The 45,398-nt window shown below is 66.7% G+C and carries 42 protein-coding genes and 1 tRNA gene (1 of these 43 cut by a window edge); 21 read left to right on the top strand and 22 right to left on the bottom strand.

The features are described 5' to 3' along the window. From glcF to AUL30_RS18705, 3 genes are all read right to left on the bottom strand, one after another. Nucleotides 1-1,314 (bottom strand): glycolate oxidase subunit GlcF (gene glcF / locus AUL30_RS18715; protein ID WP_062229409.1); only part of this gene is annotated, 1,314 nt, incomplete at its 3' end. 4 nt (nucleotides 1,315-1,318) lie between these two features. After that, nucleotides 1,319-2,533, bottom strand: a complete 1,215-nt coding sequence (gene glcE, locus AUL30_RS18710) for a glycolate oxidase subunit GlcE (RefSeq protein ID WP_062229408.1) — start codon at nucleotides 2,531-2,533, stop codon at nucleotides 1,319-1,321. Nucleotides 2,534-2,551: 18 nt separating this feature from the next. Beyond that, a complete protein-coding gene (locus tag AUL30_RS18705; RefSeq protein WP_062229407.1) occupies nucleotides 2,552-4,045 on the bottom strand; it encodes an FAD-linked oxidase C-terminal domain-containing protein in 1,494 nt (497 codons plus the stop codon). Nucleotides 4,046-4,137: 92 nt separating this feature from the next. On the opposite strand from AUL30_RS18705, the gene AUL30_RS18700 reads away from it, so the two are divergent. Together AUL30_RS18700 and AUL30_RS18695 are read left to right on the top strand one after the other, a co-directional pair. After that, nucleotides 4,138-4,689: an O-acetyl-ADP-ribose deacetylase gene (locus AUL30_RS18700; RefSeq protein WP_083508078.1), complete on the top strand. Its 552-nt coding sequence runs from the start codon at nucleotides 4,138-4,140 to the stop codon at nucleotides 4,687-4,689. 70 nt (nucleotides 4,690-4,759) lie between these two features. Further along, nucleotides 4,760-4,951 carry a hypothetical protein gene (locus AUL30_RS18695; protein WP_062229405.1) on the top strand — a complete coding sequence of 64 codons (192 nt, stop codon included), beginning with the start codon at nucleotides 4,760-4,762 and terminating at the stop codon, nucleotides 4,949-4,951. Between the two features lie 17 nt (nucleotides 4,952-4,968). Here AUL30_RS18695 and AUL30_RS18690 read toward each other — a convergent pair whose 3' ends face one another. Further along, entirely contained in the window at nucleotides 4,969-5,766 is a 798-nt protein-coding gene (locus AUL30_RS18690; protein WP_062229404.1) for an SDR family NAD(P)-dependent oxidoreductase, read from the bottom strand. Between the two features lie 182 nt (nucleotides 5,767-5,948). On the opposite strand from AUL30_RS18690, the gene AUL30_RS18685 reads away from it, so the two are divergent. From AUL30_RS18685 to AUL30_RS18670, 4 genes are all read left to right on the top strand, one after another. Next, nucleotides 5,949-6,692, top strand: coding sequence for a 16S rRNA (uracil(1498)-N(3))-methyltransferase (locus AUL30_RS18685; RefSeq protein ID WP_062229403.1), 744 nt, complete (start codon nucleotides 5,949-5,951; stop codon nucleotides 6,690-6,692). Between the two features lie 106 nt (nucleotides 6,693-6,798). Then, the gene (locus AUL30_RS18680; protein WP_062229402.1) at nucleotides 6,799-8,172 is read left to right on the top strand and encodes a glutamate--cysteine ligase; all 1,374 of its coding nucleotides are present in this window, start codon (nucleotides 6,799-6,801) and stop codon (nucleotides 8,170-8,172) included. Between the two features lie 109 nt (nucleotides 8,173-8,281). Beyond that, complete coding sequence (locus AUL30_RS18675) at nucleotides 8,282-9,034, top strand: hypothetical protein (protein WP_062229401.1); 753 nt, start codon at nucleotides 8,282-8,284, stop codon at nucleotides 9,032-9,034. A 142-nt stretch (nucleotides 9,035-9,176) separates the two neighbouring features. After that, nucleotides 9,177-10,493 (top strand): hemolysin family protein, encoded by a 1,317-nt coding sequence (locus AUL30_RS18670; protein ID WP_062229400.1) that lies wholly within the window; start codon nucleotides 9,177-9,179, stop codon nucleotides 10,491-10,493. A 93-nt stretch (nucleotides 10,494-10,586) separates the two neighbouring features. Here AUL30_RS18670 and AUL30_RS18665 read toward each other — a convergent pair whose 3' ends face one another. Then, nucleotides 10,587-10,853, bottom strand: coding sequence for a DUF1127 domain-containing protein (locus tag AUL30_RS18665; RefSeq protein WP_062229399.1), 267 nt, complete (start codon nucleotides 10,851-10,853; stop codon nucleotides 10,587-10,589). A gap of 175 nt (nucleotides 10,854-11,028) precedes the next feature. Between AUL30_RS18665 and AUL30_RS18660 the strand changes: the two genes are divergently transcribed. After that, nucleotides 11,029-11,985: a LysR family transcriptional regulator gene (locus AUL30_RS18660; RefSeq protein ID WP_062229431.1), complete on the top strand. Its 957-nt coding sequence runs from the start codon at nucleotides 11,029-11,031 to the stop codon at nucleotides 11,983-11,985. Next, nucleotides 11,979-13,556, top strand: coding sequence for an exodeoxyribonuclease VII large subunit (gene xseA / locus AUL30_RS18655; protein WP_062229398.1), 1,578 nt, complete (start codon nucleotides 11,979-11,981; stop codon nucleotides 13,554-13,556). Before AUL30_RS18660 ends, xseA begins: the two co-directional genes overlap by 7 nt. 12 nt (nucleotides 13,557-13,568) lie before the next feature. Here xseA and AUL30_RS18650 read toward each other — a convergent pair whose 3' ends face one another. The 3 genes from AUL30_RS18650 to AUL30_RS18640 are packed head-to-tail and all read right to left on the bottom strand — an operon-like array spanning nucleotide 13,569 to nucleotide 17,283. Continuing rightward, nucleotides 13,569-14,804 (bottom strand): glycosyltransferase, encoded by a 1,236-nt coding sequence (locus tag AUL30_RS18650; RefSeq protein ID WP_062229397.1) that lies wholly within the window; start codon nucleotides 14,802-14,804, stop codon nucleotides 13,569-13,571. After that, nucleotides 14,801-16,054 carry a glycosyltransferase gene (locus tag AUL30_RS18645; protein ID WP_062229396.1) on the bottom strand — a complete coding sequence of 418 codons (1,254 nt, stop codon included), beginning with the start codon at nucleotides 16,052-16,054 and terminating at the stop codon, nucleotides 14,801-14,803. Before AUL30_RS18645 ends, AUL30_RS18650 begins: the two co-directional genes overlap by 4 nt. Before the next feature lie 5 nt (nucleotides 16,055-16,059). Continuing rightward, complete coding sequence (locus AUL30_RS18640; RefSeq protein WP_192843088.1) at nucleotides 16,060-17,283, bottom strand: glycosyltransferase; 1,224 nt, start codon at nucleotides 17,281-17,283, stop codon at nucleotides 16,060-16,062. Nucleotides 17,284-17,465: 182 nt separating this feature from the next. Here AUL30_RS18640 and AUL30_RS19980 point away from each other — a divergent pair, with 182 nt between their 5' ends. Next, the gene (locus AUL30_RS19980; RefSeq protein WP_062229394.1) at nucleotides 17,466-17,762 is read left to right on the top strand and encodes a hypothetical protein; all 297 of its coding nucleotides are present in this window, start codon (nucleotides 17,466-17,468) and stop codon (nucleotides 17,760-17,762) included. Here AUL30_RS19980 and AUL30_RS18630 read toward each other — a convergent pair. Beyond that, entirely contained in the window at nucleotides 17,759-18,532 is a 774-nt protein-coding gene (locus tag AUL30_RS18630; protein WP_083508076.1) for a DeoR/GlpR family DNA-binding transcription regulator, read from the bottom strand. The two genes, AUL30_RS19980 and AUL30_RS18630, sit on opposite strands and share 4 nt — an antisense overlap. Then, entirely contained in the window at nucleotides 18,529-19,368 is an 840-nt protein-coding gene (locus AUL30_RS18625; RefSeq protein WP_244490897.1) for an HAD-IIB family hydrolase, read from the bottom strand. Before AUL30_RS18625 ends, AUL30_RS18630 begins: the two co-directional genes overlap by 4 nt. A gap of 223 nt (nucleotides 19,369-19,591) precedes the next feature. On the opposite strand from AUL30_RS18625, the gene phnD reads away from it, so the two are divergent. From phnD to glpD, 5 genes are all read left to right on the top strand, one after another. Continuing rightward, the gene (gene phnD / locus AUL30_RS18620; RefSeq protein ID WP_407638294.1) at nucleotides 19,592-20,530 is read left to right on the top strand and encodes a phosphate/phosphite/phosphonate ABC transporter substrate-binding protein; all 939 of its coding nucleotides are present in this window, start codon (nucleotides 19,592-19,594) and stop codon (nucleotides 20,528-20,530) included. Nucleotides 20,531-20,614: 84 nt separating this feature from the next. Next, complete coding sequence (gene phnC / locus AUL30_RS18615) at nucleotides 20,615-21,403, top strand: phosphonate ABC transporter ATP-binding protein (RefSeq protein ID WP_062229393.1); 789 nt, start codon at nucleotides 20,615-20,617, stop codon at nucleotides 21,401-21,403. Beyond that, nucleotides 21,400-22,194: a phosphonate ABC transporter, permease protein PhnE gene (phnE, locus tag AUL30_RS18610; RefSeq protein ID WP_062229392.1), complete on the top strand. Its 795-nt coding sequence runs from the start codon at nucleotides 21,400-21,402 to the stop codon at nucleotides 22,192-22,194. The genes phnC and phnE (AUL30_RS18610) overlap by 4 nt, the downstream gene beginning before the upstream one ends. Continuing rightward, the gene (phnE, locus tag AUL30_RS18605) at nucleotides 22,188-22,991 is read left to right on the top strand and encodes a phosphonate ABC transporter, permease protein PhnE (RefSeq protein ID WP_062229391.1); all 804 of its coding nucleotides are present in this window, start codon (nucleotides 22,188-22,190) and stop codon (nucleotides 22,989-22,991) included. The genes phnE (AUL30_RS18610) and phnE (AUL30_RS18605) overlap by 7 nt, the downstream gene beginning before the upstream one ends. 1 nt (nucleotide 22,992) lies before the next feature. Continuing rightward, nucleotides 22,993-24,597 (top strand): glycerol-3-phosphate dehydrogenase, encoded by a 1,605-nt coding sequence (glpD, locus tag AUL30_RS18600; RefSeq protein ID WP_062229390.1) that lies wholly within the window; start codon nucleotides 22,993-22,995, stop codon nucleotides 24,595-24,597. An 87-nt stretch (nucleotides 24,598-24,684) separates the two neighbouring features. Here glpD and AUL30_RS18595 read toward each other — a convergent pair whose 3' ends face one another. The 3 genes from AUL30_RS18595 to AUL30_RS18585 all read right to left on the bottom strand — a co-directional run bounded on the left by AUL30_RS18595 (nucleotide 24,685) and on the right by AUL30_RS18585 (nucleotide 27,987). After that, nucleotides 24,685-24,915, bottom strand: coding sequence for a hypothetical protein (locus tag AUL30_RS18595; RefSeq protein WP_157070312.1), 231 nt, complete (start codon nucleotides 24,913-24,915; stop codon nucleotides 24,685-24,687). Nucleotides 24,916-25,066: 151 nt separating this feature from the next. After that, nucleotides 25,067-25,957 carry a transporter gene (locus AUL30_RS18590; RefSeq protein WP_202814526.1) on the bottom strand — a complete coding sequence of 297 codons (891 nt, stop codon included), beginning with the start codon at nucleotides 25,955-25,957 and terminating at the stop codon, nucleotides 25,067-25,069. 44 nt (nucleotides 25,958-26,001) lie between these two features. Beyond that, the gene (locus tag AUL30_RS18585; protein WP_062229388.1) at nucleotides 26,002-27,987 is read right to left on the bottom strand and encodes an alkyl/aryl-sulfatase; all 1,986 of its coding nucleotides are present in this window, start codon (nucleotides 27,985-27,987) and stop codon (nucleotides 26,002-26,004) included. A 149-nt stretch (nucleotides 27,988-28,136) separates the two neighbouring features. Here AUL30_RS18585 and AUL30_RS18580 point away from each other — a divergent pair, with 149 nt between their 5' ends. Next, the gene (locus AUL30_RS18580) at nucleotides 28,137-28,781 is read left to right on the top strand and encodes a Crp/Fnr family transcriptional regulator (protein ID WP_244490895.1); all 645 of its coding nucleotides are present in this window, start codon (nucleotides 28,137-28,139) and stop codon (nucleotides 28,779-28,781) included. Between the two features lie 99 nt (nucleotides 28,782-28,880). Here the strand turns inward: AUL30_RS18580 and AUL30_RS18575 are convergent. Together AUL30_RS18575 and AUL30_RS18570 are read right to left on the bottom strand one after the other, a co-directional pair. After that, a tRNA-His gene (locus AUL30_RS18575) sits at nucleotides 28,881-28,957 on the bottom strand. A gap of 113 nt (nucleotides 28,958-29,070) precedes the next feature. Beyond that, nucleotides 29,071-29,586, bottom strand: a complete 516-nt coding sequence (locus AUL30_RS18570; RefSeq protein ID WP_244490894.1) for a phasin family protein — start codon at nucleotides 29,584-29,586, stop codon at nucleotides 29,071-29,073. 251 nt (nucleotides 29,587-29,837) lie between these two features. On the opposite strand from AUL30_RS18570, the gene AUL30_RS18565 reads away from it, so the two are divergent. The 3 genes from AUL30_RS18565 to AUL30_RS18555 all read left to right on the top strand — a co-directional run bounded on the left by AUL30_RS18565 (nucleotide 29,838) and on the right by AUL30_RS18555 (nucleotide 35,838). Beyond that, the gene (locus AUL30_RS18565) at nucleotides 29,838-32,675 is read left to right on the top strand and encodes an ATP-binding protein (RefSeq protein ID WP_062229386.1); all 2,838 of its coding nucleotides are present in this window, start codon (nucleotides 29,838-29,840) and stop codon (nucleotides 32,673-32,675) included. 145 nt (nucleotides 32,676-32,820) lie between these two features. Further along, complete coding sequence (locus AUL30_RS18560) at nucleotides 32,821-34,698, top strand: AsmA family protein (protein WP_062229385.1); 1,878 nt, start codon at nucleotides 32,821-32,823, stop codon at nucleotides 34,696-34,698. A gap of 42 nt (nucleotides 34,699-34,740) precedes the next feature. Beyond that, nucleotides 34,741-35,838 carry a hypothetical protein gene (locus tag AUL30_RS18555; protein WP_062229384.1) on the top strand — a complete coding sequence of 366 codons (1,098 nt, stop codon included), beginning with the start codon at nucleotides 34,741-34,743 and terminating at the stop codon, nucleotides 35,836-35,838. 4 nt (nucleotides 35,839-35,842) lie between these two features. Here the strand turns inward: AUL30_RS18555 and AUL30_RS18550 are convergent, their stop codons facing one another. From AUL30_RS18550 to AUL30_RS18520, 7 genes are all read right to left on the bottom strand, one after another. Then, nucleotides 35,843-36,682 carry an ABC transporter permease gene (locus AUL30_RS18550; protein WP_062229383.1) on the bottom strand — a complete coding sequence of 280 codons (840 nt, stop codon included), beginning with the start codon at nucleotides 36,680-36,682 and terminating at the stop codon, nucleotides 35,843-35,845. After that, a complete protein-coding gene (locus tag AUL30_RS18545; protein WP_083508074.1) occupies nucleotides 36,679-37,614 on the bottom strand; it encodes an ABC transporter permease subunit in 936 nt (311 codons plus the stop codon). The genes AUL30_RS18550 and AUL30_RS18545 overlap by 4 nt, the downstream gene beginning before the upstream one ends. Before the next feature lie 13 nt (nucleotides 37,615-37,627). Next, nucleotides 37,628-38,767 carry an ABC transporter ATP-binding protein gene (locus AUL30_RS18540; protein WP_062229424.1) on the bottom strand — a complete coding sequence of 380 codons (1,140 nt, stop codon included), beginning with the start codon at nucleotides 38,765-38,767 and terminating at the stop codon, nucleotides 37,628-37,630. Nucleotides 38,768-38,848: 81 nt separating this feature from the next. Continuing rightward, nucleotides 38,849-39,937, bottom strand: coding sequence for a polyamine ABC transporter substrate-binding protein (locus AUL30_RS18535; protein WP_062229423.1), 1,089 nt, complete (start codon nucleotides 39,935-39,937; stop codon nucleotides 38,849-38,851). An 83-nt stretch (nucleotides 39,938-40,020) separates the two neighbouring features. Continuing rightward, complete coding sequence (locus AUL30_RS18530) at nucleotides 40,021-40,518, bottom strand: GNAT family N-acetyltransferase (protein ID WP_062229382.1); 498 nt, start codon at nucleotides 40,516-40,518, stop codon at nucleotides 40,021-40,023. Continuing rightward, a complete protein-coding gene (locus tag AUL30_RS18525) occupies nucleotides 40,515-41,255 on the bottom strand; it encodes an aspartyl/asparaginyl beta-hydroxylase domain-containing protein (RefSeq protein ID WP_192843089.1) in 741 nt (246 codons plus the stop codon). Before AUL30_RS18525 ends, AUL30_RS18530 begins: the two co-directional genes overlap by 4 nt. A 67-nt stretch (nucleotides 41,256-41,322) precedes the next feature. Continuing rightward, the gene (locus AUL30_RS18520; protein ID WP_062229380.1) at nucleotides 41,323-42,741 is read right to left on the bottom strand and encodes a helix-turn-helix domain-containing protein; all 1,419 of its coding nucleotides are present in this window, start codon (nucleotides 42,739-42,741) and stop codon (nucleotides 41,323-41,325) included. A 197-nt stretch (nucleotides 42,742-42,938) separates the two neighbouring features. Between AUL30_RS18520 and aceA the strand changes: the two genes are divergently transcribed. The 3 genes from aceA to AUL30_RS18505 all read left to right on the top strand — a co-directional run. Beyond that, the gene (aceA, locus tag AUL30_RS18515; RefSeq protein WP_062229379.1) at nucleotides 42,939-44,225 is read left to right on the top strand and encodes an isocitrate lyase; all 1,287 of its coding nucleotides are present in this window, start codon (nucleotides 42,939-42,941) and stop codon (nucleotides 44,223-44,225) included. Nucleotides 44,226-44,265: 40 nt separating this feature from the next. Then, nucleotides 44,266-44,523 carry an SMc00767 family acetate metabolism repressor gene (locus tag AUL30_RS18510; RefSeq protein ID WP_244490893.1) on the top strand — a complete coding sequence of 86 codons (258 nt, stop codon included), beginning with the start codon at nucleotides 44,266-44,268 and terminating at the stop codon, nucleotides 44,521-44,523. Between the two features lie 102 nt (nucleotides 44,524-44,625). Then, nucleotides 44,626-45,398, top strand: partial view of a glutamine synthetase family protein gene (locus AUL30_RS18505; RefSeq protein WP_083508072.1) — the 5' portion only. It continues 751 nt past the right edge of the window; the window shows 773 of its 1,524 coding nt (coding positions 1-773); the start codon lies at nucleotides 44,626-44,628; its stop codon lies off the right edge, out of view.

Raw genomic sequence — 45,398 nt, 5'->3', positions numbered from 1 at the left:
CTCCGCCGCCACGCGGGCGGGGCCGAGCACGGCTGGCCGCTCCCCGCCATAGGCCCAATCCAGAAGTTCGACCGTATGCAGGATCGGGATGCCCGTTCCCGAGCCAATCTGCGTCATGCAGCCGATATTGCCCGTCGCGATGATGTCGGGCGCGACGCTTTCGATGTTGCGCAGCTTGCGGGCCTTCAGCATCCCTGAAATCTCCGGCTGCAGCATGTTGTAGGTTCCCGCAGAGCCACAGCACAGATGGCCTTCCGGAATGTCGCGCACCGTGAACCCGGCCCTGGCCAGAAGCGCCTTGGGCTGGTTCACCACCTTCTGTCCGTGCTGCATCGAGCAGGCGGAATGATAGGCGACGACGCCGGATGCGGGCGCATCCGGCGTGGGTAGGTCGAGCGTGGCGAGGAATTCCGTGACATCGCGCGTCAGGCCGGCCACCCGCGCGGCGGGCCCGGCATAGGCCGGATCCTCACGCAGCATATGGCCATAATCCTTGATGGTCGTGCCGCATCCCGACGTCGTGACGATGATCGCGTCGAGGCCGGCGCCATCGATTTCCCGCATCCAGGCATCCACGTTGCGCCGTGCCGATGCGAGCGCTTCGGCTTCGCGTCCCATATGATGGGTCAGCGAACCGCAGCACCCTTCCCCCGGCGCCGACACGACCTCGACGCCGAGCCGGGCCAGGAGCCGGACGGTGGCGGCATTGATGCCCGGATCGAGCACGGACTGGGCGCAGCCGCCCAGCAGCGCGACACGCGCCCGCGCCTGTCCGGCGGCAGGCTGCGCCGCCGCCTGCCCGCCCGCAGGCGGTATACTGGAGGGTGCCAGCCGCAGCATGGCGGCGAGCGGCCGGAGCGGACCCGCCTTGTCGAAGAGCGGCGCCAGCGGGCGCGCCAGTTGCGCCAGCCGCAGCGCGGCGCGGAACCGGGCCGGATAGGGCAGGATCCTGGCCAGGAGCGCTCGGACGATCCGGTCCGGCAGCGGCCGCCTGTATGTCCGCTCGATATGGGCGCGGGCATGATCGACGAGGTGCATGTAGTTCACGCCCGACGGGCACGTCGTCATGCAGGACAGGCAGGACAGGCATCGGTCGATATGGGTGACCGTCTCCGCATCCGCCGGGCGGCCCTCTTCCAGCATGTCCTTGATCAGGTAGATGCGGCCACGCGGGCTGTCCAACTCGTTGCCGAGCGTCACATAGGTCGGGCAGGTGGCCGTGCAGAAGCCGCAATGCACGCAGGCCCGGATGATCTCCTGCGAATGCGCGACATCGGGATCGGCCAGCTGCGCCAGCGAGAAATGAGTCTGCATCGGGTCAGTCCATCCTGCCGGGATTGAGAATTTCCGCCGGGTCGAACTGGCGGCGCAGTCGCTCCGCCAGAGCGGCCAGGGCCGGCGGTTGCGGCTGGAAGACCGGCACCGCCATGCGCGCCTCCAGCGGCGCGCGGATCAGCGTCGCATGGCCGCCGCCATGGCCCGCGACGGCCGCGCGGATCCGTTCCGCCTCCACCCCGTGTTCGAGGCGCAGGAAGATGAGCCCGCCCTGCCAGTCGTAGACGGCATCGGCCGCCATGTGCATGCGCAACGCCATCACCAGTTCGGGGGCACGACTGGGCGTGACCGACAGGCGCCAGACCGCGCGGTGGTCGGGCCCGGCAAAGGGCCGCACATCCCGGACGTCGCGCCACAGGGCGCGGGACTGCGCGCCTTCGATCCGCTCCAGCGTGCCGACACGCTCCATCGCCCCGCCCAGATGCCGTGCCCGCGCCGCAACCGACGGCCCGAACCCTTCCAAGCGCACCAGCGTGGCAGAGGCGCGCCCCAGCGCACCGTCGAGCACACCGGCCGCCACGCCGTAGGGCAGATGGGCGGCACCCGAAACCTCGGCCGAAGAGCCCATGGCCGCAGCCAGCGCACCCGCGGCTTCCTCGTCCTGGAGGTTGCGCAGGACGAGGGTCGTCTCGGCCTCGCAATCGGGCATGACCTTGATCGTCAGATCGGTGATGACGGCGAGCGTTCCCCAGGCGCCGGTCAGCCCCTTGGAAAGATCGTAGCCCGTCACGTTCTTGACCACCCGGCCCCCGGCCTTGAAGACTTCCGCCCGGCCCGAAACCGCGCAAACGCCCAGGACATGGTCCCGCGCGGCGCCCTGCTTGATGCGGCGCGGCCCCGACAGGTTGCACGAGACAACGCCGCCCAGGGTGCCGCCGCCCGCTGCCTGGCCGAGCATGGGCCCGTAGTCGATCGGTTCGAACTCCAGGCGCTGGCCACGCTCGGCAAGGGCGGCCTCGATCTCGGCGATGGGGGTGCCGGCGCGCGCGCTGAGCACCAGCTCGTCCGGCTCGTAGAGGGTGATGCCCGTCAGGCCCGCCAGGCTGAGCGTGCGTGTGGCGCGGGCGGGCCGGCCGATCTCTCGCTTGGTCCCCGCCCCCTCCACCGCGAGCGGCGCCGCATCGGCCACGGCGGCGGCGACGCAGTCGCGCACCGCGGCAACGCTGTGCGGGCAGTGCCTTTCGGCTTCTGGTTCCATGATCGTGCCTTCCGGAGGCTAGAAGCGGGGGAGATCGGGAAACGGCACCTGGCCCCGATGCACATGCATGCGCCCGAGTTCGGCGCAGCGATGCAGCACCGGAAAGACCTTGCCGGGGTTCAGGAGATGCTGTGCGTCGAAGGCGCATTTGACCCGCTGCTGATGGCGCAGATCGTCCTCGTCGAACATTTCCGGCATGAGGTCGCGCTTTTCGATGCCGACGCCATGCTCCCCGGTCAGCACGCCGCCCACCTCCACGCAGAGGCGCAGAATGTCTGCGCCGAAATCCTCCGCGCGCTGCAACTCGTCCTCGTGCGCGGCATCGTACAGGATCAACGGGTGCAGATTGCCGTCGCCGGCATGGAAGACATTGGCCACCCGCAGGCCGTAGCGCTCGGACAGCGCCTTCATGCCGTTCAGGACGTAAGGCAGCGCCTTGCGGGGAATGGTGCCGTCCATGCACAGATAGTCCGGCGAAATACGCCCGACGGCGGGGAAGGCCGCCTTGCGCCCGGCCCAGAAGCGGGCCCGCTCCTCCGCCGAGGTGGAGATGCGCGTCGAACTGGCGCCGTTCGCCCTTGCGATCTCTTCCACGGCCGCCAGGAGGTGGTCCACCTCTTCGGCCGGGCCGTCCAGTTCCACGATCAGCAGCGCCTCCACATCCAGCGGATAGCCGGCATGGACGAAGGCTTCGGCGGCATGGATGGCCGGCCGGTCCATCATCTCCATACCGCCGGGGATGATGCCGCGGGCGATCACGGCGGCCACCGCGGCTCCGGCCTCCTCGCTCGTCGGAAAGCCGATCAGGAGCGCTCGCGCCGTCTCGGGGGCCTGCAGGATGCGCACCGTGACCTCCGTCACCACGCCGAGCAGGCCCTCCGACCCCGTCACCAGGCCCAGAAGGTCATAGCCTTCGCTGTCCAGATGCTTGCCGCCAAGGCGCAGCACCTCGCCCTCGATGGTGACGAGCTCGATGCCGAGCACATTGTTGGCCGTGAGGCCATATTTCAGGCAATGCACGCCGCCGCTGTTCTCGGCGACATTGCCGCCGATGGAACAGGCGATCTGCGAGGACGGGTCCGGCGCATAATAGAAGCCGGCATGCTCCACCGCCCGGGTGATGCCGAGATTGGTCACGCCCGGCTGCACGACAGCGCAGCGATTGTCGAAATCGATGTCGAGGATGCGGTTGAAGCGCGACATGACAAGGAGCACGCCGTCTTCGAGCGGCAGCGCCCCACCGGACAGGGACGTGCCCGAACCCCGGGGAACCACCTTGATGCCTTGCGCATGGCAGTAGTGCAGGATCGCGGCGACCTGGTCCACGGTCTGCGGCAGCACGACGACGAGCGGCAACTGCCGGTAGGCCGTCAGCGCATCCGTCTCGAAAACCCGCATCTCCCGCGTCGCATCCACGACGCCTTCGCCGGGTACGATGGCGCGCAGCGCATCGACGATGGCCGCACGGCGCGCCAGAACCTCCTGGTCGGGTTTCGGCATGGCTATGGTCATCGTGGTTGCGGCCTCCCATCTCCGTCTTTGGAATGCCACTAAATCATTCCCGGTGCGGAAGAAACAGGTGCAACCGGTCTTGGAGGATCACAATGACAATGGAACGCGGGGGGACACTGCAGCGCGGGGGAGCCCGTCTCGAGGTCATGACGGGAGACATCACGACGCTGGCGCTCGACGCCATCGTGAACGCCGCCAATGAAAGCCTTCTGGGGGGCGGCGGCGTCGACGGCGCCATCCACCGCGCCGCCGGTCCGCAGCTCCTGGAAGAATGCCGCACGATCGGCGGCTGCCCGACGGGGGAAGCGCGGATCACCTTCGGCTATGGTCTCCCGGCGCGCCGGGTCATCCACACGGTCGGACCAGTCTGGCACGGCGGCGGCCGGGATGAAGACGCGCTCCTTGCCAGCGCCTACCGGCAGAGCTTCGCCCTGGCCCGCGCCAATGGCGTGCACAGCATCGCCTTTCCGGCCATCTCAACAGGGGTCTACGGCTTTCCGAAGGAGCGGGCGGCGCGGATTGCCCTGCGCGAAGGGGTCGCCGCCGCCGATGCGGGCGGCTTCACGCAGATCGTCTACTGCGCCTTCGGCGCGTCGGATGCGGCCATCCTATCCGCGGCCCTGAAAGAGCTTGCCGGCACGTGAATCCGTCCGGAACGGCGGCCAGCGGGCGGCGTTTCGCCCTGGAGGAAACCCATCCGGAAGGGATCGACCGATGAGCGACGTGAACAGCACCGAACGGCAGATCGACGAGGAAAACCGCTTCCGCAGCGACAAGCTGGACCGGCAGGCCCCATCTTCGGACGATGCACGCCGTGAAGGCGACATGCTGGACGAGGCACTGGAAGACAGCCTTCCGACATCCGACCCGGCATCGCCGGCGCGCATCGACGGGCCGGCCCGGTAAGGCCCGGTCGGGGCCTGTCAGTTCTGGATGGCGATCACCGAGCCGCCATCCACGCGCAGGTTGACGCCATTGATGAAGGATGCGCGGTCGCTGACGAGGAGCGCGATCGCGGCCGCGACCTCATCGGGCTTGCCGCGCCGTTTCTGCACGATGCCGGGCCGCTCCTCGTCCAGGAAGCTGCGCACCGCTTCGTCGAAGGAGACGTTCATCTCTTCGGCCCGCTTCTTCATCATGGCATCGGTCATGGCCGTTTCGATGAAGGCGGGCGCCACCGTGTTGCAGAGGACGCCATTCGCGGCCTCCCGGTAGGACAGGCCTTTGATGAAAGCGACGAGGCTGGCCTTGGCTGTGTTGTAGGTCGCCTCTTCCCAATAGGGCTGGATGGCATTCTCGGAGGCGATGCAGACGAAGCGCCCCCACCCGCCCTGCCGCATCAAGGGTATGGCCGCACGGGCCATGCGCACGGCTGACATGAAGTCGATGGACCAGGCCTCTGCATAATCCGCGTCGGTCAATTCGAGCGGATCGCCCTTGGCGCCCGTAATGCCCGACGTGTGGACGACGATATCAACCGTGCCGAAGCGGTCGGCCGCCTTGCGCACGAGCGCATCCACATCCTCCTGCCGCGTCACGTCGGCGGCGATGGCCAGCGATTCGCCCGGCAGCTTTGCCGCCACCCCATCGATGGCATCCTGATCGCGGTCCGACAGGACGATCCGCACGCCCTCCCGCGCCAGAAGCTCTGCCGTTGCCTGGCCCATGCCGCCGACACCGCCCGTCACGATCGCAACGCGACCCGCAATTCCAAGATCCATCTGCCTGCCTTCTCCGCTGTACCGTGATGCGGCCGGATGGAGCCGCGGATCCTCAAAGGGACCGCGCGTGCCGGGACGATCCCGGCCTTGGACATCGAGCCTTCGGGCGCCTATCTGCGGCACAAACGAAGCGGAAGCCGATTCGGTTTCTGGCCGTTTTCAGGAAACTTCTGGAGCCCGCCATGCCGGATTACGATTTCCGCGCGCCCCGCCTGTTCGTGGACGAGGATTTTAAGAGCGGACAGGCTCTGCAGGCGGGTGCCGAGCAGGCCAATTACCTCGGCAACGTCCTGCGGCTCGCCGACGGAGCACGGGTTCTCATCTTCAATGGGCGGGATGGGGAATGGGCGGCCAGGCTGGTGCGGCATGGCAAGCGCAACCTGCAGCTCGTCCCGGAAGAATGCCTGCGCCCGCAGACCGCGCCGGCCGATCTTCACTACCTCTTCGCACCGCTCAAGCATGCGCGGCTGGACTATATGGTCCAGAAGGCGGTGGAGATGGGCGCCGGCCTGCTGCAGCCCGTCATGACCCAGCATTGCCAGGCGCCGCGCATCAACACGGACCGCATGCGCGCCAATGCGGTGGAGGCTGCCGAACAGTGCGGCATATTGTCGGTGCCGGACTGCCGGGACATGGTCCGCCTGCCGGCCCTGATCGAGAACTGGGATAAGCAACGCTGCCTGATCTTCTGTGACGAGCGCGCCGAGGTGGCCGACCTCGGCACCCTCCTGCGTCCGCTGGCCGGCCGCCCCCAGGCACTTCTGATCGGGCCGGAGGGGGGCTTCTCGTCAGAGGAGCGCGAGCGATTGAGCGCCCTGCCCTATGTCACGCGCATTCCGCTGGGGCCGCGTATCCTGCGGGCCGACACGGCGGCGGTCGCCGCGCTGGCCGTGCTTCAGTCCATGGCGGGCGACTGGCGGTCCTGAACGCGGGGCACGGGCTCCCGCAAAGTTGGACTTGCGCGAGGGCGGGCGCGCGCCATAAGGACCATCTGGACAATCCGCCGGTGGCGGCAAGCGGAAATGGGAAGCCATGGCGCGCGATACGACTGACCTGACGCCGATCGAATCCATCGACGATCTCACGGCCTATATGAAGGGCGGAGAAAAGCCGAAATCCGCTTTCCGCATCGGCACCGAGCACGAGAAGTTCGGCTACTACCGCGACACGCTCGGCCCCGTGCCCTACGAGGGTGAACGCGGCATCCGCGCCCTCCTGGAGGGCATGCAGAGCCTGTCGGGCTGGGAGGCCATCGTCGACGATGGCCGCATCATCGGCCTTGCCGGCGCCTCCGGCCAGGGCGCCATCTCGCTCGAACCCGGCGGCCAGTTCGAGCTGTCCGGCGCGCCCCTCGTCAGCCTGCACGAGACCTGCCGGGAGTCCAACGCACACCTGGCCGACGTGCGTGACGTGGCCCGCCGGCTCGGCATCGAGTTTCTCGGCATCGGCTCCAGCCCGCTCTGGACGATCGACGAAACGCCGATCATGCCCAAATCACGCTACGACATCATGCGCCGATACATGCCCAAGGTCGGGACGCGCGGCCTGGACATGATGCTGCGGACCGCGACGATCCAGGTCAACCTGGACTTCAGCGACGAAGCGGATATGCGCCGCAAGATGCAGATCGGCATGAAGCTGCAGCCCGTGGCCAGCGCGCTCTTTGCCAACTCCCCCTTCACGGACGGGAAGCCGAACGGCCTCGTCTCCTGGCGGTCGGACGTCTGGAAGGATGTCGACAACGCCCGCTCCGGCCTTCTGCCCTTCGTCTTTTCGGACAGCTTCACCTATCGCGACTATGTCGAATGGGCGCTCGATATCCCGATGTATTTCGTCATGCGGGACGACGTCTACCACGATGCGACCGACATCACCTTCCGCCAGTTCCTGGACGGTGCCTTCGCCGGCCGTGTGGACGATGCCACCCCCAATATGGGCGATTGGACCAACCACCTGTCCACCCTGTTCCCGGATGTGCGCCTGAAGCGCTTCATCGAGATGCGGGGCGCCGATGGCGGTCCCTGGCGGCGCATCTGCGCGCTTCCCGCCCTGTGGGTGGGCCTCCTCTACGATGCAGCGAGCCTCGATGCGGTCGAACGGCTGACGGCGGACTGGAGCTTCGAGGAAGTCTCGGCCATGCGCGCAGACGTGCCGCGCCTCGGCTTTGCCACCCCCTTCCGGGACGGCTCGGTGCTGGAGCTTGCTCGGGAGGTGGTCAAGATGGCGCGCCAGGGGCTGGTCGGCCGCAACCTCCTGAACGAGGAAGGCAACGACGAAAGCCACTTCCTGGCGACCCTGGAAGAGGTCGTCGCCCGGGGCACGACCTCGGCCGAAGAGTTGGTGCGGCTCTATGAGACACAGTGGGACCGCTCGATGGACAAGGTGTTCTCGCACCTCGCCTATTGAGCGCTCCGGCAGCACGAAGGCCGCGGGATTTACCGCGCCTCTTCCGCATCCCTCTTGGCAGATGGACCATTTACGCCCATTCTTGCCGAATCGAGGGCAGGATGGGTCGATGAACGACTTTGCCGACTGGCTTGCGGCCATGGCCGCAATGCGGGAGGAAGCGGAGCGGCTGCAACAGCGCTTCCGCATCAGCGCGGAGGATATGCGGCAGGCGACGCAAGCCCTTGCCCCCGCCTTCATGCTTGGCTTCGACCGCCTCGTCGCCGATCAGGCCGCCTTTGCACAGACCATGCAGCGCTTCGCCGGATCACCCGGTGGCAGCGCCATGCCCGGCGGCGCCGCCATGCAGGGCCTGTTCGGGGCACCCGGCCTTGCCGAAGCCGTGGCCCGGCAGGCCGCCATGGCCAGCGGCCTTGCGCCCGACATGCTCATGCGCCTGATGCCGGACCTGTCCGCCATGGCGATGGACGCCTTCCTGAAAGGCGGCGCCGACGGCAGGCGCCACCTGCCGACGGACCTCGCCGCCCCCTGGATGGCCGAGTTGATGCGCCGCTCCGCCAACGCGCTGGAGGCTTTCGGCCGCCCCGCAGCGCGCGAAGGCCATGCACCAACCACACCGGCAGAAGCCATGGCGCGCATGATGACCGATACGATGGCCGCTTTCGGCATGCCCTTCGCCGCACCCGCCGCCGGCCGCGAGCCACCGCGCACCGCGCCTCCGCCACCGCCGCCACAACCCTTCGACTGGCTCGATGCCGGCCGCCAGATGCAGGCCGGCTATGTCCGGGACATGATGGCGATCTTTGATCGGCACCCGCCCGCGTCCAAAACGGGCGAGACGACTGAGGGCCCGGCGCGATGATGCAGCCGGCCCCCGCGGGGCTCGATACCCCGGATTTCATCCTGCGAGGCAAAGGCCCTGCCCTGCGGCCGTCTGGCTGCAACGGCCCGATGCGCGCATCTTCCCGGGGCAGCGTCCCCTTCCACGAGGTTCCTTCAGCCGAATGCTGATCTTCAACGCAATTGTCGTCGTTTTCCTGATTTTCCTGAACGGCTTTTTCGCCATGTCCGAGCTGGCCGTCGTTTCCGCCCGGCGCGGGCGGCTGCAGCAGATGGCGCAGGAGGGCAGCCACGGTGCTGCCAGGGCGCTCAAGCTGGCCGACGATCCCACGAGCTTCCTGTCCACGGTGCAGGTCGGCATCACGCTGGTCGGCATCTTCGCCGGCGCCTTCGGTGCCTCCGCCTTTGCCGGCCCGCTGGCGGACATGCTGGCGCCGATTCCCGGCATCGGCGCCTATTCCCAGGGCATCGCCTTCACCACGGTGGTCGTGGTCATCACTTATCTGTCGCTGATCCTGGGTGAGTTGGTGCCCAAGCGCTACGCCCTGGCCCATGCCGAGCGGATCGCCTCGCTGGTGGCGCCCTTCATGCTGATGCTGGCGCGCATCGGCGCTCCGATCGTCTGGTTCCTGCGCGTTTCGACCGAGACCGTTTCGCGCCTGTTCGGCCTGGCCGGCCAGTCCGACCAGACGGTGACGGAGGAAGAGGTCAAGGCCATGATCGCCGAAGGCACGCAGAGCGGTGTCTTCGAGCCCAAGGAGCGGGAGATGATCGAGGGCGTGCTGCGCATCGCCGACCGGACCGCCCGATCCGTGATGGTGCCGCGGCCCGACGTCTTCTGGGTCAGCATCCAGGACCCGTTCGAAAGCGTCCTGGACGAGATCCATTCGAGCGGCCATTCCCGCATCCCCGTCGCGGGCGACAATCCCGACGACATTATCGGCGTGGTGCAGGCCAAGGATCTGCTCGACCAGTTCCGGCGCACCGGCGCCATCGATGTGCGCGCCGCACTGCGCGAGCCGCTCTACGTCAACGAATCCATGCCCGTCCTGCGGCTCCTGGACCGCTTCCAGTCCGCCTCCACCCACATGGCCGTGGTGTTGGACGAGTACGGCTCCTTCGAAGGCGTCGTCACGCCCACCGATATCCTGGCCTCCATTGCCGGCGCCATGCCGGAGGGGATCGAGGAAGAGCACGGCGTGACGCAGCGTGCCGACGGCTCCTGGCTCATCGATGCCGGCATGACGGTCGACAACGTCGAGCGCGCTCTGCCGGAGCTGCGCTTCCCGCGCGAGCGAGATTACGAGACTCTGGCCGGATTCATCCTGAACGAGTTCGGCCATATTCCGGAGGTCGGCGAAAGCTTCCTCTACGAGGGCTGGACCATCGAGATCGTGGATATGGACGGCCGCAGGATCGACAAGGTGCTGGCCATGCAGAAGCCGGCCACGGCGCTTGGCGGCGAGATGTCGGAGTTCTGACGCGGTCCATGAAAAAAGCCGCCCCGGTGCATCCGGAGCGGCTTCACATGCGCAGTCTGTCGGAAGGATCGGTCCGATACCGTGGTTTTACGCTCAAAGGCCGCGCCGGCGACGGGCGGCGGTCACGGCCAGCCGATAGGTTGCGTCTTCGCGCCAGTCGCAATGCAGCGCCTGGGAAACATCGTCACGCTTCAGGCCGAGATCGGTCAGTATGTAATCCGGCATTTCGGACAGGTGGTAGGCGTGACGACGGTTGCGCCAGGCGCGGAACAGGGCGGCAAGCGCCGCAAATCCGACGGACAGACTGGCCGACAGGCGCGTTCTTTCCAGGGGGCCGCCGCCCCTTAGCGTGATGGACATTCCGAACTCCTTTCTCGGGTTTTTAGGACGGCCGGGCCCGTTCAGCGAAACGGGATGTTTCGCCGGCCGATCTGCACGGAAAGTCCTTGACGACTGTGGAGTTAGAAGGCCCGCGTTGATTAAGCCAACGAATGTTTGTAATGCTATCCATCATCTCAAGTGATGGATGGATGCGATGGCCGCCCCCCTGGATCTGGACCAGCTTCGCAGTTTTCTGGCCGTGGTTGATACGGGCAGTTTCACCCGCGCCGCGGAGGATGTGTTCAAGACGCAATCGGCCGTCTCCATGCAGATCCGCCGCCTGGAGGAACGGCTCGGCAAGGATCTGTTCGAGCGCAATGGCCGCAACGTGCGGCTGACCGACGAGGGCTCCCGCCTCCTCAACTATGCGCGGCGCATGATGGCGCTCAGCCAGGAGACGCTCACCGCCTTCGACGAAGAGCATATTTCCGGCCACGTCCGCATCGGCCTGCCGGACGATTATGCCGAGCGCTTCCTGCCCGAGATCATGGGCCGCTTCGTGCGCTCCAATCCCCGCGTGGAATTGCAGATCGCCTGCGAGACGACGAGCAGCCTGGTCGAGCATGTCGAAAAGGGGCATCTGGACGTCGCGCTGGTCTGCCCATCGAAGACACATGCCTGGTCGGAGATCGTCCGGCGCGAGCCGCTGCATTTCGTGACCTCCGCCTCCCATTCCGTCCATCTGGAGGAGGTCGTGCCGCTGGCCATCGGGCGCGCGGACTGCGTCTGGCGCAAGCAGGGCGTCGATGCGCTGCGCCGTGTCGGGCGGCAGCACCGGATCCTGTTCACGAGCTGGTCGGCGACCATCGTAACCTCCGCCGTCCTGGCGGGCCTGGCCGTCAGCGTCCTGCCGGAATGCGCGCTGCGCCCCGGCATGCGCGTCCTGACGGAGGCCGATGGCTTCCCCCGGCTCAAGGATGCGGAAGTGGCGGTGATGCGCGGCAAGAACAGCGATACGCCGGTCATCTCGGCGCTGGTGGAGCATATCCGCGAAAGCCTGCGCAACCTGGTGCCGCCGACGGAGGAAAAACCCACAGCGCGCGCGCTGCCGGAAACGCGGATGATCCGCTCGCAGCGGCTGCGGCCGGGCATGAGCGTCGCGGGATGGTGATGCTCGATGACGGGCCGTCCGTCACCAATGCGGGCGAATATTCCGTTTCCGAACTGTCGGGCGCGCTCAAGCGCACGGTGGAAGACCGGTTCTCTCATGTCCGCGTGCGGGGCGAGATCTCGGGCTATCGCGGGCCGCACGCTTCCGGCCACGCCTATTTCTGCCTGAAGGACGACCGCGCCCGGCTGGACGCGGTGATCTGGCGCACCGCCTTCGCCAAGCTCGACTTCAAGCCGGAGGAAGGGCTGGAGGTCATCGCAACCGGTCGCCTGACGACATTCCCCGGCTCGTCCAAATACCAGATCGTCATCGACGCCCTGAAGCCGGCCGGGGCGGGCGCGCTGATGGCGCTCCTGAACGAGCGCCGCCTCAAACTCGAGGCCGAGGGCCTGTTCGATCCTGCCCGCAAGCGGCCCCTGCCCTTCCTGCCCCGCGTCATCGGCATCGTCACCTCGCCCACCGGCGCCGTGATAAGGGACATCTGCCACCGTATTGCCGACCGCTACCCCTTGCATCTCCTGGTCTGGCCTGTGCGGGTGCAGGGCGAAACGTCCAGCGCCGAGGTGGCGGAGGCCATCCGCGGTTTCAACGCCATTGCGCCCGGCGGGCCGGTTCCCCGGCCGGACCTGTTGATCGTGGCGCGGGGCGGCGGCAGCCTCGAAGACCTGTGGGGCTTCAACGACGAGGGTGTCGTGCGGGCGGCCGCAGCTTCCGACATACCGCTCATCTCCGCCGTCGGGCATGAGACCGACTGGACCCTGATCGACCATGCCGCCGATCTGCGCGCGCCCACGCCCACCGGCGCGGCGGAGATCGCCGTCCCCGTGCGGTCCGAACTCATCGCCCGCGTGGCGCAGCTCCATGCGCGGCTCGATGCCGGCATGGCGCGCCAGATGCAGCAAGAGCGGCGTGCCCTTTCGGCGCTCGTCCGCGCCCTGCCGGCCAGCGACATGCTGCTGGCCACCCAGCGCCGCCAGTTCGACGAAGCGGCCATCGGCCTCGAACGCGCCTTGTCCGACAGCGTGGCTGCGGAGCGGCGCCGCTTCACCGAAGCGGCCGCCAAGCTGCAGCCCGGCCGGCTCACGATCCTGATCAGTGGCTTGAGAGCGCGGCTGACCACCGGCGCGCACCGCGCCGACCAGGCGATCGCGTCGCGGCTGGGCATCCGGCGCCATGCCTTTGTCGGTGCGGCCTCCGCCCTGCGGGCCAACCTCCTGGACCAGCGCCTGGCGGAGGCGCGCCGCCGCCTGGCCCCGATCGGTCCCGCGATCGATCTGAGCTGGCAACGCGCCGCCGAGCGCCGCATCGCCGCCCTTGCCTCCACGTGGCGCGTCGCCGCGAGCCTCGACCCGCGCCGCGTCTTGGAGCGCGGCTATGCCATCATCCGGGACGAGGACGGCCATACCGTCACCCGCGCCGCCGGATTGAAGGCGGCCCGCCCGTTCAGCGTCGAGTTCGCCGGCGGGGAAACACGGCAAGCCGTGGCCCTGGATGGCGCCGCGACCGAGCCGAGGCGCTCCCGGCGCGCCACCCCGGCCAGCGCCGACACGCCGCAGGGCGACCTTTTCTAAGGGATAGGCGCGTCAGCCCAGGGCGATCCCCGCGACCCACCGCGCCTGCGCGGGCACGCAGGAGCGCACATCGTAATTCCCCACCGCATGCGCGCGCGCCGCGGTTCCAAGCCGTGCGCGCAGCGGCGCATCGCCCAGAAGCCGGTCGATGGCGCCGGCCAGCGCGCCTGTATCGAAGAAGTCCACCATCAGCCCCGTTTTCTCGTGCGTGACGACCTCGCGCACGGGGGCTGTATCGCTGGCCACGATGGCGCAGCCGGCGCTCATCGCCTCCAGAAGCGACCAGGAGAGCACGTAAGGCACCGTCAGATACACATGCACCGTCGATAGCTGCAGGATCGCGACGAAGGCGTCGTAAGGGACTGTGCCAACGAAATGGACGCAGGCGCGCGCTTCTGCCGGCAGGCTAGCGTTCAGCTCCGCCTCGTAGAGGGCCCGCCATGTCCCCTCCGGTGGTGGGCTGCCATAGCCCTCCCGGTCGCGGCCGACGATGATGACATGCGCCCGCGGCCGCTTCCTGAGCAGTTCCGGCAGCGCGCGCAGGAAGCGGTGGAAGCCGCGATAGGGCTCCAGCGTCCGGCTGACGAAGGTCACCACCTCGTCCCGGCGCGTGAGCGCCAGGCCCGGGCGCGGCTGGATCGTCACCCCCGGATGGGGAACCAGCCGTTGCGTGTCGATGCCGTCATGGGCAACGGTGATGCGTGGGCGCATATGCGCCGGGAACCCATCGGCCTGCCAATGCGTCGGCGACAGGCCGCCGGCTGCTTGCGCGAAGCTCAGTTCCACCGGCACGTTCATGATGCGGGTGATGAGCGCCGCGTCCCGGTGCGCCTGTGCAAATTCGGGATCGAAGTCCCAATGGGACTGGGTCGGGCGTCCGTAGAGTTCGCAATAAAGGCCGAGCCGCGCTTCCGGCCAGGCATCGCGCAGGAACATCAGTTCACCCCAGTCGGGGTGGCCGATGATGGCATCCGGCATGTAGCCGCCCGCCCGCAGCGTGACCGCCTTGCGATAGGCCGCCTCCCCCAGGATCACCTGGGATTCGAAATGGCCGACCCAGGGATGCACGCCTTCGGCCGAGCCGCGCGCCGGCACATATTCATGCAGGGTGACGCCCTCCAGCATGGCCGGCATGCCCGGGCGCCCGTGCAGCGCCGCCACCTCATAGGCGCCGCTGCGCGCCATCGTCGCCGCCAGGTGCTTGAACTGGCCGGGGAAATGCCGGTGCACGAAGAGGATCTTCGTCATGCATGCCCCCGTGCGACGGCGTCGATCCAGCGGAGCTGCCGCGGCACGCAGTCCTGCAGGCTGTAGCGGGCCTGCGCCAGCCGACGTGCCGCAGTGCCGAGGCGCCGGCGTTCGCCCGGCGCATCGCACAGGCCGATCACCCGCTCGGCCAGGGCCGCAACATCGAAGAAATCCGTCAGGATGCCCGTTTTCCCGTGCTCCACCACCTCCCGGACCGGTTCGGTATCGCTCGCCACGATGGCACAGGCCGTGCTCATCGCCTCGATGAGCGACCAGGACAGAACGAAGGGATAGGTCAGGTAGACATGGACCGTGGAGAGCTGGAGGATCGTCAGAAAATCGCCATAGGCGATCCGCCCGACGAAATGCACGCGAGAGAATTCCTGCGCCGGGACTGCCTCCCGCAGTTCGGCGGTGAAGCGATCCTTCCACGTGCCGGTTGGCGGCCGTGGGCCATAGCCCCCCGTGCTGCCATCCGCGCCCACGATGACGATGCGCGCCTTCGGCCGGGCCTTCAGGATCGCCGGCAAAGCCCGCATGAAGATATGGAAGCCGCGATAGGGCTCCAGGTGCCGGCTGACGAAGGTGATGACCTCGTCACCATATCGGATGGCCGCGTCCCCCGCGATGCCCGGCGGCAGCAATGCCGCCGCGTCGGGACGAATCCGGTCCGTATCCACCCCGTCATGCGCCACCGTGATGCGCTGCCGAACGGCTGGCGGAAAGGTCGATGCCTGGAACTGCGTCGGCGAAAGGCCGGACACGGCTCGATCGAAGGACAGATCGAAGGGCAGGTTCAGGTAGCGCGCCCGCGGATCGGCCGAGGGGTTCGGCTTGCCGGTGAATTCGGGATCGAAATCCCAATTCGACCCCGTGCCCCGGTAGTAGAGCTCGCAATAGACGCCGATCCGCGCCCGCGGCCAGATATCGGCCAGGAAGATCAACTCGCCCCAGCCATGATGGCCGATGATGACATCCGGTGCGTAGCCTTCGGCCCGCATGGCAAGCGCGCGGCGGGCCGCCGCCTCGCCATGGATCAGCGCATTCTCCGTCTCGCCCAGCCAGGGGTGGATGCCGGGCGCGAGGGCGCGGGCCGGAGCGTAGGCACGCAGCCGCATCCCGCCGACCTCGTCCGGCAGGTCCTCGCGCTTGTGCAGGGCGGTTACACGGGTGCCCGGCTGGCGCGCCAGGAAGGGGGCCACATGTTTGAACTGGGCCGGGAAATTATTGTGGACGAAGAGGATCTCCATCGCCGTCAGAACCTGGCGAGCGCCTCGACCCACCGGCGGGCCCGGGGCAAGGCCACGCGCCGCAGGTCGAAGCGCTGCTGGACAAGGGACCGGGCGGCGGCGCCCAGCCTTTCCCGCAGGGCCGGGCTTGCCAGAAGCGTGGCGATGCAGTCGACGAGACCGTCCGTGTCGAAAAAATCGACGAGGCGCCCCGTCTCGCCATCCGTCACCACCTCGCGGACGGGATCGCCGTCCGCCGCCACGACACAGGCCCCGACGCTCATCGCCTCCAGGACGGCCTGTGGCAGCGGCAGGGGATAGGACAAATGCAGGTACAGCGTCGTGCGCTGCAGGATGTGCAGCCTTCCCTGCGCATCCGGCTGGCCGATGAAGTGCACCCGGCGCCGATCCTGCGGGCGCATGTCGGCCCAGGCTTTCCCGGCGAAACGCTCCCGCCAGCTTGTGCCATCCGGCGCGGCGACATCGCGCCCGATGACGACCAGATGAGCCGTCGGACAGGCCGCGAGCATAGCCGGCGCAGCGCGTATGAGGCGGTGAAGCCCGCTGGCAGGGTCCAGCACGGGAGCCTCGAAGGTGATGACCGTGCTGGTCGCGTCGAGGGATGTTTCCTCATCGAGCGCGACGGTGGCGGCGGGATCGGGCGAAAAGCGCTGCGTATCGACACCGTGCGGCAGGATGCCGAGCCGTTCGGCGATCTGCGGCGGGAAGCTCCGCGCCTGGAACGCCGTCGGCGCATAGCCGGCATCCATCCCCCGCAGCGAAAGGTCCAGATGCAGGTTCTGGAAGAGCGGACGCCCCTGCGGCAAGGGATCGCCCTCCGCAAATTCAGGGTCGAAGCTCACGTCGCGCCCATCGGACCGGAGGTAATAGTCGCAGGACAGGGCGATGCGCGCCTGGGGCCAGACATCCCGAATGAAGAGCATTTCCCCGCCGGACGGATGTCCGATGATCACATCGGGATCGAAGCCACCGGCGCGCAGGCCGAGCGCCGCGCGGAAGACCGTCTCGCCACGGATCGTGCGCGCCTCCAGGGGCTGCAGCCAGGGATGGACGTCCGGGCAGGATCCGCGCTGTGCCACGCATCCGAACAGCGCGACGCCGCCGGCACGGTCCGGCAGGTCGCTGCGCATGTGCAAGGCGGCCACGCGGTGTGTGCCGTTGCGCGCAAGATCGGGTGCGAGGTGACGGAAGGGTCCGGGAAACCGGCTGTGAACGAACAGGAACTTCATGGAAGGGGCCGGCATGCCTCTCGTCGAATGCGCTATAGGATAAACTCTATATCGCGCGCGAACGTCCCGGTCCACGGGTGGGGGGTGCGCCCCTGCCGAACGGGCGATCCCAAGCGAAATGCTCGAAATCGCCTGCGTCGGTCCTATCTGCCATCCGCAGCAACGCGCATCAGGAGCATCGCATGGCCGCCGACGACCTCTTCTTCCTGCGCACCGGCTCAGAGGCCGGCGCTTTCGTCCTCGTCTCCCTGGGGGAGGCCGAGCCGATCGATGCACGGGCGCACCTCGAGGGCGCCGGAACGGACGGCGACGGCGCGCCGCTCGACCTGTCGGGCGACCTGCCGAGCGTGCTGCGCGATGCGACCGAATATGCGCTTCTGAACGGCTACGATATCCGCATCGAGCTGAACGGCCGGACATGGCCCGAGCATCTGGGCGTCATCGGCAATGCGTCGGAGCCCGCAACCCCGCGCGCTTAAGGGGCGACGAGCGCGGTGACGCCGAACCGGTCCAGCGCGGACCGGAACTCGGCATCGGGCTCCTCATCGGTGATGATCGCCTCGATATCGGCCAGGGATGCAACCTGCGCGACGAACTGGCGGTGCAGCTTGGAATGATCCGCCAGGACGAAGGATTTGAGGCCGCGCGCCAGCATGCGCCGCTTGATGGCCACCGCATCGAGATTGGCGTCCGTAATGCCGGAATGGCTGATGCCGCTGGCGCTGATGAAGGCCTTGTCCGCATTGTAGCGGGCCAGGAAATCCACCGTCTCCGTCCCAAAGACCGCCGCTTCCCGGCTGTTCAGCTTGCCGGGGCACACGATCACCTCGATCGTTGCGCTCTGGCCAAGCGTGGCCGCAATGGCCAGGCTGTTGGTCAGGACGATCAGATCCCGCGCCGTCGCGGCCAGGGCCTTGGCGAGTTGATAGTTGGTCGAGCCCGCATCGATCATCAGGACGTCATTGGGCTGCACGAGATCGCAGGCGCAACGTCCGATCCGCGCCCGTTCCTCCACATAGGCGCGGTTGCGCTCACCGAAGGGCGGTTGCACGCCCATGGGGGCGGCCGCCGCCCCGCCGAAGGAGCGGGCGATCAGCCCCTCTTCGCTGAGCGCCTCCAGGTCCCGCCGGACGGTTTCGTTCGACACGCCGAACAAGGCCGCCAGATCGGCGATCCGCACATGCGGGCGCATCTCGACCTCGCGCAGGATGCGCTCCCAGCGATCGCTCTTGCGCAGCCGGACCTTCATGCACGCCGCGCCGCAAGGATACGGTCGGCGATCTCGGAAAAACCGCGTCCGCCGACATGCTGCGTCATGTAGCGCGGCCACTCATGTTGCGGGGAGCGTCCCTGCATGTAGTTGGCGACGGCCACGCCGTTGCGGAAAAACGCGAACATCGGCCCGTCATTGGGCGAATCCCCCGCATAGAGCACGCGGTGATTCTCCGTTTCGATGTCGCAGGCGAAGCGTTCTGAAAGAAGGCGGCGGGTCATGGTCAGCTTGTCGTGGGAACCGAACCACCCATTGACATGAATCGACGACACTTTTGCAATGGCCCCCGCCTCTTCGAAGCAGGCGACGATCCGATCGACGGCCGCGCCCTCCAGTGCCGGCACATCTTCGGCGAAGTCGATGGCAAGGTCGGTTTCGCGGAAGGGCTGGTCTGCGGCGATGCGCGCATCCGGCACCCTATCCCGCACCCTGTGGGCGATGGCGCCGAGGCGCTCGCGATTGGCCTGCCGTGTCGCGTCGTCTGCCTGGTAGACCCGGCACATCCCGCCTTCCCTCTTCCGCGCATAATAGAAGGCGCCGTTCTCGCCGACCACGGCGTCCACCGGCCAGAGCCGCGCGATCAGATCACACCATCCGGCAGGCCGGCCGGTCACCGGAATGACCGTCAGCCCGGCGGCCGACAGCCGCTCCAGCGCGTCATAGGCCACTGCCGGCAGCCGCCCCTCATGGGTCAGCGTGTCGTCGATATCGGTCAGGACAAAGTCCACCTGCGCCAGATCCTGCGCCGACACGGCCGCGAAGGGTTCCCACGCGTCCGCACCACCTGACCGCATCGTCGTTGCCTCATCCATTCCCATCTGTTCCTCCCTGCAATTCTGAGGAACATTCCACAAAAAACACAAAACATCGACAAATTATCCGTGATCGGCTTGCGATATTCCACAGTTCCCGTTTAGGTTGCACGTGCAAGGGCAGGGAGGCCCGGCCCACTTCGTGTTCCAAGGGAGGATTTGGACCATGGCTTCGACCGACAAGATGTTTCGCCAGAGCACCGTGCTGCCGTTTGCGGCAGCCATGCTCCTGGCATTCCCGGCCCTGGCGCAGGATGCCGCCGGCTGCACACAGCGCGGCGCGCTGGACACCATCTATTGCGATGCCGATGGCGACCTCGTCGCCGACGCGCCGGCCAATGAGCTGGTCGATCCCGGCACGCTGGTCTTCGCCTACACGCCCGTCGAGGACCCGGCCATCTACGCGGACATCTGGGACCCGTTCATCGAGCATCTGTCCGCCGTGACCGGCAAGCGGGTGCAGTTCTTCGCCGTGCAGTCGAACTCGGCCGAAGTGGAGGCGATGCGCAGCGGCCGCCTGCACATTGCAGGCTACTCGACGGGGCCGACGCCCTTCGCGGTAAACCTGGCAGGTGCCGTGCCCTTCGCCATCATGGGCAGCGATGATGGCAGCTTCGGCTACACGCTGCAGGTCTATGCACGCGCCGATTCCGACATCGAGACCATGGCGGACCTTGCCGGCAAGCGCGTCGCCCACACCTCGCCCACCTCAAACTCCGGCAATCTGGCGCCGCGCGCCCTGTTCCCGGCGCTCGGCATCACGCCGGATACGGATTACGAGGTCAGCTATTCGGGTTCGCACGACCAGTCCATGCTCGGCGTGGTGGCGGGGGATTACGACGCGGCGCCCGTCGCCTCCGAAGTGGTGGACCGGATGGCCGAGCGTGGCCTCTACGATCCGCAGGAGGTCAAGGTGATCTGGGAATCCGACCGGTTCCCGACCACCTCCTACACCTATGCGCACAACCTCGATCCGGCGCTCGTCGAAAAGATCAAGGAAGCCTTCTTCACCTTCGATTTCGAGGGGACCGAACTCGGCAAGGAGTTCGAGGGCGTGAGCAAATTCGTGCCCATAACCTACCAGAAGGACTGGTCGGTCATCCGCGATATACAGGCTGCGAACGGCGTTCAGTACACGCCGCAGGGCCTCGCCGCAGAATAAGCTCCGCCCGTCGCCGAGCATTTCGCAATGCGCGTGCCGCCCGGCACGCGCACCCCCCTTCTCTCGCCGCGATGGTCGCAACCGATGCTCAAGATCTCCAAACTCGTCAAACGCTATGGGAACGGCGAGCCGGTCCTGCGCGATCTCGACCTGACGGTCGAGGGCAACAGCGTCGTCTCGATCATCGGCGCGTCCGGTGCGGGCAAGAGCACGCTCCTGCGCTGCATCAACAAGCTGGTCGAGCCGACCGCCGGCTCGATCGAATTGAACGGCGTCGAGCTGACCAGCCTGCGCGGCGCCCGGCTGCGCCATGCGCGCCGGCGGATCGGCATGGTGTTCCAGGGCTTCAACCTGGTGGATCGGCTGACCGTCATGGAAAACGTCCAGTCGGGACGGCTCGGCTACCTGCCGACCTGGCGCGCCCTTTCGCGCCGCTACCCGAAAGAGGATATACGCCGCGCCTTCGAGTTGATGGAGCGGGTCGGCATCGCCCATTACGCCAACAAGCGCGCGGACCAGCTTTCGGGCGGCGAGCGCCAGCGGGTCGGCGTGGTGCGGGCGCTCATGCAGGAGCCGGAGATTCTCCTGGCCGACGAGCCGACGGCCTCCCTGGACCCCAAGACGTCCGAGCAGATCATGATCCTCCTGCGGTCGCTGGCCTCGGAGTTCCAGCTCCCCGTCCTCATCAACATCCACAACGTGACTGAGGCCAAGGAGTATACGGACCGCATCGTGGGCATGCGCAACGGGCGCATCATGTTCGATGCCGAGCCGGCACTTCTGGACCAGGCCGCCATGGACGCGATCTATGCCGGCAAGTCCGAAGAGCGCGACGCCGCCATTGCCGGCCGCGTCCCGGAACTGGCCGCATGAGCGACCTGTCGCGGGACAGCTGGCGCAAACCCCCGCTCATCGCCAATCCGTTTCTTCGCTACGGCCTCGTCCTCGCAGCGATCGTCTATGTCGTCTGGGCGCTGTCGACCATGCAGTTCGACTGGGCACGCGCCGCGGAAGGGCTGACGCGGGCGCAGCGCATCTTCAACGGGGCCTTTCCGCCCAATTTCGACAGATCCTCGCTTCTGATCTCCGGCTTCCTGGAAAGCATCAAGATCGCCATCGTGGCCACGGTGGGCGGAGTGATCCTGTCGGTCCCGATCGCCTTCATGGCGGCCCGCAACCTGGCGCCCCTGCCCGTCTTCCTGCTGGGCCGTGCCATCATCGTGATCGCGCGCAGCTTCCACCCGGTCATCGTGGCCATCATCTTCGTGAAGGCGGTGGGCTTCGGCCCGTTTGCCGGCATCCTGACCCTTATCGTCTATTCGATCGGCTTCGTCGCCAAGCTTCTGGCCGAGCGGATCGAGGAGATCGATCCCGGACAGGTCGAAGCGATGCGCTCGGTGGGCGCCTCCTACTTCCCCACGCTCCTCTATGCGGTGGTGCCGCAGATCATGCCCCGGCAGATCGGCCTGACCATCTATCAGCTCGACAGCAACCTGCGCGCCTCCGCCGTCGTCGGCATTGTGGGTGCGGGCGGCATCGGCGCCACGCTCGCCAACGCCTTCGGCCGGTACGATTACGACTTCGCCCTGGCCATCACCATCGTCATCGTCGCGATCATCCTCATCAGCGAGGCCATCAGCGGACAGATCAGGAAGATATGGTGAGCCTGAACACGACCCCCACGCAGTGGTCGCGCTATACGCCGACCGAGCGTCTGACACGCTTTGCCGGGTTCCTGGCCTTCGCCGCCGTCCTCGGCTGGTGCATCGGCAGCATCGACATCATCTGGGCCTGGGTCTTCGATGCGCCCGTCCAGATCGGCGATCTCTTCGCCCGGATGTCGCCGCCGGACGTCAGCAACATCGGCACCATCGCCTGGGTGCTGGTGGAAACGATCAACATCGCCACCATCGCCACGGCCTTCTCGGTCATCCTGGCCCTGCCGATCGCCTACATCGCCGCGCAGAACACGACGCCCAACATCGTGACGCTCTGGATCGGCCGCATCATACTGGTGTCCAGCCGTTCGGTGAACACGATCATCTGGGCGCTGCTCTTCGTGGCGATCTTCGGACCCGGCATCATCGCGGGCGTCATCGCCATCACCTTCCGCTCGATCGGCTTCGTCGGCAAGCTGATGGGCGAGGCGATCGAAGAGATCGACAAGCGCCCCGTCGAAGCGTTGGAAGCCACTGGCGCGTCCCGCTTCAAGGTCGTCGCCTATGCCATCGTCCCGCAGGTCATGCCGACCTTCTGGGCCGTCTGCATCCTGCGCTGGGACATCAACCTGCGCGAATCCACCGTGCTCGGCCTCGTCGGGGCCGGCGGCATCGGCATCATCCTGCAGGGCGCCATCGATACGTTCCGGTGGCAGGAAGCGGCAACGGTGCTTCTGGCCATCCTCTGCCTCGTCATCATCGGGGAGATGATCTCCGCCTACCTACGCAAGCGTATCATCTGATATGGCGGCCCCCGTCTCCCAGACCCCGCGGCACGCGACTGCCGCGCAGGCATCCGCCGATTACGACATCTTCGTCATCGGCGGCGGCATCAACGGCTGCGGCATCGCGCGCGATGCCGCCGGGCGGGGCTTCAGGGTCGCCCTGGCAGAGATGAACGACCTCGGCTCCGGCACCTCGTCCTGGTCCACCAAGCTCATTCATGGCGGGCTGCGCTACCTGGAGCATTATGATTTCCGCCTGGTGCGCCACGCGCTCAAGGAGCGCGAAGTGCTCCTGGAGATTGCGCCGCATATCGTGGAACCCTTGCGGTTCGTCCTGCCGCATCATGCGGAGCTGCGGCCGGCCTGGCTCCTGCGCGCGGGCCTCTTCCTCTACGATCACCTTGGCGGGCGGCAGCGCCTGCCCAAATCCTGCGCGGTCGATCTGACCGGCCCACTGGGCGCGCCGCTGAAGGACCATTTCCGCAAGGGCTTCGAATATTCCGATGCCCGCGTCGACGATACGCGGCTCGTCATCCTCAACGCGCGCGATGCCGCGGCGCGGGGCGCTGAGATCATGGCCCGGACCCGCGTCTGCCAGGCGCGCCGCCGCGCGGACGGATGGTCGGTCGATCTGGAGGATCGCACCACCGGCGCGCGGCGCAGCGTGAGCGCGCGGCTCGTCGTCAATGCCGCCGGCCCCTGGGTGGACGGCGTCAACGCGCAGGTCATCGGGCAGAACGACGGCAATGCCGTCCGGCTTGTCCAAGGCTCGCACATCGTGACCCGGCGCCTCTACGATCACGACCGCGCCTACATCTTCCAGAATGCCGACGGCCGCATCATCTTCGCCATTCCCTATGCGCAGGATTTCACCCTCATTGGAACGACGGATCGCGACTATGCGGGCGACCCTTCCGACGTGGCGATCACGCAGGAGGAAACGGACTATCTCCTGTCCGCGGCATCGGAATATTTCCGCGAGCCGCTGACACGGGCCGACATCGTGTGGAGCTTCTCCGGCGTGCGGCCGCTTTTCAACGACGGCGCCGGCAAGGCGCAGGAGAGCAGCCGCGACTATGTGCTGCGCATGGACAGACCCGCCACCGGCGCACCGCTGCTCAACTGCTTCGGTGGCAAGATCACGACCTACCGGGTCCTGGCCGAAGATGCGATGCGACAGATCGAAGACGCAATCGGCCACCCGAACCCGTCCGCGCAAGCGCCCTTGCCGGCCGGCTGGACGGGCCGGAACGCCCTGCCGGGCGGCGATTTCTCCGCCACGGAGCGGGACGCGCTGATCCGCCGCATCGAGGCCGCCGCCCCCGGCCTCGACCGCCCCACCGTCACCCGGCTCGCGCGGTCCTACGGGACGGACGCTTTGCGCATCCTGGCCGCTGGCGATCTTGGCCGACATTTCGGGCACGGGCTTTACGAGGCCGAGGTGACCTGGCTCATGCGCAACGAATGGGCCCTCGCCCCCGCCGATATTCTCTGGCGCCGCACCAAGCTTGGCCTCGTCATGACCGAAGCCGACACCGCAGCCCTCGCGGCTTATATGGCCGAGGCCATCTCCCACGGAAACGGCGGTTCAAAGGTATTGGAAACTGGCCTTTTGGCGGAATAATAGACGAGGCCGCAGCACCGTATTTGAAATTCGTCTCAAGCAAAGGGCCCGCCGAAGCGGGCCCAAAGTCGTCGTTTGCGCAAACCGTCAACGTGTCAGATCGGGCTCGTCCTCGACATCGTCGATCAGTTCCGGATCGCCTGCGGGATCTTCCGCGTCCCCAAGCTCATCCATATCGTCGAGGTCTTCCTCGACCTCCTGCTCCATCCCGGCCGAACTCGCATCGTCATCCGATACGACCTCACCGGGCTTCAGCGGGTTTCCTTCCGGCATTCTGTCGTTCGGGTTCTCACCCACTTTATCAATATTGGACATCATGACCTCCGCCGTTTCAATGCAGAGGTAAGATGCGGCTGGCACGCGGCGTTCCCTGTCTGCGACGAAGTGGGCATTCGGCGACGACACATCACGCGGACGGTCCAAAGCTACGGATGCTGCCACAGCCTATGCTTGGGCCCTTTGGCGGCCGTCACCACGCATGATTGTAATTGATCGCGAAGGTGCATGTTTCCGGAGTCTCGTCGCGCTTCCAGACGGAATGAACCGCCGAGACGGCGATCGCATCCGCGGGCGTCAGGTTCAGGCTGCCGCTTACACCCAGCTTCAGGGTGCTCTGCGTATTTCCCTGGTCGACGGAGTTGATGCTGGTTTCACCGCCATAGGAGTAGTAGGCGTCGGCGGATAGCCACAGCGCCCGTGTCAGGTTGCGGCTGTAGTGGGCCTCCACGGTCATCAGCGGATTCTGATCGAGCGTCAGCGCGCCGAGATACGAGTCGTTCGCGGTGTAGAACTCGATACTGCCGTTGATGGCGAGCCACTCTCCCGGCTGGAGCGGAATGCCGTAGGACAATTGCGGTTTGAAGGCCCAGCGGTTCTTGCCGATGTTGACCAGGCGGTCCCGATCGTACTTGCCCGTCGGCGCCGTTACAGCGACGGAGGCGGTCAGGTAGGTCTCCGGCGTCCATTGCGCGAAGGCCTCCTTGCTGAGGGCCGGAGCGCCGAAAAGATTGGCGATCAAGATCGTCTGTATATCGCCGATGCCATCGACCGACCGTTCGATACGGGTTCCGTCCAGCGAAAACTCGGTAAAGGCGTATGGAACGACCAGCTGCACGCCGCCGACCTGCCCCGCCAGATCGAAGGAGCGTGCATACCGAAGAATGGGGACCGAAGCGTCGACGGACGCCCCGGTCACCGGCAGGGACGTGTCGATCGACGAATTGCCCTTATTGTACGTGTAGTAGACGTAGATGAAGTTCATATCGACGGGCACGCTGAGCCAATCACGCGCACCGTCGGCCATCGCGTATCCTGGCAGCATCGCGGCAGTGGCGACGGTTCCGAGCATGAACTTGCGCATATTGGATGTCCTTCCCAAAGCCGAATAAGCTTGATCCCGTCCTCTCACGGGGTCACGACGTTGAAGTCCGGGCTGAATGTGTCGAGCATGTCGAAGAATTGCTGGAAGGCGTTGCCGTCGCCATCGATCTGAATCTTGCCGCTGGCGATGAGCTCGGGCACCGTCGCGGTGCCGAGGTTCAGTTCATCCAGTGTCTCCTTGCTCAGGGTTGCGGTCGCATCTGCTGCCGGGGCCTGCTTCTCGCTATAGTTCAAGACCGAATTGCCGACCGTCAGCGTGTAGTGTTTCCCGATATCGGTGAAATCGACGTTCAGCGTCAGATCCTTCCCGGCCGCCTTGTCGGCATCCAGGCGCACGGCCAGGAAGTCGAACAGCATTTCGGGCGACATGGCGCGCACGACATCGGGGCTGGCGCTTCCCGCCGAACCGATCTTCGGCGCGCCATTGCGCAATTCGAAGGCGCCTTGGAGGTAGATCGAGCGCCACGGGCCCGACTCGGCCTGGTAGCCCATCTGCTCATAGGCCTTGGCCAGGAGTTCCTTGGCGGCAGCGTTCGACGGATCGGCGAAGACGACATGCTTCAGCATTTCCGCGACCCAGCGGTATTTGCCGTCCGCATAATCACGTTCGGCCTTCGCCAGAATGGCATCGGCCCCGCCCATGGCCGACACGTAAAGCGGCGCCACCTCCTCCGGCGGAAGGTTGTTGAGGCTCGACGGATTGCCGTCATACCAGCCCATGTAGCGTTGATAGACCGCGCGCGAATTGTGCCGGAGGGTCCCGTAATACCCGCGGCCCGACCAGAAGCCCTTAAGGCTGGCCGGAAGCTTGATCATTTCGGAGATCTCTTCACCCGTGTAGCCCTGATTGATCAGGTTCACCGTCCGGTCGTGGATGAATTTGTACAGGTCGCGCTGCTTGCGCAGATACTCGTCGACCTCCTGCATCCCCCAAAGCGGCCAGTGATGCGACTGGAACTTGACGTCGATCCGGTCGCCATAGAGTTCCAGCGTCTCGTTGATGTACCGTGCCCAGGCCAGGGCATCGCGAACCTGCGCGCCGCGCAGGGTCAGAATATTGTGCATGGTGGAGGTCGTATTCTCTGCCATCCACATGGCCCGGAACTGCGGGAAGTAGGTGTTCATCTCCGCATGCGCTTCGGTACCAGGGGTCAGCTGGAACTCCATCTCGACGCCGTCGATGGTCAGCTTTTCACCGGAGCGGGTGATATACTGGTTCGGCTCGATCAGCGTCGGCGTACCGCGCGGCGTCGTCAGGCCCAGGCCCGCACCGACGCTGCCCTCCGGACCGCGCGGCAGGAGCGCGCCGTACATCAGGATTGAGCGGCGGCTCATCGCATTGCCGGTGATCACGTTCTCGCTGACGGCATGCTCCATGAAGCCTTCCGGCGCGATCAGCTTCACCTTGCCGGATCGGACGTCCTCGTCGGATACAAGCCCGCGAATTCCGCCGTAATGATCCAGATGCGGGTGGCTGTAGATCGCCGCGACGATGGGCAACTCTCCGAACTCTTCCGTCAAAAGTGCGAAGGCGGCGCGTGCCGTCTCGCTCGTGCTGCCGACGTCGTAGGCGATCCAGCCCGTATCGCCCCGGATGAAGGTGAAGTTTGCCAGGTCATAGCCCCGAACCTGGTAGATGCGGTCCGTGACCTGGAACAGCCCGTATTGCAGGTTGAGCTGCGCGTTCCGCCAGAGGCTGGGATTGACGCTGTCGGGCGCCGGCCGGTCGAGGGCGATGAACGCCTTGTAGCTTTCTAGGTCCCAGACCGTCTTGCCCGACGCATCCTTGATGGTCAGCGTATCGGGCTTGCGCAGCAATCCCCGCGCAGCATTCTCGAAATCCTGCCGGTCGCTGAAGGGAAGGTCCTGAAGGACAGCCGCGTTCGCGGCGGCCGTCTGCGCGCTCGCCGGCTCGGCCCGCGCGCCATCCGCCACGGCAAGACATGCAACTGCCGCAAGAAGGGCGGGTGCCGCGCAGCCATGCGCCCGGAAAAACAAACGTCGGTTCATGATCGCGTCCCTGCAACCGATGATAAGGCCTCCCAGATGAGCAAGTTTAGCCACCACAGATTGCACGCCCGGTACATTTGCTGCAAAAAAGTCGCAATTGGTGCGAGGGGGTGGCTGTGTCGATGCGACGTGCGGAAGCGGATCTTATCGTGAAGGCGAATGGATGGCTTTCCGTGCAGCCGCCGGAGATCCAGAACCACGTATTGGGACGGTCGTTGATGCTGCGCTTCGATGCAGGGGCGGTGGTCTATCGGATGGGTGACGACCCCGGCGGCATCTACGGCCTGGTGTCCGGCAGCCTCACCATCAATTGTGCACCGCCCGACAGGACGCCGCAACTCCTGCATATCGGCTATCCGGGCGGCTGGACTGGCGAAGGCTGCTTTATCTCACGCCAGCCTCGACGCCTCGACCTTCGCGCGCATGCTGAAAGCTGGCTTCTGCATCTGCCGCTGGATCAGATGGACCAGCTCGCCGACGCCGATCCCAGATTCACGATCAGCTTTGCGCAGATCCTCATGGGCACCGTCGATACGCTCGTGCGGATCGTCAGCGACCTTCAGCACCAGGCACCGGCCAGGCGGATTGCGGCGGTCATCGAACGGGGCGCCTGTCCGGTGACGGGGACCTTGCCCCTGACACAGGCCGAAATCGGCAAAATGTCCTGCACATCCCGCCGCCAGGTGAATGCGGTGTTGAAGCAGTTTTCCACCAGGGGATGGATCAGCACCACGTATGGCGGCCTGCGCATCGTTCAGCCGCGCGCCTTGAGGGCCTATATCGAGGAAGATTGATACGACCGCCAGCGCATGCGGCTCTGCATGCGGAAATGGCGGAGCGAATCCAGGCTCAGGCCAAAGCTTGCGCAAGGGGAAACATCAGGAAATCAAGGGTGGTACGGTTGGGTGGGTTCGAACCACCGACCTCTGGAGCCACAATCCAACGCTCTAACCAGCTGAGCTACAACCGCACATGAGGCGCCGGGCGCCACGGCCGTTCACATAAATTCATTCGGCGCAGGACGCAAGACGTTCCGCGCCGATCTGGGCTTCTATTTGCCAGGTTCGGCCAAAGCCGGTCCGGTCAGTCGCGCGGCGTGCGGGCCTTGTCGAAGGCTTCGCGGCCGGGGCGCACCAGTTCCTGCGCGACGCTGCGCGACAGGGATTGCATGTCCCGGATCTGCCCCGCCATCATCTCCGTCTGCTGGCGGACATAGCCGGACTGCAACTCGACCAGTTCCGATACGGACTTCACCTTGGCCAGCTTTTCCAGATGGGCAAAGCCCAGTTCAGCATTGCTGCGCATCGCCTCGATGGCGCGCTTGGACAAGGAGAGCGAGCCGCTATGGGCGTTCTCCAGCGTGGCCTCGATGGTGCGCGTCGCTTCGTCGGCATGGTCCTTCAGGGTCTGGTAGGCCATGCGCGACTGCTCGACCGTGCGCTCGGTCAGCCCGCGCAGCGCATCCTGGAAGCGCTCGGGATCGAGGCCAAGCGCGGCCTGCGCGCGGGCCACGTTTTCCGGCTCCATCGCCTCGCGGAAACGATCCTCGGCCGCAGCGAACGGCTTCTGTGCGCCTTCCCCAGTTTCATGTTCCGGCATCGCACCTCTCCCCTGGCGGCTTCATGCCGCGGCATCTTCAAGCCTCGCCCTTCGAGGCCAGGCCCAATCTTACGCACAGAGCGCAGTCAAAATCGAATCATCCCTCGCTTGCGGACAGGCCGTTAACCCTCGGCGTTGAAAGATGGGGGAGAGCGGCCGCCCGCAATGGATTTCATAGGCGGGGGCCGGTATTAACATCCTGTCAACCAAGGACATTCGCGCCACAGCGTTCGAAGGACCTGCGACCGACGATGAACGTGCTGGAGATCATGGCCCTCCCGGAGGTGCGCCGCGCCGGCGAAGCCGGCTGCGCGGTCGCACTCCTGACGCCTGAGCTCGACCGCGTCATCTGGCTGAACGAGGCCGCCGAGCCGATCCTGGGCGGGTGCCCCGTCGCGCAGGACGCGCTGGCGCGGCTCGCCGCGCTGCAGCCGGCCCTCCTGCGGGATGGCGAGGTGACGACACGCCTTGCCGCAGCGCCCGGCGCGGGCGCCGCAACCGCCACATTGAAGCTTGCCCTTGCCGTGACGGCCGACGGGACGGAGGCCGCGCTTTTGATCAGCCTCCATTCCCTGGCGCGGCCGGAGCGCGGCGCCGTTCTGGCAAAGCGGCTCCTGCGCGAGGCGGCCGTCCTGGACCGCCCGGCCCTGATGGCCGACGCCGACGGCATCTGCGCCATGACGCATCTTTTGACGCAGGCGCGCGCCGCCGACTTTGCCGATGCGGCCGACGAGTTCCTGGACGGGCCGGTCGACTATCTCGAGATCGAGGATGACGGCGACCGCGTCGCCTTTGCCCGCGTGGCATCCGGCCTCGCCCTCGTGGCGCTCTTGCGCCCGGCCGACACAGCGTTGCAGCAACGGCAGGTGGACGACCACCCCGCCGTGCCGGCGCAGGAGGTTGCGCAGGCACCCGGCCAAGCCATACCCGGCCCGGCAGTGCCGCTTCGCGCGGTGCCCCCTTCCCCGCCGCCGCCCGAACCGCAATCGCCGATCGGCCATATCGTCCGGCGCTGGCACGAACGCCTGGGCGACCGGGCCGACACATTGCGCAGCAAGGCCGCCGAAACGCGCGATCGCATGCGCACGGCCGAGGCTCGCCCCCTTCCGGGGCCACCATCCGACACCACCGAGCGCGAGCCGCGCGCGGCCGACGCGCTCCGCTTTACCTGGCGCGTGGACGCCACCTTTCATTTCACGGAACTGTCGCCGGAGCTCGAACGCGTGGTGGGCGGCACGGCGCAGGAACTGATCGGGCGCAGCATCTTCGATGTGTTCGCGGATCTGGGGCTGGATGGGGACGGCGCCATCGCCGCCGCCTTGAACGCCCGGCAGACCTGGTCGGGACGCGTCGTCGCCTGGCCTTTGGCGGATTCGACCCGCGCGGCCATGGTGGAACTGGCGGCGCTTCCCGTCTATGGCCGCGGCGCGGTCTTCGACGGTGCCCGCGGCTTCGGGACCATCGGCCCCATCGTGGAACGTGGGGCGTTTGCCCCCGAGCGAGAGTCCGAGCGGGAGCCCGAGCCGACACGCCGGGCCGATGTCGCATCATCCGGCCTCAACCCGATCGAAGCGGACGCCTTTGCCTCCATCGGCGCATCGATTGGAGCATCCATCGGATCATCGGGCGAGGGCGCGGGCCCGGCGCCGGACCCCTCCCTGCCATCCGAACTCGTCCAGCTTCTGGATGCGCTGCCGCTGGCGACCCTCGTCCAGGCGAAGGGGCGGCTGGTCCACGCCAATCGCAGTTTCCTGGAATTGTCGCTCTTCGACGATCTGGCGGCCCTGGAGCGCGCAGGTGGCATAGAGGTGCTGACCGCCGAGCCGCTGGATGCCGACGATGGCGCCAGCGCCATCCGCCTGCGCCGGGCCGATGCCAGCCATGTGCGCGTGACCTGCCAGATGCAGCGGATCCAGTCGGGCGGACGATCGCTCCTCGTCTTCACCTTCCAGCGGCCCGCGCCCGCAGCCTCCGACGACGAGGCGCTGGAGCTGCGCGCCGTCCTGAACACGGCGACCGACGGCATTCTCCTCCTGGCGGAAGACGGAACGCTGCGCGGCATGAACGGCTCGGCCGAAGCCCTGTTCGGGCTGTCGGCCAGCGAGTGCCGCGGCTATCCCTTCACGGACCTTCTGGCCGAGGACAGCCGCGACATGGCAGCCGCCTATCTGGCGACGCTGCGTGACGGCGGCATGCAGGGCCTTTTGAACGATGGCCGCGAAGTGCTCGGCAAGGTGGCGCGCGGCAAGCCGATCCCGCTCTTCATCACCGTCGGCCGGCTCGGCGTCGGCCGTGGCTGGTGCGTCGTCATCCGGGATATCGGGCACTGGAAGCGGGTCGAGGAAGACCTCCTGGCCGCGCGCCGGCAGGCGGAGGATGCGAGCATCCTGAAAAGCCGGTTCCTGACCAATATCAGCCATGAGTTGCGCACGCCGCTCAATGCGATCATCGGCTTTGCGGATGTGATGGCCTCGGAAAGCTTCGGGCCGATCGGCAATGAGCGCTATGTCCAGTACCTGCGTGACATCAAGCGGTCGGGGCACCATCTCCTGGATCTCGTCAACGACCTTCTCGACATTTCGAAGATCGAGGCGGGCAAGGCCGATCTGGACGTGCGGGCTACCGCCCTCGGCGGCATCCTGGCCGAGACGGTCGGCCTGATGCAGCCGCAGGCCAACCGGGCCCGCGTGATCCTGCGCAGCGATCTGCCGTCGGCGATCCCCTCCGTCCTGGCCGATGCGCGCTCCATCCGTCAGATCGCGCTGAACCTTCTGTCCAACGCGATCCGCTTCACGCCGCCGGGCGGTCATGTCGTCGTGTCGCTGAGCACCGGCCCGGGCGGCGAGGTGATCCTGCGCTTCCGCGACAGCGGGATCGGCATGAACGAGGACGAGATCGAGGAGGCCATGACGCCCTATCAGCAGGTGGGCGCCGTCACCCGCAAGCAGGGCGACGGGACCGGGCTCGGCCTGCCGCTCACCAAGGCGATGGTCGAAGCCAATGCAGCCCGCTTCCATCTACGTTCCACGCCGGGCGAAGGCACGCTGGTCGAAATCGTCTTCCCGGCGGCGCGCGTCCAGGCGAATTGATCGGCCCCTCGCGGTTTTGCCCTCTTGTGTCTATAGTGTAACAACCAAAAGTATAATCGACATAAGCGAGCGCACATCAGAAGCGGTCGCTTATTCGTCCGCCGCCTGATTTCAGGCCGGCCGACAGAAAGCGACGAGACCGCGATTGCCGCCTGCCCCGATCCCAGCCGACGCGCCGAACACGGCCGGGACACGCCGCCGCCCCTGGATCGTCGGCCTGGCTATTGTCATCGGACTTGCCTTGGCCGGCTTTGCGATCCTGGCCAATTCCAGCCTGCCGCTCAACCTCGACCGCGCCCGCGCCGATCTTGAGGAACGGCTGAGCGAACTGGCCGGCCGGCCGGTCACGGTGCATGGCGAGGCGAGCTTCCGGCTGCTGCCGCGGCCGGTCATCCAACTGTCCAATCTCAGCCTCGGGCGGCCGGGCGAAGCGGAGGCATTGCACATTGCCCATGCCTTCGCCCAGCTCGATCTCATCGACGGGCTGTTCGGGCGGACCGACATTGCGCGCCTGACGCTGGTTCGACCGGAGTTTCCGGCACAGGCGCAGGATGCGGCACCGCCATCCACCCCCTCGCCGCAGCCGCAGCCGCGCGATACGCCCATGGCCGATGAGGGGCCGGCCCATGTGGCAGGCCGGGCCATGCAGGGCGCCTTGCGCCGCTTTCAGGGCGTGCGGCGTGTCGAAATCCGTGACGGGCTCTACCGGCCTTCGCCGGGCGCGGCCGCCATCAGCAGCATCAATGTCGATTTTGCCTGGGACCGGCAAGCCGATCCGGCCACGCTCGAGGGCAGCTTCGTCTGGAACGGCCAGCCGACGCGCATCGATGCGAGCCTGAGCCGCCCGACCGAGTTCCTGGCCGGGCGCGACAGCAGCATCCGGATCGAGGTCGAGGCCGCGCCAATGAGCCTGGCTTTCGACGGGACCGGCGCGGCCGGGACACCGCCGGTGCTGGAAGGGCGGCTGGAAGTGGAGACGCCCTCCGTCGCCCGGCTCAACCGCTGGCTCGGCGAAAGCGCGATCCAGCTTCCCGATTTCGGCGCCGTCCGGCTGGAAACCGATGTCCGCCTGGCGGACGACCGGGCCTTCCTGAACCGCTCGGCGCTGCGCCTCGGGGACATGCGTGGCCAGGGCGCACTCGAACTTGCGCTTACCGACGGTGCGCCGCCCATGCTGTCGGGCACCCTTGCCTTCGAGCAGTTCGATTTCGACCAATTCGGAACGGTGATCGCGCCCGTGCCGCGCAACCTTCTCGACCTGCAGCGCCGCATTCCGCTGGGCTTCGTGCGCGGCTTCGATCTGGATTTGCGCCTGTCGGCCGGCCAGACGCGCCTGGCCGGCGTTCCGATGAGCGATCTGGCCGCGACCATGAAGTTTTCCGGCGGGCTGGCCATTCTCGACATTGGCGATACGACGCTTCTGGGCGGGCGCGGACAGGCCCGCTTCACCGTCGACACCAACGCAGCCACACCGCAGCTGACGGGCACCTACGCGCTGCAGGCCGTCAATGCAGGGCAGCTTGCCGATCGCTTCTCGGCCCCGGACGCACGTCTGACCGGCACGGCCACCATCACCGGCCAGTTGGACATGCCCGTCGGAAGCTGGGGGCAGATCGCCCGGGGCAACCGGATCACCGCCAAGGTCGACATCGCCTCCGGCACGCTGGCCGGGCTGCCGACGCCGGCGCAGCTCGAAGCGCAAGGCCAGGGCAGTTTCGAACTGTCCGCCGAACAGGAGGCGATGGCCTTCACGCGGCTGCGCGCCAATCTGTCGAGCTACAGCACCTTCCTGCGGATCGAGGATATGGTTCTCGATACCGACCAGGGGTCCATCGACGTGAGCGGCCTCGTCTCGCTCGGCGAGTCGGTCGTTTCGCTCGACGGTGTCTTTAAGCCCGCAAATGCCGAAGCCTCGCTCGATGACGATGGCGTATTCACCTCATCGAAACCCCTTGAGTTTAACCTTAAGGGTGAATGGCCCGAGCTCGGTGTTACGGTGACCCCGCGCGCGAAGCCCATGTAGTCACGGGGGCCTCGACGACCCCCGGTAGCGGGTGGCAGTCAGATGGCGCACAGCGGCAAGAAGCGGTCCAAAATCCTTCGCACGGCCAGGCTCGCCGCCATGGCCGCGGGCCTTCTGGCAGCGGGTCCGGCCCTGGCGGGGGAACCCTGCGGCAGCACCTACCCTGCCGAACTGGCCAGTATCCGCGATGGAACCTTCAAGACACTCGAGGCGCTGGACATCCGCGCCGAACTCGGCCGCGCCGCGCGCCTAGAGAGCGTGTCGGCCGGGGGCCTCGCCATGCCGGCGCCCGCCGGCAATGCGGGGGCGGAGGTTGGCCGCGCACGCCGCCTGGCTGCGCAACTGGCTATGAGCGGCGGCTCGCGCTCCCTGCCCGCATCCGCGGCCAATCGCTGGGTGGCCGAGCGGGTCCGCACCGATCTGGCGGACTATCTCGGCCAGAAGCCGACGCCCTATCTCTGCGCCGGCCTGACCAACTATCTGGGGACGCTGCGCGCGGAAGCCGGCCGCCTGGCCGTTTCCGACAGCCGGCTGGATGCCGCCATCGCCACGTTGACGCAGGTCGTGGAGGAGGAGATGGCCGCCACGCTGGCGGCGCTGCGCCCGGTCCCTGCGCCGCGCTTTGCGCCGCAGGATCGGCCGGGCACGCTCCTGGCAGGGCCGCGGTCACTGCCGGATATCGACGGGCAGGTGATGGAGGAACAGGGCGATGCCGGCATGCTCACGCGTGTCGCCTACCGCCCGTCCGAAACGATGAACGACGCGACGGTCTTTGCACCACAGCCCGACACCATCCATCTGGACAGCCGCGCCGCCGTGGAACGCGCTGCCCGCCGGCTGGTCTTCGCGGCCCGCCGGGGCCATGTCGTAACCATGCCGCGCTCCGTCGCGGCCGCCATGCCCGGCTGGGGCGCGTCGCACTATATCAGCATCGTCGCGCCGTCCCTGGCAGGGCCGCAGGCCGGGCTGACCGACCCTCTGGCCGCGCCTGCCCTGCGCGCCGCGCTGGCCGATATCGAAGCGCTGGACGTGCTTCTGGCCGCCCGCGACGGCGGGATGGATCCGGTGGCCTCGGCCCTGGAAGAGACCATGTCGTCCATCGAGGCGGCCCATGCCAGGGCCTGCGCCTGCGCACGTTGACCCCTTAAGCGGCCAGGGCCTGCCGTTCGGCCTCCTGTGCCAGTCTCTCATCGCGCAGGCGGCGGGCTTCCTGCCGCTTGAGGGTGATCGAGGCCACGAGCACGCCCGTCGCCACCACAGCGATGAGAATGGTGGAAATGGCGTTGATCTCCGGCGTGACGCCGAGCCGCACCTGGCTGTAGATGCGCATGGGCAGCGTCGTCGCCCCGGGGCCCGAGGTGAAGCTCGCGATGACCAGATCGTCCAGCGACAGGGTGAAGGCGAGCATCCAGCCGGACAGAACCGCCGGCCAGATGACGGGCAGCGTCACCAGAAGGAACGCCTTGAGCGGCGGGCAGCCGAGATCCTGCGCGGCCTCTTCCAGCGAGCGGTCGAAGGTGACGAGACGCGATTGGACCACGACGGCCACGAAGCACATGGAGAATGTCGTGTGGGCCAGCGTCACGGTCCAGAAACCGCGGTCGAAATTGATGGCGACGAAGAGCAGGAGAAGCGACAGGCCTGTGATGACCTCCGGCATGACAAGCGGCGCGGCCGCCATGCCGGAAAACAGCGTGCGGCCGCGGAAGCGGCCGTAACGCGCCAGCGCCATGGCGGCGAGCGTCCCCAGAATGGTGGCGAGACTGGCCGAGATGATCCCGACGCGCAGCGTGACGAAGGCCGCGTCCAGGAACATGCGGTTGCCCGCCAGCGCCGCGTACCAGCGCAGCGAAAAACCGCCCCAGACGGTCACGAGCTGCGAGGCGTTGAAGGAATAGATCACAAGAAGGACGATCGGCAGGTACAGGAACGAAAAGCCGAGCACCAGCGAGACGATGTTGAAGGAGGACAGACGACCGCTCATCCCACATTCCTTGCCTGGACCCGCTGGAAGATCATGATCGGCACCACCAGGAGGATCAGAAGCAGCACGGCCACGGCGGATGCCACCGGCCAGTCGCGGTTGATGAAGAATTCGTCCCACAGGACCTTGCCGATCATCAGCGTCTGCGAGCCGCCGAGAAGGTCGGGGATGACGAACTCGCCCACGGCCGGAATGAAGACCAGGAAACAGCCGGCGATCACGCCCGGCAGGGACAGGGGGAAGGTGATCTTCCAGAAGGCGCCGAGCGGCGTGCAGCCGAGATCGTTGGCCGCCTCGACAAGCCTGTGGTCCATGCGCTCCAGGCCCGCATAGATCGGCAGCACCATGAAGGGAAGGTAGGAATAGACGATGCCGATATAGACGGCGGTCTCGGTGTTCAGGATGGCCAGCGGCTGGTCGATCAGCCCCATCCAGAGCAGGAACTGGTTGAGGTACCCCTCCCCCCGCAGGATGCCGATCCAGGCATAGACGCGGATCAGGAAGCTCGTCCAGAAGGGCAGGATGATCAGCATCAGGAGGGCGGGCCGGATGCCTGCCGGCGCACGCGCCATGCCGTAGGCCAATGGATAGCCGACCGCGAGCGTCAGGAGCGTGGAAACCAGGGCGATGCGCAGGCTGGACAGATAGGCGTTGATGTAGAGCGGATCGCCCGCCAGCCAGGCGTAATTGTCGAAGGATAGCTGGCGGAGGCCATCCCATAGCGCCGCAATGCCGGACAGATCGAGAACCGGCAGATAGGGCGGCTGCGCGATTGCCGTTTCCGACAGGGAAATCTTGAAGACGATCAGGAAGGGGACGAGGAACAGCGCCAGGAGCCAGACATAGGGAATGCCGATGACCCCGGCGCGGAACAGGCGCCCGGCACCACGTGAGGCTGGCGGAGCGGGGCGGTCCACGGGCTTGTCGCTCATCGTCGCCGCCCCCCTAGCGCGCCAGGATCAGGCCGGCATCGGGCGGGAAGCTCAAGTGAACCTCCTCGTCCCAGCCGATCTGTTCGGGCGCGACGCGCTGCGCGTTGATGACCGTCGCCCGCACGATCGTCCCGCTGTCGAGCTTGACGTTGAAGAGCGTGACGTCGCCGAGATAGGCGATGTCCCACACCGTGCCTTTGACGACATTCATACCCGGCAGGTCCGATGGCCGGCGGCTGAGCTGGATCTTTTCCGGGCGGATCGCGAAGGCCGCCGCATCGCCTTTGGCCAGCGTCGGCGCGTTGTCGACGGTGATGGTCGTGCCCTCGGCGGCCAGGCGCAGCCTGTCGCTGGAACTGTCCTCCACCGTGCCCTCCAGGATCGACACATTGCCGATGAAGTCGGCCACGTAGCGCGATGTCGGGGCCTCGTACAGAATCGCCGGCGTGGCGACCTGTTCGATCCGCCCGGCGCGCATGACGGCGATCCGATCCGACATGGTCATGGCCTCCTCCTGATCATGCGTCACGATCACGAAGGTCAGGCCGAGCTCCTGCTGCAGGTCCATCAGCTCGAACTGGGTTTCCTCGCGCAGCTTCTTGTCGAGCGCGCCGAGCGGCTCGTCGAGCAGGAGCACCTTCGGCTTCTTGGCCAGCGAGCGCGCCAGCGCCACGCGCTGCTGCTGGCCCCCGGAAAGCTGCTGCGGCTTGCGCTTGGCGTAAGGGGTCAGCTTGACGAGCTTGAGCATCTCCGCAACGCGGTCGCTTATTTCGGAGCGCGCCATGCCGTCCTGCTTCAGGCCGAAGGCGATGTTGCTTTCCACGCTCATATGCGGGAACAGCGCATAGGACTGGAACATCATGTTGAGCGGACGCCGATAGGGCGGGACGCCCGTCAGGCTCTGCCCGCCGAGCCGGATATCGCCCGATGTCGGCGCCTCGAAGCCGGCCAGCATGCGCAGCAGCGTGGACTTGCCGCATCCCGAGGGGCCGAGAAGCGCGAAGAACTCCCGCGTGTAGATATCGAGCGACAGATCGTCGACGGCGTTGAAATCGCCGAAGGTCTTGACGACATGGTCGAACTCGATGAGCGGCCGGGCGCTCGGATCGTTCCATGGATCGAAGTTGCGCCGGATGTTGCCGAGTGATTTCAGCGTGGTCGCCATACCCATCCCCTATGCGAATGCATGACCGGGGCGGTGCGCCGCCCCGGCAGTCCAGAGAGTTGCGGGCGCTTACTGCCCGGTGCGCACGGTGGTGAAGGCGCGGGTCACCATGCGCTGGGCGCGCGCGTCGTAGGGGAGCTTGATGTACAGCTTCTCGAGCGTGGCGGCATCGGGATAGACGCCGGGATCGTTGTGGATCTCCGGATCGATCAGATCCTGCGATGCGAGGTTGCCATTGGCATAGACGACATAGTCGGTCGCCTTGGCGATGACCTCCGGCCGCATCATGTAGTTGATGAAGGTGTGGGCGGCGTCCACATGCGGTGCATCGGCGGGAATCGCCATCTGGTCGAACCACATCATGGCGCCTTCCTTCGGGATGGAATAGGCGATCTCGACGCCGGCGCCCGCTTCCTCGGCGCGGTCGCGCGCCTGGAAGATATCGCCCGAAAAGCCGACGGCCACGCAGATATCGCCATTGGCGAGGGCGTTGATGTATTCCGACGAGTGGAACTTGCGGATATAGGGCCGGACCTTGAGCAACAGGTCGGTCGCCTTCTGGATATCCTCCTGCGTCGCGGCGTCGGGATCGACGCCCAGATAGTTCAACGCCGCCGGAATGATCTCCCCGGGCGAGTCCAGCATGTCGATGCCGCAGCCGGCCAGCTTCTGCGCATATTGCGGATCGAAGACCAGGGCCCAGCTGTCGGTCGGGGCATCGGGCAGGAGTTCGGCCACCTTGGCCGTGTTGTAGCCGATGCCCGTCGTTCCCCACATGTAGTTGACGCTGTAGGCATTGTCGGGATCGAAGGCCGCGACGCGTTCCTGGATCAGCGGCCACATGTTGGTGATGTTGGGCAGCTTGGACCGGTCCAGCTTCTGGAAGACGCCGGCCTGGATCTGGCGCGCCAGATACTCGGCGGACGGCACCACGATATCGTATCCGCTGCCGCCCGCCAGCATGCGGGTTTCCAGGATCTCGTTCGAATCATAGGTGTCGTAGGTGACGCGGATACCGGTCTCGCGCGTGAAGTCCTCGATGATGGACGGGTCGATATAATCCGACCAGTTATAGATGTTGAGGCGCTGTTCCTGGGCTGCGGCCTGCGTGGTCAGAGCCAGGAGGGCGGTCAGGGCGAGGAGGCGGCGTTTGGACAAGATCACGGTTCTCCACGGTGGGAATGGCCTTTAGGCAAACTATTTCCGAGAGCGCTAGGGAATGGTAGCCCCTGCGCAAAATTTCATCGGACCTTCGTATTGCGTATCATGTAGACGGCATCCGGCCCATAGGGGGCGAGCTTGTCCCGCATGCGGTCCTGGGCCACGACATCGAAGCCGAACCGCCCCCAGAAGCCGCCGGTCCCGTAGACGGAGATGAGCGTGGCCTGCGGATACGCCTCTGCCAGAAGGAGCAGTTGGCGCACGCCCAGCGCTGCCTCGCCCCGGCCACGCCGCTCCGGCGCCACGACAAGGTCGTGGATGTAGAAGGTATCGGCATCCGGCGCGATCGCCGGCAGGAGCGTGGCGAGCGGCGGCGGCGCATCCCGCCGGATCGGATGCGAGACGGCATAGCCCGCGATGGTGCCCTCCGCGTCCAGGACCAGGCAGCCCGCCGGATAGACGGCCAGCCGGTTGGCGAAGATTTCCGGTCCTTCGGGCAGCTCGGGATGGATTCGCTCCGACAAAGCGTGGACGGCCGGCAGGTCGGCCGCCACCATGGCGCGCCAGCGGCCGCTCATCGATGCTTCTGCCCGGAGCCGTAGAAGATCTTCTCCCAGGCCTTGTGCGCCTTGTAGCCCTCGCGGATGAACGGGGTGAAGACCGCCATGTTCAGGACGGCCTTGTTGGTCAGCCTGGCCGGAAACTTCAAGGGCTTCTCGAAATCCACGAAGAGCACCACACGCACCGCGTCCGAGTGATTCCAGGCTTCGTGCTCGAAGGCGTCGTCGAAGATCAGCGCCTTGCCCTCTTCCCAATGGCACAGCCGGTCGGCGACCCGGATGCCGACCTTGTCCGGCTGGTCCGGCACGATCAGGCCGAGATGGAAGCGCAGGACGCCATTATAGGGCCCGCGATGCGGCGGCAGGTGCTTGCCGGGTTCGAAGATGGAGAACATGGCCGACTTCAGGCCGGGGATCTTCTGCAGGATGCGCCAGGTTTCCGGGCACTGGCGGATCGCCTCTTCCGAGCGGATGCCGTAGCCGCACAGGAAGAAGGTCTTCCAGTTGCTGTCGGAGGAAATGGAGCGCACCTCCGACGATATTTCGTGAAAGGCGGGCAGCTCGCCCTTGCGCACCAGGATCCGGTCAAGCTCCGTGCGGATGGTCTTCCATTCCGCCTCGACATCGGCGGCCCAGGGGAAGACCGAATTGTCGTAAACCGGCGGGTTGCCGACGGCCGAATAGTTGAGGTTCCAGGCCTCCGCGCCGTCCACCATGCGCTGCACGGCCCGCGCCATGACGCCGTTGCGGCTCATCGTATCTTCCAGGCCGGCGGTCTTGGCCTTCTGGCCCTTATCCTGCGTCGTACTCACATCATGCTCCTTACTGGAAGTCGAAGGCGGACAGGCCGCCGACCCAGGCATCGAGGCCGAGCGGCCGGGTCAAGGGCGGTTCGGCCCGGGACAGGCAGGCGGGACGCTCGCACAGGCGGCAAGCCGGCCCGATCGCCACCGGATCGCTCGCCGGGCCCGGACCGGCATAGTTGAGTTTGTGGCGGAATGCGACGTCGCAGGCAAGGAGGATCGCCGTGCGCCGGACCCGCTCGCGCGCGCCGGTCTGCAGGCCGTCCAGCGTTCGTGCGATCGTCACATAGGCCGTCCCGTCCGGGAGGACGACATCCTCCACGATGAGCCGGCCGGGCTCGGCAAAGGCTGCGTGGACGGCCAGCTTGACGCAGCCGCCCCCGAACCGGCGAAGCGGAAAACCCTGCGCCCCGGCCCGTTGCAGCCGGTTGCCCGCCGCGTCCACCTCCATCATGAAGAAGGGCACGCCGGGCGCAGCCTGCCGCACCAGGCTGGTCAGCCGGCCGGCAACGTCGGCAAAACCCGTCTGGAAGCGCGCTGCCAGAAGGTCGACATCGTAGCCGACGCGCTCGGCCGCCGCCTGAAAGGCCCCATAGGGCATGGTCAGCGCCCGGCCGGCATAGCGCGTCACCTCCAGCATCGCGAGGCGCCGTGCCTCGTCGCTGGCCAGCGGCAGGCTCGCCACCTCCGCATGGATCGCATCCGACAGGGCAAGGCCGGCCACCTCCACGGCGACCTCGCGCAGCCGGTCGGCGGCCGACAGGCGCTCCGACAGGAACAGGCGCCGCGAATGCCGGTCGAAGCGGCGGCGCCAGAGCGGCATGGCATCTGGCGGAAGCAGCCGCACCGAAATGTCGTGCGCCTGGCGCAGATGGCCGCGCAGCACGCCATAAGCGTCGTCCCCCAGGGCGATGCGCCCGGCAAGCGCCTCGGCCTCGGCATCCACGCGGGGGAAGTAATGCGCGCGATCCTCGAAGAGTTCGCGCACTTCGTCGAGGGGCAGGCGCGAGCCGGCGGCATCGAGCACCTTGCCCTGGCCGGCCAGGAGGACCGACAGGTCGGACAGCCGGGCCTCGGTCTCCTTGTAGGCGCGATAGAGCTTGATGATCCCGGCGGCCGCGTTGGGCGTGGTCTCCGCAAGGTCGACCAGTTCCTGCGGACCCGGCAGTTCACTGGCCAGCAGCGGATCGGCGAAAGCCTGCTTCAGCCCGGCCTGCAAGCCATCACCCGACTGAGCCCGCAGGACCGAGAGGTCCACATCGTAGACCTCGGCAAGGCGCAAAAGGATCTGGACCGTCAGCGGGCGCTGGTTGCGTTCCAGAAGGTTGAGATAGGACGGGGATATGCCGAGCGCCGCCGCCATGGCCGATTGGGTCAGCTTCAGGCCGGCGCGCAGCCGGCGCAGGCGCGGCCCGGCAAACAGTTTGTTCTGCCCCATGTCGCCGCCCCTCCCGACCCGACGCCTTTACAGGATTTACAGCACGACAGTCCGGCCCTGTCAAAAGGCGCACATCGCGACACGTTTCCAGGCCTCAAACCGCGCCCGCTCCCTTGGGTCCGGGCGCACAACTTGTCACAACTGCCCTCGACGGCACGGCATCGCGACGTCCGGGCCGGAACGGGAGAAACGCAGTCATGACCGATTTTTACAAGCTCGTCCCAGGCGCACCCAAGGGGCGGTTCGACCGGACCCACCGCAGCTACGGCGCCGATGACGTGCAGCGGTTGAGGGGATCGCTCCAGATCCGCTACACGCTGGCCGAGAACGGGGCGAACCGCCTTTGGGAGCTTCTGCACCGGGAGGCTTTCGTCAACGCGCTCGGAGCGATGACCGGCAACCAGGCCATGCAGATGGTGCGGGCGGGGCTGAAGGCGATCTATCTGTCCGGCTGGCAGGTGGCGGCCGATGCGAACACGGCCTCGGCCATGTATCCGGACCAGTCGCTCTATCCCGCCAACGCCGCCCCGGAATTGTGCCGGCGGATCAACCGGACGCTGCAGCGGGCCGATCAGATCGAGCATGCGGAAGGCAGCGAGAGCGTCGAAACCTGGTTCGCGCCCATCGTCGCGGATGCCGAGGCCGGCTTCGGCGGTCCGCTCAACGCCTTCGAGATCATGAAAGCCTTCATCGAGGCCGGCGCGGCCGGCGTTCATTTCGAGGATCAGCTGGCCTCCGAAAAGAAGTGCGGCCATCTGGGCGGCAAGGTGCTGATTCCCACCTCTGCACATATTCGCAACCTGACGGCCGCGCGGCTGGCGGCCGACGTGATGGGCGTGCCGACGCTCGTCATCGCCCGCACGGATGCCGAGGCGGCCAAGCTGATCACGTCCGACATCGACGAGCGTGACAAGCCCTTCGTCGATTACAATGCCGGGCGGACGGCGGAAGGCTTCTACCGGGTGCGCAACGGGCTGGAGCCCTGCATCGCGCGGGCCATCGCCTACGCGCCGCACGCCGATCTGATCTGGTGCGAAACGTCCAAGCCCGATCTGGAACAGGCGCGGCGCTTTGCCGAAGCGGTGCGGCGCGAGCATCCGGACCAGATGCTGGCCTATAATTGCTCGCCCTCCTTCAACTGGCGCAAGAACCTCGACGATGCGACCATCGCACGCTTCCAGCGGGAACTCGGCGCCATGGGCTACCGCTTCCAGTTCATCACGCTGGCGGGTTTCCACCAGCTCAATTTCGGCATGTTCGAACTGGCACGCGGCTATCGCGACCGGCAGATGGAAGCCTATTGCGAGCTGCAGGAAGCCGAGTTCGCGGCGGAAGGGCGCGGCTATACCGCGACCAAGCACCAGCGCGAGGTGGGCACCGGCTACTTCGATGCCGTCAGCCTGGCCATCACGGGTGGCCAGTCCTCCACCACCGCCATGAGCGAATCCACCGAAAGCGCGCAGTTCCGCCCCGCGGCGGAATGATGCGGCAGGCACACGAGCCCATCCACAGGAGAAAGCGACAATGAGCCTCGTCATGGAAGACAAGCGCCCCCGCACCCGCGTCCGCGAACGGGCGGAGGAACAGAGTGCCGATTTGGGCGCGCAGCAGCAGGCGGCGATCCGCAGCCTTGCCAACGATCTGCACCGCCTGAACCAGGCCGTCATGAAGGCGGTCGAGGAAGGGCTCTCGGTCGAGCTCGTCCGCTCGTCCCGCCACCATTCCGGCAATGGCTGCTGGGGTGACCTTCTCGTGCCGGTGATCCTGCGCACGGAGCGCTAAAACCCGCCCCAACCGGCAGCATGGCGTTCCCCGCCTGTTGCCGGTTGCATGCGGCCATGGCTATCATCCGCGCCACGAGAGAATTCTCCAGCGAAGGGCTGCATGGCCAAACGTCCCAAACCACCCAAGTCGGAGGCGGGAACGCCTTCCCGGATCCGGTCCAGCGGCGTGCGAAGCACGGCCGGGCTGCAGCGCGGAGAAAGCGGGCGCAGCGTTTCGGGCTTTGCAACCCCGACGCGCCGGCGCCCCACCTTCCTCGACTCCCGCCGCGGCGTCGCCAACATGGACGAGGCCCGGGCCTGGCTGGCCGAACGGCAGATCGAGGATGTCGAATGCATTACGCCGGACCTTGCCGGCGTTGCCCGCGGCAAGATGATGCCGGCCAACAAATTCACCGGCAACACCTCGCTCGCGCTGCCCTCCGCCCTCTTCATGCATACGATTTCCGGGGAGTATCCGGAGGAGACGGGCCAGTTCCGCTATTCCCCCATCGACGGGGACCTGAAGCTCGTTCCCGACTTCACCACCATCGCCGAAGTCCCCTGGGAGAGCGATCCGACGGCCGCCATCATCTGCGATCTGGTGGACGTCAACGGCAAGGATGTCGGCTACTCGCCCCGCAACGTCCTGAAGCGGGTCGTCGCCCTGTATGAGGAGCGTGGCTGGCAGCCCATCGTGGCGCCGGAGATCGAGTTCTACCTCGTGTCGCGCAATGTCGATCCGGACTATCCGCTGACCCCGCCCATCGGCAAGTCCGGCCGGCAGATCCAGAGCGGGCAGGCCTACTCGATCAGCGGGATCAACGAGTTCGACGAGCTGATCGACGATATCTACCATTTCTCCGACCGGCAGGGGCTGGAGATCGACACGCTCAT

It is taken from the genome of Aureimonas frigidaquae, assembly GCF_001463905.1.
Lineage (GTDB): Bacteria > Pseudomonadota > Alphaproteobacteria > Rhizobiales > Rhizobiaceae > Aureimonas > Aureimonas frigidaquae.
Note: the sequence above shows the minus strand (reverse complement) of the source record. Positions and strands in the feature narration are given on the sequence as shown.

Bases quoted from the DNA above. Each gene is read 5' to 3' on its own strand.
- phnE (WP_062229391.1), top strand. From the start codon at position 22,188: ATGGTGAGCCTGAACACGACCCCCACGCAGTGGTCGCGCTATACGCCG.
- phnE (WP_062229392.1), top strand. From the start codon at position 21,400: ATGAGCGACCTGTCGCGGGACAGCTGGCGCAAACCCCCGCTCATCGCC.
- AUL30_RS18695 (WP_062229405.1), top strand. From the start codon at position 4,760: ATGAGCGACGTGAACAGCACCGAACGGCAGATCGACGAGGAAAACCGC.
- AUL30_RS18670 (WP_062229400.1), top strand. From the start codon at position 9,177: ATGCTGATCTTCAACGCAATTGTCGTCGTTTTCCTGATTTTCCTGAAC.
- AUL30_RS18570 (WP_244490894.1), bottom strand. From the start codon at position 29,586: ATGCCGGAACATGAAACTGGGGAAGGCGCACAGAAGCCGTTCGCTGCG.
- AUL30_RS18690 (WP_062229404.1), bottom strand. From the start codon at position 5,766: ATGGATCTTGGAATTGCGGGTCGCGTTGCGATCGTGACGGGCGGTGTC.
- AUL30_RS18595 (WP_157070312.1), bottom strand. From the start codon at position 24,915: ATGATGTCCAATATTGATAAAGTGGGTGAGAACCCGAACGACAGAATG.
- AUL30_RS18590 (WP_202814526.1), bottom strand. From the start codon at position 25,957: ATGCGCAAGTTCATGCTCGGAACCGTCGCCACTGCCGCGATGCTGCCA.
- AUL30_RS18545 (WP_083508074.1), bottom strand. From the start codon at position 37,614: ATGAGCGACAAGCCCGTGGACCGCCCCGCTCCGCCAGCCTCACGTGGT.
- AUL30_RS18640 (WP_192843088.1), bottom strand. From the start codon at position 17,283: ATGAAGTTCCTGTTCGTTCACAGCCGGTTTCCCGGACCCTTCCGTCAC.
- AUL30_RS18565 (WP_062229386.1), top strand. From the start codon at position 29,838: ATGAACGTGCTGGAGATCATGGCCCTCCCGGAGGTGCGCCGCGCCGGC.
- AUL30_RS18675 (WP_062229401.1), top strand. From the start codon at position 8,282: ATGAACGACTTTGCCGACTGGCTTGCGGCCATGGCCGCAATGCGGGAG.
- AUL30_RS18650 (WP_062229397.1), bottom strand. From the start codon at position 14,804: ATGACGAAGATCCTCTTCGTGCACCGGCATTTCCCCGGCCAGTTCAAG.
- AUL30_RS18705 (WP_062229407.1), bottom strand. From the start codon at position 4,045: ATGACCATAGCCATGCCGAAACCCGACCAGGAGGTTCTGGCGCGCCGT.
- AUL30_RS18585 (WP_062229388.1), bottom strand. From the start codon at position 27,987: ATGAACCGACGTTTGTTTTTCCGGGCGCATGGCTGCGCGGCACCCGCC.
- AUL30_RS18665 (WP_062229399.1), bottom strand. From the start codon at position 10,853: ATGTCCATCACGCTAAGGGGCGGCGGCCCCCTGGAAAGAACGCGCCTG.
- phnC (WP_062229393.1), top strand. From the start codon at position 20,615: ATGCTCAAGATCTCCAAACTCGTCAAACGCTATGGGAACGGCGAGCCG.
- AUL30_RS18660 (WP_062229431.1), top strand. From the start codon at position 11,029: ATGGCCGCCCCCCTGGATCTGGACCAGCTTCGCAGTTTTCTGGCCGTG.
- AUL30_RS18630 (WP_083508076.1), bottom strand. From the start codon at position 18,532: ATGAAGGTCCGGCTGCGCAAGAGCGATCGCTGGGAGCGCATCCTGCGC.
- glpD (WP_062229390.1), top strand. From the start codon at position 22,993: ATGGCGGCCCCCGTCTCCCAGACCCCGCGGCACGCGACTGCCGCGCAG.
- AUL30_RS18555 (WP_062229384.1), top strand. From the start codon at position 34,741: ATGGCGCACAGCGGCAAGAAGCGGTCCAAAATCCTTCGCACGGCCAGG.
- AUL30_RS18510 (WP_244490893.1), top strand. From the start codon at position 44,266: ATGAGCCTCGTCATGGAAGACAAGCGCCCCCGCACCCGCGTCCGCGAA.
- AUL30_RS18625 (WP_244490897.1), bottom strand. From the start codon at position 19,368: ATGGATGAGGCAACGACGATGCGGTCAGGTGGTGCGGACGCGTGGGAA.
- AUL30_RS19980 (WP_062229394.1), top strand. From the start codon at position 17,466: ATGGCCGCCGACGACCTCTTCTTCCTGCGCACCGGCTCAGAGGCCGGC.
- AUL30_RS18520 (WP_062229380.1), bottom strand. From the start codon at position 42,741: ATGGGGCAGAACAAACTGTTTGCCGGGCCGCGCCTGCGCCGGCTGCGC.
- glcE (WP_062229408.1), bottom strand. From the start codon at position 2,533: ATGGAACCAGAAGCCGAAAGGCACTGCCCGCACAGCGTTGCCGCGGTG.
- phnD (WP_407638294.1), top strand. From the start codon at position 19,592: ATGCTCCTGGCATTCCCGGCCCTGGCGCAGGATGCCGCCGGCTGCACA.
- AUL30_RS18680 (WP_062229402.1), top strand. From the start codon at position 6,799: ATGGCGCGCGATACGACTGACCTGACGCCGATCGAATCCATCGACGAT.
- AUL30_RS18685 (WP_062229403.1), top strand. From the start codon at position 5,949: ATGCCGGATTACGATTTCCGCGCGCCCCGCCTGTTCGTGGACGAGGAT.
- AUL30_RS18645 (WP_062229396.1), bottom strand. From the start codon at position 16,054: ATGGAGATCCTCTTCGTCCACAATAATTTCCCGGCCCAGTTCAAACAT.
- AUL30_RS18700 (WP_083508078.1), top strand. From the start codon at position 4,138: ATGACAATGGAACGCGGGGGGACACTGCAGCGCGGGGGAGCCCGTCTC.
- AUL30_RS18530 (WP_062229382.1), bottom strand. From the start codon at position 40,518: ATGAGCGGCCGCTGGCGCGCCATGGTGGCGGCCGACCTGCCGGCCGTC.
- AUL30_RS18550 (WP_062229383.1), bottom strand. From the start codon at position 36,682: ATGAGCGGTCGTCTGTCCTCCTTCAACATCGTCTCGCTGGTGCTCGGC.
- xseA (WP_062229398.1), top strand. From the start codon at position 11,979: ATGGTGATGCTCGATGACGGGCCGTCCGTCACCAATGCGGGCGAATAT.
- AUL30_RS18525 (WP_192843089.1), bottom strand. From the start codon at position 41,255: ATGAGCCGCAACGGCGTCATGGCGCGGGCCGTGCAGCGCATGGTGGAC.
- aceA (WP_062229379.1), top strand. From the start codon at position 42,939: ATGACCGATTTTTACAAGCTCGTCCCAGGCGCACCCAAGGGGCGGTTC.